Source organism: Streptomyces sp. NPDC040545 (assembly GCF_055595065.1).
Map to the genome: position 1 here is coordinate 57,672 of NZ_JBVIWA010000020.1, position 57,671 is coordinate 115,342.

General features: G+C 69.6%; 44 protein-coding genes and 10 pseudogenes (2 of these 54 cut by a window edge). 29 read left to right on the plus strand and 25 right to left on the minus strand.

From position 1 onward, the window contains the following. Window positions 1-1,996 carry the 3' portion of a helix-turn-helix domain-containing protein gene (locus ACZ573_RS30435; RefSeq protein ID WP_471310257.1) on the plus strand. It extends 353 nt beyond the left edge of the window, so 1,996 of the gene's 2,349 nt are visible here — the last part of the coding sequence; its start codon lies beyond the left edge, outside the window; the stop codon is at window positions 1,994-1,996. Window positions 1,997-2,038: 42 nt separating this feature from the next. Here the strand turns inward: ACZ573_RS30435 and ACZ573_RS30440 are convergent, their stop codons facing one another. Both ACZ573_RS30440 and ACZ573_RS30445 read right to left on the minus strand, forming a co-directional pair. Beyond that, complete coding sequence (locus tag ACZ573_RS30440; protein WP_471310445.1) at window positions 2,039-2,725, minus strand: formylglycine-generating enzyme family protein; 687 nt, start codon at window positions 2,723-2,725, stop codon at window positions 2,039-2,041. Next, a complete protein-coding gene (locus ACZ573_RS30445) occupies window positions 2,725-3,450 on the minus strand; it encodes a 4'-phosphopantetheinyl transferase family protein (RefSeq protein ID WP_471310260.1) in 726 nt (241 codons plus the stop codon). Before ACZ573_RS30445 ends, ACZ573_RS30440 begins: the two co-directional genes overlap by 1 nt. A gap of 522 nt (window positions 3,451-3,972) precedes the next feature. Between ACZ573_RS30445 and ACZ573_RS30450 the strand changes: the two genes are divergently transcribed. From ACZ573_RS30450 to istB, 5 genes and pseudogenes are all read left to right on the plus strand, one after another. Next, window positions 3,973-4,893 (plus strand): hypothetical protein, encoded by a 921-nt coding sequence (locus ACZ573_RS30450; protein WP_471310262.1) that lies wholly within the window; start codon window positions 3,973-3,975, stop codon window positions 4,891-4,893. Window positions 4,894-5,306: 413 nt separating this feature from the next. After that, window positions 5,307-5,945: a LysE family translocator gene (locus ACZ573_RS30455; protein ID WP_471310265.1), complete on the plus strand. Its 639-nt coding sequence runs from the start codon at window positions 5,307-5,309 to the stop codon at window positions 5,943-5,945. Between the two features lie 392 nt (window positions 5,946-6,337). Beyond that, window positions 6,338-6,601 carry a hypothetical protein gene (locus ACZ573_RS30460; RefSeq protein ID WP_471310268.1) on the plus strand — a complete coding sequence of 88 codons (264 nt, stop codon included), beginning with the start codon at window positions 6,338-6,340 and terminating at the stop codon, window positions 6,599-6,601. 422 nt (window positions 6,602-7,023) lie between these two features. Further along, window positions 7,024-7,722 carry a transposase family protein gene (locus tag ACZ573_RS30465; protein WP_471310271.1) on the plus strand — a complete coding sequence of 233 codons (699 nt, stop codon included), beginning with the start codon at window positions 7,024-7,026 and terminating at the stop codon, window positions 7,720-7,722. Between the two features lie 273 nt (window positions 7,723-7,995). Next, window positions 7,996-8,690 (plus strand): annotated as a pseudogene (gene istB, locus ACZ573_RS30470) (IS21-like element helper ATPase IstB); the annotation flags it as partial. A 94-nt stretch (window positions 8,691-8,784) separates the two neighbouring features. Here istB and ACZ573_RS30475 read toward each other — a convergent pair. Next, window positions 8,785-9,327, minus strand: coding sequence for a DUF6882 domain-containing protein (locus tag ACZ573_RS30475; RefSeq protein WP_471310273.1), 543 nt, complete (start codon window positions 9,325-9,327; stop codon window positions 8,785-8,787). A 129-nt stretch (window positions 9,328-9,456) separates the two neighbouring features. Here ACZ573_RS30475 and ACZ573_RS30480 point away from each other — a divergent pair, with 129 nt between their 5' ends. Both ACZ573_RS30480 and ACZ573_RS30485 read left to right on the plus strand, forming a co-directional pair. After that, entirely contained in the window at window positions 9,457-9,792 is a 336-nt protein-coding gene (locus ACZ573_RS30480; protein WP_471310276.1) for a hypothetical protein, read from the plus strand. 59 nt (window positions 9,793-9,851) lie between these two features. Continuing rightward, window positions 9,852-10,208 (plus strand): annotated as a pseudogene (locus ACZ573_RS30485) (transposase); the annotation flags it as partial. Between the two features lie 28 nt (window positions 10,209-10,236). Here ACZ573_RS30485 and ACZ573_RS30490 read toward each other — a convergent pair. Both ACZ573_RS30490 and ACZ573_RS30495 read right to left on the minus strand, forming a co-directional pair. After that, window positions 10,237-10,581 (minus strand): hypothetical protein, encoded by a 345-nt coding sequence (locus ACZ573_RS30490; RefSeq protein WP_471310278.1) that lies wholly within the window; start codon window positions 10,579-10,581, stop codon window positions 10,237-10,239. A 435-nt stretch (window positions 10,582-11,016) separates the two neighbouring features. Further along, window positions 11,017-11,268 carry a hypothetical protein gene (locus ACZ573_RS30495; protein ID WP_471310281.1) on the minus strand — a complete coding sequence of 84 codons (252 nt, stop codon included), beginning with the start codon at window positions 11,266-11,268 and terminating at the stop codon, window positions 11,017-11,019. 841 nt (window positions 11,269-12,109) lie between these two features. On the opposite strand from ACZ573_RS30495, the pseudogene ACZ573_RS30500 reads away from it, so the two are divergent. Next, window positions 12,110-12,349: pseudogene (locus ACZ573_RS30500) on the plus strand (IS110 family transposase); the annotation flags it as partial. A gap of 177 nt (window positions 12,350-12,526) precedes the next feature. On the opposite strand, the gene ACZ573_RS30505 reads toward ACZ573_RS30500, so the two are convergent. Beyond that, a complete protein-coding gene (locus ACZ573_RS30505) occupies window positions 12,527-16,600 on the minus strand; it encodes an nSTAND1 domain-containing NTPase (protein WP_471310284.1) in 4,074 nt (1,357 codons plus the stop codon). Window positions 16,601-17,961: 1,361 nt separating this feature from the next. Between ACZ573_RS30505 and ACZ573_RS30510 the strand changes: the two genes are divergently transcribed. Together ACZ573_RS30510 and ACZ573_RS30515 are read left to right on the plus strand one after the other, a co-directional pair. Next, window positions 17,962-19,044: a serine hydrolase domain-containing protein gene (locus ACZ573_RS30510; RefSeq protein ID WP_471310287.1), complete on the plus strand. Its 1,083-nt coding sequence runs from the start codon at window positions 17,962-17,964 to the stop codon at window positions 19,042-19,044. 6 nt (window positions 19,045-19,050) lie between these two features. Beyond that, window positions 19,051-19,175: pseudogene (locus ACZ573_RS30515) on the plus strand (IS5/IS1182 family transposase); the annotation flags it as partial. Window positions 19,176-19,737: 562 nt separating this feature from the next. Here the strand turns inward: ACZ573_RS30515 and ACZ573_RS30520 are convergent. Then, a pseudogene (locus ACZ573_RS30520) lies at window positions 19,738-20,043 on the minus strand (JmjC domain-containing protein); the annotation flags it as partial. A 69-nt stretch (window positions 20,044-20,112) separates the two neighbouring features. On the opposite strand from ACZ573_RS30520, the gene ACZ573_RS30525 reads away from it, so the two are divergent. Then, on the plus strand, window positions 20,113-20,340 hold the full coding sequence (locus tag ACZ573_RS30525; protein WP_471310290.1) for a hypothetical protein: 228 nt from the start codon (window positions 20,113-20,115) through the stop codon (window positions 20,338-20,340). A gap of 1,004 nt (window positions 20,341-21,344) precedes the next feature. Next, window positions 21,345-21,788 carry a hypothetical protein gene (locus ACZ573_RS30530; RefSeq protein WP_471310291.1) on the plus strand — a complete coding sequence of 148 codons (444 nt, stop codon included), beginning with the start codon at window positions 21,345-21,347 and terminating at the stop codon, window positions 21,786-21,788. Window positions 21,789-21,953: 165 nt separating this feature from the next. Here ACZ573_RS30530 and tpg read toward each other — a convergent pair. Both tpg and ACZ573_RS30540 read right to left on the minus strand, forming a co-directional pair. After that, window positions 21,954-22,478: pseudogene (tpg, locus tag ACZ573_RS30535) on the minus strand (telomere-protecting terminal protein Tpg); the annotation flags it as partial. Window positions 22,479-22,557: 79 nt separating this feature from the next. Beyond that, window positions 22,558-23,085, minus strand: a complete 528-nt coding sequence (locus tag ACZ573_RS30540; protein ID WP_471310293.1) for a nuclear transport factor 2 family protein — start codon at window positions 23,083-23,085, stop codon at window positions 22,558-22,560. A 624-nt stretch (window positions 23,086-23,709) separates the two neighbouring features. Between ACZ573_RS30540 and ACZ573_RS30545 the strand changes: the two genes are divergently transcribed. Next, window positions 23,710-24,381, plus strand: a complete 672-nt coding sequence (locus ACZ573_RS30545; protein WP_471310294.1) for a hypothetical protein — start codon at window positions 23,710-23,712, stop codon at window positions 24,379-24,381. Between the two features lie 267 nt (window positions 24,382-24,648). Here the strand turns inward: ACZ573_RS30545 and ACZ573_RS30550 are convergent, their stop codons facing one another. Then, entirely contained in the window at window positions 24,649-25,095 is a 447-nt protein-coding gene (locus tag ACZ573_RS30550) for a hypothetical protein (RefSeq protein ID WP_471310297.1), read from the minus strand. Window positions 25,096-25,417: 322 nt separating this feature from the next. Between ACZ573_RS30550 and ACZ573_RS30555 the strand changes: the two genes are divergently transcribed. Next, on the plus strand, window positions 25,418-26,200 hold the full coding sequence (locus ACZ573_RS30555; protein ID WP_471310300.1) for an IS5 family transposase: 783 nt from the start codon (window positions 25,418-25,420) through the stop codon (window positions 26,198-26,200). Here the strand turns inward: ACZ573_RS30555 and ACZ573_RS30560 are convergent. The 7 genes and pseudogenes from ACZ573_RS30560 to ACZ573_RS30590 form a co-directional block, all read right to left on the minus strand. Further along, entirely contained in the window at window positions 26,166-26,684 is a 519-nt protein-coding gene (locus tag ACZ573_RS30560; protein ID WP_471310303.1) for a hypothetical protein, read from the minus strand. The genes ACZ573_RS30555 and ACZ573_RS30560 overlap by 35 nt on opposite strands. Window positions 26,685-27,368: 684 nt before the next feature. Then, on the minus strand, window positions 27,369-28,094 hold the full coding sequence (locus ACZ573_RS30565) for a peptidylprolyl isomerase (protein WP_471310304.1): 726 nt from the start codon (window positions 28,092-28,094) through the stop codon (window positions 27,369-27,371). A 349-nt stretch (window positions 28,095-28,443) separates the two neighbouring features. Then, window positions 28,444-28,698: pseudogene (locus ACZ573_RS30570) on the minus strand (IS982 family transposase); the annotation flags it as partial. 136 nt (window positions 28,699-28,834) lie between these two features. Continuing rightward, entirely contained in the window at window positions 28,835-29,527 is a 693-nt protein-coding gene (locus ACZ573_RS30575) for a VOC family protein (RefSeq protein WP_471310307.1), read from the minus strand. 837 nt (window positions 29,528-30,364) lie between these two features. After that, window positions 30,365-31,081 (minus strand): annotated as a pseudogene (locus tag ACZ573_RS30580) (virulence factor); the annotation flags it as partial. Between the two features lie 624 nt (window positions 31,082-31,705). Further along, window positions 31,706-32,569 carry an RNA repair domain-containing protein gene (locus tag ACZ573_RS30585; RefSeq protein ID WP_471310310.1) on the minus strand — a complete coding sequence of 288 codons (864 nt, stop codon included), beginning with the start codon at window positions 32,567-32,569 and terminating at the stop codon, window positions 31,706-31,708. A gap of 533 nt (window positions 32,570-33,102) precedes the next feature. Next, a complete protein-coding gene (locus ACZ573_RS30590; protein ID WP_471310313.1) occupies window positions 33,103-33,351 on the minus strand; it encodes a hypothetical protein in 249 nt (82 codons plus the stop codon). Window positions 33,352-34,433: 1,082 nt separating this feature from the next. Between ACZ573_RS30590 and ACZ573_RS30595 the strand changes: the two genes are divergently transcribed. The 6 genes from ACZ573_RS30595 (at window position 34,434) to ACZ573_RS30620 (ending at window position 43,418) form a co-directional block, all read left to right on the plus strand. Beyond that, window positions 34,434-34,796, plus strand: coding sequence for a hypothetical protein (locus ACZ573_RS30595; protein ID WP_471310316.1), 363 nt, complete (start codon window positions 34,434-34,436; stop codon window positions 34,794-34,796). 1 nt (window position 34,797) lies between these two features. Beyond that, window positions 34,798-35,319, plus strand: coding sequence for a hypothetical protein (locus tag ACZ573_RS30600; protein WP_471310318.1), 522 nt, complete (start codon window positions 34,798-34,800; stop codon window positions 35,317-35,319). After that, on the plus strand, window positions 35,279-37,618 hold the full coding sequence (locus ACZ573_RS30605; protein ID WP_471310321.1) for a tetratricopeptide repeat protein: 2,340 nt from the start codon (window positions 35,279-35,281) through the stop codon (window positions 37,616-37,618). Before ACZ573_RS30600 ends, ACZ573_RS30605 begins: the two co-directional genes overlap by 41 nt. Next, the gene (locus tag ACZ573_RS30610) at window positions 37,597-38,043 is read left to right on the plus strand and encodes a hypothetical protein (RefSeq protein WP_471310324.1); all 447 of its coding nucleotides are present in this window, start codon (window positions 37,597-37,599) and stop codon (window positions 38,041-38,043) included. The genes ACZ573_RS30605 and ACZ573_RS30610 overlap by 22 nt, the downstream gene beginning before the upstream one ends. Window positions 38,044-38,443: 400 nt before the next feature. Beyond that, on the plus strand, window positions 38,444-41,533 hold the full coding sequence (locus tag ACZ573_RS30615; protein WP_471310447.1) for an NACHT domain-containing protein: 3,090 nt from the start codon (window positions 38,444-38,446) through the stop codon (window positions 41,531-41,533). A 523-nt stretch (window positions 41,534-42,056) separates the two neighbouring features. Beyond that, entirely contained in the window at window positions 42,057-43,418 is a 1,362-nt protein-coding gene (locus ACZ573_RS30620) for an SMI1/KNR4 family protein (RefSeq protein WP_471310326.1), read from the plus strand. Between the two features lie 239 nt (window positions 43,419-43,657). On the opposite strand, the gene ACZ573_RS30625 is transcribed toward ACZ573_RS30620, so the two are convergent. From ACZ573_RS30625 to ACZ573_RS30635, 3 genes are all read right to left on the minus strand, one after another. After that, a complete protein-coding gene (locus tag ACZ573_RS30625) occupies window positions 43,658-43,840 on the minus strand; it encodes a hypothetical protein (RefSeq protein WP_471310452.1) in 183 nt (60 codons plus the stop codon). Between the two features lie 135 nt (window positions 43,841-43,975). Beyond that, entirely contained in the window at window positions 43,976-44,278 is a 303-nt protein-coding gene (locus tag ACZ573_RS30630; RefSeq protein ID WP_471310455.1) for a hypothetical protein, read from the minus strand. 451 nt (window positions 44,279-44,729) lie between these two features. Beyond that, on the minus strand, window positions 44,730-45,458 hold the full coding sequence (locus tag ACZ573_RS30635; protein WP_471310329.1) for a TetR/AcrR family transcriptional regulator: 729 nt from the start codon (window positions 45,456-45,458) through the stop codon (window positions 44,730-44,732). An 89-nt stretch (window positions 45,459-45,547) separates the two neighbouring features. Between ACZ573_RS30635 and ACZ573_RS30640 the strand changes: the two genes are divergently transcribed. The 6 genes and pseudogenes from ACZ573_RS30640 to ACZ573_RS30665 form a co-directional block, all read left to right on the plus strand. Continuing rightward, complete coding sequence (locus ACZ573_RS30640; RefSeq protein ID WP_471310332.1) at window positions 45,548-46,408, plus strand: SDR family oxidoreductase; 861 nt, start codon at window positions 45,548-45,550, stop codon at window positions 46,406-46,408. A gap of 982 nt (window positions 46,409-47,390) precedes the next feature. After that, window positions 47,391-47,675 carry an N-acetyltransferase gene (locus ACZ573_RS30645; protein ID WP_471310334.1) on the plus strand — a complete coding sequence of 95 codons (285 nt, stop codon included), beginning with the start codon at window positions 47,391-47,393 and terminating at the stop codon, window positions 47,673-47,675. A 1,090-nt stretch (window positions 47,676-48,765) separates the two neighbouring features. After that, complete coding sequence (locus tag ACZ573_RS30650) at window positions 48,766-48,948, plus strand: hypothetical protein (protein ID WP_471310336.1); 183 nt, start codon at window positions 48,766-48,768, stop codon at window positions 48,946-48,948. Between the two features lie 192 nt (window positions 48,949-49,140). After that, the gene (locus ACZ573_RS30655; protein ID WP_471310339.1) at window positions 49,141-49,914 is read left to right on the plus strand and encodes a hypothetical protein; all 774 of its coding nucleotides are present in this window, start codon (window positions 49,141-49,143) and stop codon (window positions 49,912-49,914) included. A gap of 669 nt (window positions 49,915-50,583) precedes the next feature. Continuing rightward, complete coding sequence (locus ACZ573_RS30660; protein ID WP_471310341.1) at window positions 50,584-50,904, plus strand: hypothetical protein; 321 nt, start codon at window positions 50,584-50,586, stop codon at window positions 50,902-50,904. A gap of 136 nt (window positions 50,905-51,040) precedes the next feature. Further along, window positions 51,041-51,576, plus strand: a pseudogene (locus ACZ573_RS30665) (IS701 family transposase); the annotation flags it as partial. Window positions 51,577-51,945: 369 nt separating this feature from the next. On the opposite strand, the gene ACZ573_RS30670 reads toward ACZ573_RS30665, so the two are convergent. Continuing rightward, window positions 51,946-52,251 carry a hypothetical protein gene (locus tag ACZ573_RS30670; protein ID WP_471310344.1) on the minus strand — a complete coding sequence of 102 codons (306 nt, stop codon included), beginning with the start codon at window positions 52,249-52,251 and terminating at the stop codon, window positions 51,946-51,948. A 1,603-nt stretch (window positions 52,252-53,854) separates the two neighbouring features. Between ACZ573_RS30670 and ACZ573_RS30675 the strand changes: the two genes are divergently transcribed. Beyond that, complete coding sequence (locus ACZ573_RS30675) at window positions 53,855-55,255, plus strand: hypothetical protein (RefSeq protein ID WP_471310345.1); 1,401 nt, start codon at window positions 53,855-53,857, stop codon at window positions 55,253-55,255. Window positions 55,256-55,259: 4 nt separating this feature from the next. After that, window positions 55,260-56,105: an FkbM family methyltransferase gene (locus ACZ573_RS30680; RefSeq protein WP_471310346.1), complete on the plus strand. Its 846-nt coding sequence runs from the start codon at window positions 55,260-55,262 to the stop codon at window positions 56,103-56,105. Here the strand turns inward: ACZ573_RS30680 and ACZ573_RS30685 are convergent. The 4 genes and pseudogenes from ACZ573_RS30685 to ACZ573_RS30700 form a co-directional block, all read right to left on the minus strand. Beyond that, window positions 56,082-56,351, minus strand: coding sequence for a hypothetical protein (locus ACZ573_RS30685; protein WP_471310348.1), 270 nt, complete (start codon window positions 56,349-56,351; stop codon window positions 56,082-56,084). The two genes, ACZ573_RS30680 and ACZ573_RS30685, sit on opposite strands and share 24 nt — an antisense overlap. After that, complete coding sequence (locus ACZ573_RS30690; protein WP_471310352.1) at window positions 56,348-56,620, minus strand: hypothetical protein; 273 nt, start codon at window positions 56,618-56,620, stop codon at window positions 56,348-56,350. Before ACZ573_RS30690 ends, ACZ573_RS30685 begins: the two co-directional genes overlap by 4 nt. A 296-nt stretch (window positions 56,621-56,916) precedes the next feature. Then, a pseudogene (locus tag ACZ573_RS30695) lies at window positions 56,917-57,621 on the minus strand (molybdopterin cofactor-binding domain-containing protein); the annotation flags it as partial. Between the two features lie 38 nt (window positions 57,622-57,659). Continuing rightward, window positions 57,660-57,671, minus strand: the end of a protein-coding gene (locus tag ACZ573_RS30700) for a carboxylate-amine ligase (protein ID WP_471310354.1). 1,086 nt of this gene lie beyond the right edge of the window; the window shows 12 of its 1,098 coding nt (coding positions 1,087-1,098); the start codon falls outside the window, past its right edge — the gene reads right to left on this strand; the stop codon is at window positions 57,660-57,662.

Consider the following 57,671-nt stretch of genomic DNA (forward strand, 5'->3'; position numbering starts at 1 on the left):
CCTGGACCGGCTCCGTGCCCTGGCCGGACACCTGGACCCCGCTCACCCACCCGTCGCCGTGGTCAGCGGACAGCCCGGCCTCGGCAAGACCGCCTTCGCCGTCCACGCCGCCCACGCCCTCGCCCCCCACTTCCCGCACGGCCAGTACGCCATCGACCTGCGCGGCATGGACCCCCACCCCACCCCGCCGCGCGACGCGCTCGCCCGGCTCCTGCGCGCCCTCGGCACGGCCGACAGCGCCATCCCCACCACCACCGAGGACCGCAGCGGCCTCCTGCGCTCCCTGCTGCGCGACCGCCGGATCCTCCTCCTCCTGGACAACGCCGCCGACGAGAACCAAGTCCGCCCCCTGCTGCCCGGCCACAGCCCCAGCCTCACCCTCATCACCAGCCGCAACGCACTGGCCGGCCTCGAAGCGGTCCACCGCCCCGAACTCACGCTGCTGCGCCGCGAGGAGGCCGTCGAACTCCTCACCCGCGTCATCGGCCCCGAACGGGTACGCCGCGAGAGCCAGGCCGCCCGCGACCTCGCCGACCTGTGTGGCCACCTCCCCCTCGCCGTCCGCATCGCCGCACAACGTCTCGCCGCCCGCCCCGGCGAACACCTCACCAAACTCGCAACCCAGCTCGCCGAGGACACCACCCGCCTGGACACCCTGCAAGCCGGCTCCCTGCAGGTCCGCGCCGCCTTCGCCCTGTCCTATCGACAACTGCCCCCGCCCACCCGCACCGTCTTCCGCCGCGCCTCGCTCGCCGCCGGCCCCGACTTCAGCCCCCAGAGCGCGGCCCTCCTGGCAGGACTGCCCCTGCGCCAAGCCGCCCGATGCGCACAGGACCTCACCGACGCCGGACTGCTCCAGCCCCACCCCACCGCCGACCGCTACCGCTTCCACGACCTCCTCCGCCTCTTCGCCGCGGAACAACTCGCCGAGGAGGACGAGCCCGCGCACACCACCGCCGCCCAGAACCGGGCCGACCTCTGGACACTGCACCGCGCGACGGCCGCAGCCCGGCTCTTCGACACCGCACCCCACCCCGACACCAGCCCCACCCCCGACCCCGATCCCGCCACCGCACCCGCCGACCACGAACAGGCACGGGCCTGGCTGGAGGCCGAGAGGGCCCAGTGGCTCGCCGCACTGGGCCGCGCCCAAGCACGCGGCCTGCACCAACAGGTCCTCGACACCGCCGAGGCGATGCACTGGTTCTCCGACCGCACCCCGCACTGGGAAGCCTGGGCACAGGTCTTCCGGTGGGCCGTCGACTCCGCCCGAGCCCTGGGCAGCACACACGACGAGGCCGTCCACCTCAACTACCTGTCCTGGGCCTACAACATGTGCCTCTACGACCACACCGCAGCCCTGACCACCGCACGGGCCGCCCTGGCCGCAGCGCGTGAAAGCGGCGACCAGCTCCAGGTCGGCTGGGCCCTGGGCTACGCCGCCGGCGCGCTCCACCGGCTCGGCCGAACCGGCGAATCCATCACCTGGCTCCAAGAAGCCGCCGACCACCTCAGCGGGCAGACCGGCCCGGAGAGCCGCCTCGCCGAGCTCACCGTCCTCAACACCCTCGGCCAGCACCTGCGCCAGACCGGCCGCGCCGAGGAAGCCCTGACCATCCACCGGCGCAGCGAAGCCATCTGCCGAGCCGGCGTCCCCGGAAAGCCCCAGGAACTGATCGGCCTCTACCTCGCCGTAACCCGCCAGCACATCGGCAACGACCTCGCCGCCCTCCACCGATGGAACGAAGCGGAACACCCCCTGAGCTACGCACTCACCCACTTCCAGGCAGCGCAGATGCCGGCCTGGAGCGAACCGGCCCGCCTCGACCTCGGCATCGTCCTGCGCCACCTCACGCGCCACCACGAAGCCCACGCGGCCCTGACCGCCGCACACGACGCGCTGGTCCGGCTCAACAACCCCCGCACATCCGAAGCCGCCGACCACCTCCACCAGCTCAACCGGACACTCGACGCTGCAGGCCACTCGACCGACTGAGGGGGCGAAGGCTGCTCATCACGCGGGCGGGTGGGTGGTTGGTCAGAGCCTCAGGGTGCGGGCCAGGCGTAGTCCCACGTCCTCGATCCGGAGTGTGGGGTGGCTGCGCCGGCGTACCGAGGCGCGGCAGCTCCAGTGTTCGTCGAACCAGCCGCCGCCGCGTAGCACGCGGTAGCTGCCGTACACCTCGGGGTCGTAGAGGTCCCAGCACCATTCCCAGACGTTGCCGAGCCTGTCGTACAGGCCCCAGGGGTTGGGGCGGCGGCGGCCGCCGACCTCGTGGATGCGTTCCCGGGAGTTCCCGCGGTGCCAGGCGATGTCGTCGAGGGGGCCGTAGCGGGGGCCGGTGGTGCCGGCCCGGCAGGCGTGTTCCCATTCGGCCTCGGTCGGCAGCCGGTAGCCGTCCGCGTCCCGGTCCCACGCGACGACGGCCTCCCCGCCGTCCGCGGTGTCTGTGCTGTGGGGGAGCTGGTAGGCGGGAGTCAGTCCTTCCTGCCGGGACAGGGCGTTGCAGTACCGGACGGCGTCCCACCACGACAGGCTGTGCGCCGGGAGGCGTCCGCCGTCCTGGCCGTCCTGTGCGCCGGCGGGGTGTGTTGCGGTGATCTGTATGCGGGCGGCTCGGGTGAGCGGGTGCGCCGCGAGGCGGAAGGCGGCGACCTCGACGGTCCAAGTGCGTTCGGTGCGGCGGTCCGAGAGGGTGACGTGTCCGCCCGGCACGGTGATCATCATGCCGGGTTCCCCCGCTCAGGGTGGTGGTCCGCGACGGCGAGGGCGGCGGCGTAGCCGTCGGGGGCGGGCAGGTCGGTGAGGATCCAGCCCGTCACGGGTGCCGGGGCAGGGGCGGAGCCGACGTACGGTTCGGCCAGGCCGAGGGCGAGTCCGGTGCCGGCGGCCTTGAGGCAGGCCTCTTTACGGGACCACAGGCGGGCGAGTGCGGCGGGGCGCCGTGGTGGTGCGAGGGCGGTCAGTTCGGCGGCTTCCGCCGGGTGTAGGGAGCCCAGGACGTCGGCGACGGCGTCCGCACCGGGTGTCTCCTCGACGTCCACGCCGACCGGGACGGCGGCGAAGGCGAGGTAGGCCAGGTCGCCGCTGTGGGAGAGGGAGAAGTGGATGTCACCGCCGGCGACGGCGGGACGGCCGTGGGGGCCACCGCAGCACGGGCAGTCCTCCCGGACCAGGGTGACCTCGCGCGGGTCCAGGCCGAGGCGGGTGCCGAGCAGGACCCGCAGTGCCAGGTGGGAGGCGCGGTAGCGGTGGCGGTGGCCGGGCAGCACCAGCCGTGCGGCCTTCTCGCGTTCCCCGGCGTCCAGGACGGCGTCCGCCTCCTCGACGCGGTACCCGCCGACCGTGTCCGCGGTGGTGTCCAGGGACCACACCGAGGTGGTCGAGCCCGCGGGCGGCGGCCCGATCCGCGGTGCGCCGGGGCCGAGTTGGTTCACGTACTCGATCATCCGACCGAGGGTAGACCAGGTTGCCGGTGGGCATGGCGCCCCGCCTCCTTCTCGGCGGATCGTCGGCCTGCCTGCCTGCCTGCCTGCCTGCCAGCCGGACCGGCGCGTTCGCCGGTGTGCCGTTCTGTCCGTGTGTGGGGGCTGTCCGGTGGCGGTCGGTGGTGGCGGTGCTGGTGGGGTGGGTACGGTCTGTTCATGTACTTGATCGGTCCGGGGCAGCAGCGGGGTCATGTCCTTCTCGTGGCGGGGGATGCGGCGGTGTCCCGCCGGGCGGTGCGTCTCGCCCCCAGTGCGAACGTCGCGGCTCTTGGGATGGTGCCGGCTTCGGTGTTGCTGGGGAGCGAAATCCCCACCGACATGGTGTGTCTGGACGGGGTGTGTGATCCGAACACGGTGCTGGTGCGGTTGCGTGCGGCGGCTGTGACTCCGGGTCCGTTGTTCGTCTATCTCTCGGGCCGGCTCACGGCCGGCCGGCGTGGCCGCGGTCTGTTTCTGGCTTTGGCGGGGACGGCGCGGGCAGCCGTGCGTTACACGGCAGTGCCGTGGGACTGGGTGGTGGGTGAGTTGCGGGCTCGTCCCGCCGGGTCGACGAGGGTACTCGTCGATCTGGCGGCGGACAGGGAGGCGTGGTCGCTGCTCCAGGAGTGGGGTGGTCTGCCGGGCCTGCCGGGCGGGGTAGTGGTCGGGGTGGTGTGCCCGCCGGGTTTCGCGGCGGGGAGCGGTGCGGTCAGCGGTTACACGCGGCAGTGGATCGAGCAGTTGCGCCGTGGTCCCGTCCGTCCGGCCGATGTGCAGCTGCACGCTCTGGCGGCGGGGGCGGCGGGTCTTCCGCCGGGTGCGCTGGTCCTGCCGACCGCCCGCGAGCTGGGCATGGGTTCCGGTCCGTCGCCGCAGCGGCAGCAGCCGGGCCCGCAGGGGGCGGACCGGCGGGGAGGGCGGCAGGACCGGGGCGAGCCGGCCGCTCCGCCCGCGGGCGGGCTGCCGGGTGGGGATCCGGGCGGTGATCCGCGTCCGTACATCCATGCGCTGGCGACCGTCGGCCGTCATTCGGAGGCGGCTGCTCTGGCCGGAGCCTGGGAGGAGCACGTCCGGCAGCTGTACGGGTTCTCCTCGCCGGAGGCGCTCCAGTGGGTGGAGATCCGTGCGGATCTGGCTCGGATGGCGGGCGATTTCCCGCTGGCGACGGGGCTGTGGATGGGGGCCTGCCGGGTCCGGCTGTCCGGTCAGAGGGCGGCTGCTCCCGAGGTCCATGCCGCGGCGGCGGGGGCGTTGTACTGCTGGTCCCAGGTCACGGACCGGGCTTCGGCGGTGGAGTCGGGGCCCGAACTGGTCGCTCTTCTGGGGGCCCTGCCCGCCCTGGATCCCCGTTACGTACGGCTGGCGCAGGCACGTCTGGACGCCCTGCGCGGCCCCGCGCTGCCCCACGCCGCCGTTCCCACCTGAGCCCGGGGGACCGGCTGGGGGCGTGGTCCGGTCGTCGGGGGAACGAGGCGGGCTTCGGCGACGGCGACCCCCGGCACACCGCGGCCGCCGCCCGCGACGCACTGCTGCGCCTGACACGCCCGGCCTGCATCATCGGGCTGCACACCGGAGAACTCACCCACCAACAGGCGGCCGCCCGGTTCGAAGCAGAGGCACACACCCCCAGCACTCGCCGCGCAGCAGGCCACGCGCTGCCTGCTCGACCCCCAGGCAGGCGACTACACCCGCAGGAAGTTCGCGATCCTCGACCTGCGTGACCGGGCCCGCCAGCACTGGGGGCCCGGCTTCACCCACACCCGCTTCCACACGGCGCCGCTCAACCTGGGCGCACCACCACTGACCCTGCTGCCGGCTCTGCTCGGAGCGGACCGGCGATGAGCGTCCTTTCCGACCCGCAGCAACTGCTGCTCTTCGTGGGCGCGTCCGCCGCCCCCGTAGGCCTGCCCGGACCGAGCCTCGTCCACATCTGCACGCGCAGCATCGCCCAGGGCACCGGCGCCGGGATGGTCTCGGCACTCGGGGTGGAGACCGGCACCCTGATACACGCCCTCGCCACCGCCTTCGGAGCCGCCGCACTCGTCTCCGCCGAACCGGCAGCACTGAAAGCCATCACCCCGCTCGGCGCCGCCTACCTCCTCCACCTCGGAATCCGTTCCCTCACCGGAGCCGGCTCGCCCGGCGACTCGGCCCAGCCCGTACCCAGGAGGCTGTGGAGCGTCTACCGCGAAGGGATCCTCGTCAATGCCCTCAACCCGAAGGTCATGCTCTTCTTCCTGGCCTTCCTGCCACAGCGGGTAAGCCAAGATGCCAGCTGCGCACAAACCCGCGCGGAACTGCTGATACTCGCCGCGATCACCTTCACGGTCGCGCCGGCCATGGACCTGGGGTACACGGTCACCGCTGGCGCACTCGCGAGAAGGCTGCGCGGCCGCGCAGCGCCGGGCCGAGGCAGGGCCCGGTACCTCGTCGCCCTGGTCTACCTCGGGCTCGCGGCCGCCGCCATGTTCAGCTGACGAAGCCGCCGGGCGCCAATACAGTGCCCGGACCCGGCCTCCCCGTCCACTGCACGCTCGCCACCCGAGCGCACCGCCGCCGCCCTGCCCCGCGAGCCGGCCCCGGAGTCCGCAGGCCTGTCCGCCACCCTCGCAACCAAGGAGTACCGGGAGCAGGGGGCGGCCGTGTGGGCCGCACACGCGGAAGGGGACCTGCCCACCGCGGTCGCCCTCGCCTACAAAGGTCCTCTGGACCGTGGACCCGTGACCCGTACGCCGTCGGACGAGACCTCTGGGCGACACGGCGGTTTCGGGGCATTCCTCCCCGTATTGGGCATGGCCGCGTGCTAGGGATAGTAAGCCAAGATGCCCGAAATAGGAGGTACTCGAATATGTATGCAACTCTTCTCCGCGTGACGACCGCGCTGGGTGCCGCGGCGGTGCTGGCTGTCTGCGGCGCCGGTGCGGCCAGCGCCGACGGCACGGGGCCGGGCCATTCCGTGGGCAGCTCAGGCATCGGGAACTCGGGCGTCGGCAACGCGGGCGCTCTCAACGGCGGTGTCGGCAACGCGGGCGTCGCCAACTGGGGTCTGGGCAACGCGGGCCTTGGCAACACGGGCATCGGCAGCCACGGCATCGGAAACTCCGGCCTCGGTAGCTCCGGCATCGGTAACTGAGGCGGCTCACGGTCCCGCACCACCGAGTCGCACGACGCGCCCGGCTGACGTCGGGCCGGTCCACCCGGGCCGCCCGTTCCCTGAGCGGTAGGCCCGGGTGTCTGGCGCGGAGCAGCTGGCCTGCGAGGACAGCGCACCGCGCGAACAGAATCGGCTTCACCTGGTCGCACGAGCGCCTGGACACCACCGCCCCCGGCGGCCCGCTGGCCGCCGCCCGCGAGCCTGGCTGCATTGGGGGCCGCCGGGGGTGCGGCTTCAACGCCGTCTCGCTGCCCCTGTGGCTCGCTGCCTTCCGTTCTCGGGTTCTGGCTCAGCTTCCGTGCAGCGGCGACTCTGGGTGACAGCTGGGGGTCGGCAGGCGATGCTCGAAGTCGCCCGAGCATTAGCCGTGGTCAAGGCGGTTGGGCTGACAGTACGGGGCCGTGGAAGAGGTCGTGCTCCGACTGAAGGAGCTGTTGTTCCCGTCGATCGCGAACGTCGCGCTGCTGTCGGTGGACGTGAACATCGCGATAGTGCGTGTTGATGCGAAGTGCACCACGACTGGCGCGGCCTGCCCGGAATGCGGGGCCTGGTCGACCCGCGTTCACAGTTCCTACCTGCAGTTTCCCGCCGACGTGCCCAGCGCCGGGCGAAGGGTCGTGCTGCAACTTAGCGTCCGGCCGTTCCGCTGCCCGACGACCTTGTGTCCGCGCCGGACCTTCGTGGAGCAGATAACCGGCCTGACCCGCAGGCACGGTCAGCGCACGGAACGACTGCGCTCGACCCTCGCGGCACTCGGTCTCGCCCTGGCCGGCCGAGCCGGCGCCCGGCTGGCCGACGTCCTCGGCATGCCCGTGAGCCGGAGCACGGTCTTGCGCCTGGTCAACGCGCTGCCCGAGCCGGAAGCACCGGCGCCGCGGGTGGTCGGCGTCGACGCGTACGCCACCCGCAAGGGCCGCCACTACGGCACCGTCCTCGTGGACGTCGAAACCCGCCGTCCAATCGATCTCCTCCCGGACCGTCACCTGAGCCCCAGCCCGCGACGGTCCCGGCCACGGACCCGACCACGTCGCCATGGCCACGCGGACACCGGTTCGCCGACCGGACCCGATCCCGGCACGCAGCCGTGCACGCCCTGCTGAAGGCAGGGCACAGCCAACGCTCGATCCAGCGACAACTCGGGATGACCTGGCGGACCCTCAAACAGTTCGCCGACGCCGCGAAGTCGGAGGACCTGTTCACCGGCCAATGGCAGAACGGGCCCTCCGTCCTCGACGACTACAAGCCCTACCTGGACGACCGCTGCACCAACGCCCGGAGATGCTCAAGCGCCAGATGTTCGGCCGCGCAGGGTTGCGACTTCTCCGCAAGCGGGTCCTGCTGTCGTGACGCAGAGTTGCCGCCGCACGAAGCTGAGCCACCTGGCCCAGGCCCACGGCGGCGAGCTCGGGCACCTGGACTTCCTGCAGGGTCTCTGCCAGGACGAGATCACCCAGCGCGAGACTGTCGCTTTCCAACGGCGCCTGACTCGGGCGAAGTTCGAGCAGCAGGTCACCCTGGAGGAGTTCGACTTCACCGCCTCCGCGAAGCTTCCCGCCGCCCAGATCCGCGATCTCGGAGCCCTGCCGCTGGCTCCACTCCGGCGAGTCGGTCATCCTCTTCGGTCCGGTCGGGGTCGGGAAAACACACGTCCCAGGCCCTCGGCCACCTCGCGGTCCGCCACGGCGCCCACGTCCGGTTCGCCAAGACCAGCCGGATCCTCGCGGACCTCGCCGGCGGCCACGTGGACCGCACCTGGGACAAGCGGATCCGTGAACTGGTACGGCCCGACGTGCTCATCCTCGACGACTTCGCCGTGCGCCAGCTCGGAGCGGCCCAGGCCGATGACCTCGATGAACTGGTCAGTGAACGGCAGGGCAGGTCCCTCATCATCACCAGCAACCGGGCACCCAGCGACTGGTATCCGCTCTTCCCCGACCCCGTCGTTGCCGAGTCGCTCCTTGACCGGCTGATCAACACCAGCCACCAGGTCATCATGAACGGCCCCAGCTACCGCCTGGACAAGCGGCCCAGGAACCCCACTGACAAGAACGGAAAGACGACCCCATAAGGAGATCTGCCCACCGCATCACCCGGATCGGTGCTGGCCGGGCCCTGCTGAAGGCTAGGCACCGATCACTCACGGCACCGCGCTGCCGGTTCGGCTAGTCGATATTGATGTTGAAGGTGGACGTGCTGCCATCCGCAGCGGTCAAGGTGACCGGCCCGAACGTGATGATCGCGACGGAGTTGCCTCCCGGGCCCCGATAGAAGCCGGTTGCCCTGGTGATCCGGACGGCCAGAGCCGCGAGGGTTGCCGCGGCCTGCTCGTCGGCGTCGACCTTCGGTTGAGCCAGAGCGTGATGGCCATGTGCTTCTGCCCAGTTCCGAACGGTTCGGGCGTCGCGGCTCATCTCCGGGAGAATGCTCTCGTTCGCCCAGGCCCACAGCCACGAGCCCGACGAAGGGCTGAAGCTGGCCAGGATCTGGGCGGGCGCCGTCGCGGTCTTCTCGGGGAAGGTCCACGTGATGAGGCCCGTCCTCTGATCCAGGCCCCAGCGGTCCGCCGAGCCCAGCCCCCAGGACACGTGCGCCCGAGCCAGCTGGTCGATCACGTCTTCGCCCTGCAGCAGCAGCGTGCTCAGGTCAGCCGGATCAACTACCTGCCCAGGGCTCTCCGACTTGCTGGCCCGCTTGAACAATCCCATGCCGCGAAGTCTGCCAGAGGCCCCTCACCAGCCGACGACCCCCTCATGCCCAGGCACCACCGCGCCAGCCGACCAGGTGGGGAAATGCGCGAACGCCCACAGATCGGTCCGGGATGAGATCGTTCCCGCATGGCCGACACAGACGAAGCAGAAACCGACGTTGAGCACGCCGTCATCGCCCACTATCGACTGGCCGATGACGGCCTCGGCGAACCCAGCCAACGGGAGGTCGTCCGCCAGGCGCAGTCCCTGCTGACCGAGGCGATCGAGCAGGCCGACGTCGGCGAGTTCGATGGAAACGAATACGGAGGCGGCGAGGTGGCCCTCTACGCCTATGGACCGGACGCCGACGCACTCTTCACTGTGATGGCCCCCATCCTGCACGACCTGCCGTTCCGCCCGGCACACGTCCTCTTGCGCTACGGCTCGGGCGGTGCGGCTGTCGAGCGTCGAGTGGACCTCTGACGAGACGAATCACGAGCCCGCGGACAGACGGGAACCTGGGGAATTACGCGATCGTCCGCGGAGACGACCGGAAACGCTTCGCCGACGCTCGCGGCCTGAAGGCCTGCGCCAGCGCCTCGCCCATCACCCGGGCGTCCGGCAGGAAGTGCAGCATCACCCGACGCTGGGTGAAGAACGACCGCCTCAACCACGCCGGATACCTCTGGGCGCTCTCCGCGATCACCGCCTCGCCCGGCGCCAAAGCCCACTACCGGCGACGCCGCGACAACCACGCAGACCGGCACGCCGCCGCCCGGCGGAACCTCTTCAACCGCATGATCGGCCAGCTTTATCACTGCCTCCAGCAGGACGAGCGCTTTGACGAGGCACTCGCTTTCCCGGCTCCGCCCGACGAGGTCGGCACGGCGGCCGCATGACCAGAGGCCCGTATCTCACCGGCAGCGATCAGAAGCATGTCCAGCGGGTCAGGCGGCCCGACACAGCACGGAACCTCTCACACCCTGCCGCGACGCTCGCGTCCCACAGACCTGAGGCGTCACCGCTCAGCGAGAGGGACTGGAGCCGTTGTTCCTCGGCTAGGAAGCGGGCTCCTGGCACGTTCTGGTCGAGCATGCCCATCGCGGTGAGCGCCGCATGGCCGCAGGACGCCGCGTCTTCAGCGTTTCCCGGGCCGTGGGAAAGCAGGGCATACCGGAGGCAGAGGGCGGCGAAGAAGGCGTAGGTGTCGGCGACATCTGTGATCCCCTCCTCGTTCGGCCGAAGCTCCCAGAACTGCTCCAGCTGGCGCACGCCCTCGGCGGCGTCGGCGAGCGGCCGGTCGGCATGCCAGAGATCTTCACCCGTCGTCGGCAGTAGGCCGCCGCATGCAATGGGCGCCCACGCAGAACGCTCGGCTGGGAATCCCAGCCGAGCGCCTGCACAAACCGCTCGCGGTTTGATGTGTTACGGCTGTGTTGCAGCGACCGCTGGAAACAGCCGTGGACGCTGGCCCCCTCGGGGGCCGCGGTGGTCCCACTTGGGGCTGCTGTGAAGATCCTGATCAGCCGGCTGCCAGCGTTTACGGGACGGGCACCGAGCGCCGGGGTACCGGCTCCGGGCCGCTGGTCCACGAGAAGAGCGGAGAACCCGGTTCATCCGTGGCACCGGAGAGCCTCAGGGGTCTCCATGGGTGCTGCGCACTCTCGTGATAAGACGCTGGTTCCGGAGCTAGCCTGAGCAGGAGGCTCAGGGCACCAAGATGTACAGGGCGTACTTGTTGGTCCCGCGGAATTCGCAGTAGGCGGAGCCAGCGTAGGAATCCCTCCGTGCCTCGCATCCCGCCTTGGTGAATGTGCCGATGTACTTCACGTACGACGGCGCCACGGTCCGTGCCTGGTCGGCTTGAGAGAGCGAGGGTGTTGCCTGTGCTGCGGCGGTACCGCCCATCAGCACGGTCGCTCCCAGAGTAACGCTGGTGAGCAGCATACGTGCGCGCATGTTCGTCTCCTCCTTGTGCGGATGTGTGAAGCAAGGAGCCCCAAGGCGGCCCGCGGTGCTCCACGGGGCGGGGCCCTTGGCCTTGCATCACCGATTCCATCGGCTTGCGCATTGTTCGGCAGGGGTGTCCTGGCGGCCGAACAATCGCCGGACGCGACCTTCTTGCCGGCACGGAGCGCACATAGGCTGGCCGGCGGTCCAGGGCGTACATGGGGGTAGGAGTGTGGCGGGGCGTCGTGAGGTGCCGTTAGACCCTGATTCGGGTCCGGTTCAGCGGTTCGCATTCGAGCTGCGCGAACTGCGTTCGAAGGCAGGTGGAATGGCCTGCCGGACACCGGCGCAGTGGGCCGGTTATCCGGTCACGATGCGCTCCCAGGCGGCAGCGGGTGAACAGTTGCCGACACTGCCGGTGGTGCTGGCATACGTGGCGGCTTGCGGGGGCGACGACAGGGAAGGGGAGGAGCGGTGGAAGCGGACGGTGGAGGCGCTTGCCGTCTCGGGCCCAGATGACGGAGGCTCCGACGGCGAGCCCCCTCATCTGATCTGTAGGCGGTCCGAATTCGTTCGTGCAAGGGCTCGATCCGCTTCACGCCGGTGACGGAGGTCTTGAGCCCCCCTGGCCCGCGAGGCCTCCTCAAAGAGCGGCACCGTCACCGGCAATTTCGCGGGGCGACGCGGGCCCCGGGCTGATGCCTCCGTTTCCCCTGGCCGTATGAGGCCTATGTCAAGAGCGGCACGGCCCGGGGGCGTGACGACCGCGAAACCTGCGGCGCCTTCCAAACGTTGAACGTCACGGCGCGAGCCCGCCCCAGGGCCGACTTCTTCACCACCCGCGAGCCCGCGGCCTCTGCCGGCCGACTCCGAACTCGCCCGGGCCATCACCGTGCTGGCCTGAGTCCAGCAAGACACCGTCTGGAGCCGGCAGCAGATCGCCAACCAGGTCCGCCACTCTTGCGCAAGTTCTTCCCCCGCTGCCCTCCTTGCTTTCCAGAGCAAGAAGGGCGGCTTGACCCGGCCCGACGCCCGGGCCGTTCTTGCTCTGGTACCTATCCCGGCCAAGGCCGCCCGGCTCACACTCGCCTAGCTACGGGCCGCCCTCAGGCGCAGTGGCCGCACCCGCTCCTGCGGACTTGGCCGGGCGAGCGGCGGCAGGCCCTGCGGCGACGGTGGCGGCCCGGGAGCGGCGGCCTTCGCCCAGTGCCGACCAGATCGAACAGCGTCCGTGCCACGCGTGCGGCAGCCGCGTCCGGCCGGCCGATCAAGGACAGATGCGCCGGTCAGGCTCGCCATGGACCAGGGCTCGCCACGTATCGGCGGGCAGGGGCACTCCTGCGCGCCTGCACACCTGGGCGGCGACCTGCTCCGGGGCCACGGCGTAGGTCTGCAGCGGTACGTGTTCCGCGGCCGCGTAGAGCTGCGCGCCGTCGCTGCTGAAGGCCAGGGACAGCACCGGACCTCCCGTCGTGGGGAGGGGGGAGCCGAGGGCACTGGCGGAGCCGGTGTCCCACAGGCGCAGTGTGCCGTCCTTCCCTGCTGCTGCCAGGGTTCGCCCGTCCGGGGAGAAGGCGAGCGCCGAGACGCGGCGGGCGGCGCGGCCGTCTCCGACGGCGGTCGGGGGCAGGCCGCCCAGCGATCGGCGGGCGTCGCCGTCCCATACGGTGACCTGGCCCGCTTCGTCGCCGGAGGCGAGGTACTTGCCGTCAGGACTGAAGGCCAGAGCCGTCGTCGCATCCGGGGTGAGGGTCCGTCGTGTGACCTGTCCGGTCTGGAGGTCGAGCAACTGGCCGTGGTCGGTTGCCAGGATCCGTCCACCGGGTTTCACCGCAAGGGCCTGGCCCCCGACCCGCAGGACTTCGTGTGCCAGCGTCCGGTCGCGCACGTTCCAGAATTCGATCCTTTCGTCCTCGGGTATGCGGGAGGCGATCAACGACCCGCCGTCCGGACGGAAGATAATCCCGTTGACGGCGTTGAAGGGTACGACGTCCGCCGCTGCCCCGGCCGGGGCGGTGTTGGTGCGCGACACGTCCAGGGAACCGGTCACACGACGGGCGGCGACGTCCCACAGGGATACCACTTCCGGCGGTATGGACGTTGTGGGGTCGCTGACCCCGTAGGCGAAGACCCCTCCGTCGGGGTGGAAGGCCATGTGGACCGGGCATGGTTGCGCGCTCGGCCTCCCGGCGTGAACCGGGCAGTGAGCAGGAGGCAGATCGGCCAGTACGACGCCCCTGCGGCCGTCGTGCAACCGGATGCGGATATCGCCGTCGGGGGTGTCGCGGTGGGCGAGGGCGAGCGTGGCGCCGTCCGGGCTGAAGGAGGCTGCCTCGGCCGCGCTGCTCTGCCAGGGGGCATCCACCACCCCTTCCAGGGACAGGGACCGCACCACCGTCTGGGACCGGCCGGCGAAGTAGCGGATCCGGCGCTCGTCCATGTCAAGCGCGAGGTCGGTGACCGCCTCGTCGGAAGCCGGATTGCGAAAGATCGGCAGGGCCGGCTCGTTGACCCTCCAGAGCATCACCTCATCGGTGTCGTTCGCCGCCATGAAACGTCCGTCCGGGCTGAATCGGAGTTCCCTCAACCCCTCGTGCAGGATCTTCGGCAGTTCGGTCCCGGAGGCGATGTCCCACCTCCGGACGCCGGCAGGATCGCGCAGCACGAGCTGCTGACTGTCAGGAGTGAACTGGAAGCCCTCTTGGGCGCAGTCGTCCGCGGTCGGGGTGGGAGCCCACGGTGTGGGCAGCAGCCGGTGCCGGGCCACGTCCCAGAGCTGGAAAGCGGCCCCGGGCAGGCAGAGCGCCACCTTGGCGTCGTCCGGGCTGACCTGGACATCGGGAAAGGGGTAGCCGGGCGCCAGCCTGCGTTGCAGGCGCAGCCGTAGGTTCGTCCAGGACGGGATCTCGAACAACTCCCCGGGTCCGGGCAGGGGCAGGTGGCGCTCCGCCTGCTGCTCCCACAGCACCCCTCCGGTCTCCACGTCCCGCAGCTCCACCACCATGTCCGGGCCATCAGTCATGCGGTACAGGGCCAGGATGCGTCCGCTCGGACTCCACTCGACCCCGTCGCCGTCCCACTGGCGGCCCTCGCGCACCCGGCCCGCCTCCGTATCCCAGAGTTCGACCCGCCGGTCCTCGCGTACCAGGCTCACCGTGCGACCGTCGGGGCTCGACACCGCCGCCTGGGCAAGGCGGTCGCCGAGCCCCGGGTACGACGCCGTCTGCCGGTGGCTGCGTACGTCCCACCGCACGGTCTGCCCTGCGCCGACGCTGAGCAGACTGCGACCTCCCTGGCCGAGGTACCGGACGGCCGAGGGATCGGCGTCGGGATCGGTGAAGGCGTCCTGCTCCTTCTGCACCGCGGCGCTCATCAAGGCCGAACGGGTCTCGGGAAGGTCGGCCAAGGACCACGAGGCAATGCTGAGCTGCATGGCGGCGATCGGATCGCTTCCGCGCAGGCTGACGGCCAGTGCCGCGACACGGCGTGCCTCGGCCCGTAGCCGCTCCCGCTCCTGGGACGTGCTCTGCTGCCACGCCAGCAGGACCGCGACGAGCGCGAGCGCCGCGACGACGGACACGCCGGCCTTCATCTGTCGCAGGCGGCGGATCGTACGAGCAGCGGCCCGGGCCTCCCGGTCACGTTGGGCGATGCTGTCGGTGAGGAAGGCTCGTTCGGGGCCGGTCAGACCAGCCCCGTCCCCGCCCCTGCCCCCGGTCCCGGTCCCGGTCCCTGTGGAGCCGAAGTGGTCGACCGCCGTCTCCAGGAGGCTGCCGCGGTAGAGGGCGCCGGGATCTCTGCCCAACTCATGCCAGGCCCGCGCCGCCTCGGTCAGCTTGCGCTGTGCGCGCAGGCGTTCGCGGTCCTCTTCGATCCACGCGCGCAGCCTCGGCCACGCGGTCAGCACCGCCTCGTGGGCGAGCTCGACGCTGCCGTCGTCCAGGGTGATCAGGCGTGTCCGGGTGAGCACCTCCAGCACGTGCGCGGCTTCCTCGTCGAGGCCGGAGGCCTCCAACTCCGAACGGCGGACCGACCGCCGGGTGTCGGGCGTCCCCTCTCCGGGGGCCACGAGACGCAGCAGCACCAGGCGGGCCGCGGCCGCCTGTGCTTCGGTGAAGCCGGCGTAGGCCGCTTCGGCAGTCTTCGCGATCGCCCCTTCCAGCCCGTCGGCCGCCTCGTAGCCCGCCAGAGTCAGCGTCTTTCCCCGGCGCCGCCGCCAGGTTTCCAGCAGCACGTGCGACAACAGCGGGAGACCGCCCGGGGCACTCGACATCTCCTGAACGAGCCGGGCGGTCAGCGCGCGCTCCACGGTCAGCCCGGCAGCGGAGGCGGGTTTGATGATGGCGTCGCGCAGCTCCGCCGGACTCATCGGACCGGCAAGCAGATGGGCATCGCGGAGCGCGGTGGCCAACCCCGGATGGGCAGAGCAGTGACCGTAGAAGTCGGCGCGGACGGCGAGGAGGACCCGTAATCGACTCTCGGGATGCCGGGCAGCCAGAAGCAGGTTGATGAACCGGTCGCGCTCGGCCGGATCCCGGCAGAGGGTGAAGACCTCCTCGAACTGGTCGACGATGACCAACGTGTCCTGCCCGGCGCCGTCGCTGCTGCCTGAGTCGCCACCATCGGTGTCGGCGGCGAGAAGAGGACCGCGGTCCCGTGCCGGTCGATCGCCCGGGGTCAGGATCCGGATCGCGGAAGGACGCAGGGCCGGGTCCCGGGAGGCCCGGAGGGCGGGGACCAGTCCAGCGCGCAGCAGGGAGGATTTGCCGCTGCCGGACGGGCCGAACACGGCCGCGAACCTGCGGCGGCGCATCAGGTCGACCAGATCGGCCGTGAGCCCGGTACGACCGAAGAACCGATCGGCATCATGCGCCTCGAACCGCGCCAGACCACGGTACGGAGGCTCCGCGTCCTCGCCGGCGTCCCCCGTTGCCGAGGCGGCTGCCTTCTCGACCGCCTCCTTCCACTTGTCCTCCCACTCGGAGGGGTCGCCTCCGCACGCCGCTACGTAGGCCAGCACCACCGGAAGCGTCGGCAACAGCTCACCCGCCGCCGCCTGTGAGAGCGTCGTGACCGAGTACCCCGCCCGCTGCGCAAGCACGCGGTAGGTCATGCCGCCCGCCTCCGTGCGCAACTTGCGCAGCTCGAACGCGAAACGCTGTACCGGACCGGCCCCGGCATCCACCGGCACCTCACGACGCCCCGCCACACTCCCACCCCCACGGCTGCCTGGACCCGGCGACCAACTTAGGCACCCTTCACCGCCCTGGAAAGAACGCGTCCCAGCCAGTGTTCGGCCCCCGCAACGCCCCTGCTGAACAATGCGGCAACCGCTGAACATCGGTGATGTGAGCGGCGGGGGGCCGCTCCGGAGAGGCCTGGGCAAGCCGCCTCGGACAGCGGCTTGCCCAGCCTGGCCGGAGTGCGCCGGACACGGCGGCGTTGGCTTTGTCGGTGCGTTTCAGTGACGCCAAGGGCGGCATGTCGTTGCGGGCGATCATGCGGAACTACGGTGTCGGGTTCGAGACCGGGCAGAAGGCCCTGATCTCGGCGTTGCCGGAACCTCGGAAGAAGATGGAGCCGCGGGAGACACGGCTGGACCCCTGCAAGCCGGTGATCGACGGCATCCTCACTGCCGATCTGACCACCCCGCGGAAGCAGCGGCACACTGTCAAGCGGAGCTACGAGCGGCTGCTGGACGAACGTGCCGCCGATGTCTCCTACCAGCTGGTCCGCGGCTACGTCGCATACGCGACATGCGACCTCACCAGCCCCTCGGGCCGTCTACTGCTCGACGCTGGGCACGGCGAGGGGATCGGCGGGTGCCTTACGATCCCGTCCACAGCACTGCCTCACCCTCGGCCCACCGGGGCGACGCCTGTCGCCCCGGCGGGCCGTGTACCCGCTGAGGCGGGTGCCAGACGGGCCGGGGAAACGGGATGGCCCAGAATGACGGCAGGGCTGAGCCGTACGCCGAGCAGGCCACCCTCGCGGCAGGGCCGCCCGGCGTCCGACCGCAGCCAGTGCAGGCGAACACGGACGCCAACCGGCCTGGACGAGCCCGCCCGCCGCCGGACCGCGCGAACCCACCGACATGACACGGCATGCCCACCAGGAACCGGAATGGACTCCTGCTCCACTAGTCGGCTCCTGGAGCCGTCTCGGTGACTTCGCGGGGCCAGGTCAGTCGGACCTGTTTCAGGCGCACGCGGTGCTCGGCGATCCAGGCGCCCTGGGGGCGGGTCGCCTGAACGCCAGTGTAGGGAGATGGCTCGTCAGCAGGAGAAGGTCGATGCCGAAAAGGGGCGACGCTGGTGGCGTCCAGGCACCTAAGCATCTGATCCAACCGCTGGCAGGTCGCCTGGGCCACGGCCCGTCGGCCGTTGGTGAAGACGCAGCAGCCGCCGCACGCATCAGGGGTCACGGGCCGGCGGCCACGGGCCGCGCCTGCCGGAACCACCCGATTCCGGCTCGGCTCCTCCTGGTCCCGGGGGATAGCCCCACCCGGGACGGGCCGGGTGGCATGATCGCCGAGGACGGGCACCCCCGGAGAGGCTGGGAGCGGCAACCGCTGGATTCCCAACCTTTCGTAGGAGTTGGCCCGTGCACGCACAGTCATGGCACACGTTTCGTTCTTCCTGTCGGCAGCAGGGTGGCCGGCGCACAGCCGCGACGGCCGCTGCCGCGGTGGCCGTCTGCGCGATGACGCTGGGCGCCCTGGCGCCGCCCGCGGCATCCTCCGCCCGGCCGGACGCGGTCCAAAGGGGTCTCGACGCGCTGGTGCGTTCCGACGGCCTGCCCGCCGCGCTGGCGAGCGTCCAGGACGTCAAGGGCCGCGCCCGTACCTACACCGCGGGGGTGGGCGACCTGGCCACGGGGGCGAAGGTGCCGGATGACGGGCAGGTGCGCGTGGGCAGCACCACCAAGACCTTCACCGCGGTGGTCGTCCTGCAACTGGTGGCCGAGGGAAAGATCAGCCTCGACGACAAGCTCGACACCCATCTGCCGGGCCTCGTCCGCGGAGAAGGGATCGACGGGCGCGGCATCACCGTCCGTCAGCTGCTCCAGCACACCAGTGGGATTCCCGACTACGAGAAGGAGGTCGACAACGCCTTTCTCCAGCGCCGGTACCTGGAACCCCGCGACATCCTGGACATCGCCCTGCGGAAGAAGGCCGACTTCGCACCCGGGACGAGCTGGGCTTACAGCAACACGAACTACGTGCTGGCCGGCCTGATCGTCCAGAAGGTCACCGGCCGGCCGCTCGGCGAGGAGATCGACAAGCGGGTGGTCCGGGCCGTCGGACTACGCCACACCTACTTCCCGACCGCGGGCGACACGACCGTCCGGGAACGCCATCCCCGGGGCTACCGCCAGGAATCGGCGGGTGGGCCGTGGCGCGACGTCACGGACATCGACCCGTCCGCGAGCTGGGCGGCGGGACAGATGATCTCCACCAACTCCGACCTCAACCGGTTCTACACCGCGCTCCTGGCCGGCGACCTGCTGGAGGACGCGCAGCTCGCCGAGATGCGCACCACCGTCCCCCTCGGGGACACCGGGGCCGGGTACGGACTCGGGATCATGAGCAGGCCGCTGTCGTGCGGCGGCCTCTACTGGGGCCACGGCGGCGACATCATGGGGTACGAGACCCGCGGCGGGGTCACCGACGACGGCCGCGCGGCGGCGAACGTCACGGTGACCGCCGTGCCGACCGATGTGGCGACCACGAGGCGCGTCGAGAGCGTAGTGGACACGGCCCTGTGCGCCGCGAAGCAGAAGTAGTGGGGGTTGCGGGCTGAGTCGGTGCGGGTGGAGACGTTCACGGGCTTGCGGATGACCGGTTCGCGAAGTGGGTGAAGGCGGTGCGGGAGCGGACCTGGTGCCTGCCGCTGGCAGACCAAGTGCTGTTGGTGCCGTCCGCCACCCCACCAACCCCACGATGTGGCACCCACTTTGTCGCTGACTGTGTGTGGTCGCTGTGGCGACGACGGGGCAGTTGACGGTTCGAGGCTGTGGGGTTCCAGTCGTTCTATGGCTGGCCAGGCGCACAGCCGCACCCGCGTCCTGTTCCCGCTGACACCGTGCGCCCCTGCCTGCGCCCCTTCCCGCCCAGGGATGACCCGGCGCAGGTACTCCTCCCGTACGGCCTCGCGGTCCGCCAGCGGCGGGACGTCGGCCAGGGCGTCCAGGGCCGCCAGCATCTCCTTCCACCACGTCTCGGGCAGGCCGGGGTCCTCGTCGAGGACGGGGCGCGGGGAGGCCATCGGGTCGGGGGCGAGGGTGGAGCGCCTCGAACACCTCCTTGCGCAGCTGCTCGGCGTACGCGGTGCGCTCGGCGGGCCCGGCCACCGTGGGCACGTTCGCGCGCAGGGTGGGGGAGTGGAGGAGCTGCCCGGCCAGCCAGACCAGGAGGTGGTGGCCGGTCGCCGGGGTCAGCCCGCACGTCAGGTGCAGGGAGCGGCCCTGGGTGGCGGCGACGGCGTGCCACCCGCCCCGCGCCACGTACAGCATGTCCCCGGCCTGCAGGACCACCTCGACCAGCGGCGGCCCCTCTGGCTTCTCGGGCGCTTCGACGTCCAGGCGGAGCGGGTCCGTGCGGGTCGCCCCGTACAGGTTCCAGCGCTTCGCGCCTTCGAGCTGGACCACCACGACGTCGTGGCCGTCCCCAGTGGATCCCGAAGGCCTCGGTGGGATGGCCGGTGGCCGCCGAGCGGTGGACGACGTCCGCACCCTGGCCGAGCAGCGGGGTGCTGTGCCGGTGCTCTCCGCAGGCGACTGCATCCTTCGGCCTACTGTGATTTCGGCCCTGTGGAGGACGATCTTGCGGCAACGTCGCGAGAGGCTTGATCCGTGCGAACAACCATCGGATACACCGTCGAAAGCATCGGCTACGTCATAGGAGCCCAGGGGCTGATCAGCTTCGCTTCGCAGACCTTCTTCGGTACGGAGTGGGGCTGGATGCACAAGGTCGTCGACCTTCCGTCCACCGCCTACCTCGGCGTTCTCGCCGTGGGGCTGGCGCTCATCGCCTGCGGAGTGAAGACGCGGAAGGCGCCCGAGCGCCATCGGGCCGTCTGACCTGCGGGCCTTTCAGCCTGGGGGCTCACCCACTGGATGATCCGCGCCCTCGACCAGGGACCATCACCATCGCCGGTCCGGGGCTTCGCCGCGTTCCTCAGAATGACCGGGACGCTGTCGTGAACGGCCTCAGCCTGCCCTGGACCTCTCGTGGAGGTCATCCACCGGAGTGCGTACCGGCAGCCCTCGGATACGACCACGGTAGTCGTCCTCCCATGCCCCCTCGATCTCGGAGACGGCTTCGAGATCGAGTGGAGCCCGCCCTCGGCGCGGTCGACCAGATACGGACCGTGTCCCACCAACATCGCGGCTGCATTGCGCGTTCGCGGCGTACTCCTCCGATTGGACGTAGACCTTCCAGACGAGCTCGTGCTATCACGCCCGTGATCACGATCCGCCGGACCTGCTCGGCCCCAGCGGCGACCCACGCCTGATGGCCACGCCCCAGCTGTTCCTCCACGATGCGTATCGCGTCATCCCGTCCGATCACAACCGCAGCATCACCCGGTACGTCAGCTCGCCACCAGCGGATTTCCCCTCATCAAGCTCTCTCACCCGCAGGGGCCGAGACCCCCCCGCGCCGAACCAACACGAAATATCCGCCACAGCCGATTTCAGGAAGCGCCATCACAGCAGGGCCATTCCCACGTACGCGCCGCTACAGGCTGCGTGCCGGCATCCCCACGCTCCGGTAGGGCGGGAGACCCCGGCAACGTGCCGGGGTCTCCCGCCGTTGGCAGCGAGTCGGCCGCACCCACCGACTCCTCGCCGGCGTCAGGTGGTGGGCATCGTGAGGAGGGTGAGCAGGACATGGGCAGAAGGAAAGGCACCGGAGGACACCTTCACCGAGACGGTCGAACACCGGATCGCATCCGCTGTACTCCTGAAGGGTGATGCAGAGCCTTTCCGACCCTCTGTCGCACGCCGGCGGGGAAGGGATCCGCCTGGCCCAAAAGATCAGCGGCGGCCCTCGCGGGCGCCGCACGACACAAGTGGAGTCGGCCATGGCACCCGTACCGAACGGCACCTACTCGATCACCCGCCCTCCCGAGCAGCTGCTCACGATGCTGGAAGGGGCACCGGAACCCAAGACACCCGTTGTCCTGCTGCCGCCCACCGGCAACCCCGGCGAGCAGGAATGGCAGCTGGAGAAACTCAGCAACGGCAACTACACGATCCGCAACCTCCGCAGCGAAACCTATGTCTCCTACGACGGCGACCCGGAGATGAACAAGCCGGTCATCGGATACCCCGAGCCGCGTGAGTGGTCGCTCTATCAGAGCGACCAGCCGCACACCTTCCACGTCGTCGTCCCCGGAGGTCCCGTCGACGGCGAGGAGCTGGCCCTGGACCTCAGCCTGCTGCGGATCTTCCCGCCCCGTATCGCCCTGAGGCCACTCGAGGTCGGCAACCGACGCCAGGCGTGGACCTTCCAGTTCATGGAGTAGAGACGTGCACCGGGTGCCCGGGTCGGCAGCCGGCCCGGGCACCGCCCCGAAAACACCGCCCCGCCCACACCAGCCGCTCGCCGGATGACAACCATCCCGATTCTGTGTCAACTGTCGTGCTTCGGCTCAGCCTGCTGCGGGTGGGCGCGACCGCCCGGAGTGCTCTCAGAAGGAGGCGTCGATGTAGTCGATGTCGGTGAGTTCGACTTCGAGGTGGCCGGCGCGGGTTCCGCCGTCCTTGAAGTAGATGTCCTGGAGGCCTTCGGCGACGATCGCCCGCAGTTCCGGATCCTGGGCGCCTTGTTGCCGGGCGTCGAAGAGGCACTGCGCGTAGGCGGGTGGGAGGTGGACGGTGAGGCGTCCCATGCGGCCGTCGTCGGTGGTGCCGATGGGGGCGGTGTACCCGAACTGGGCGCGGGTCTCGACGGTGATGCCGGTGCGGGTGGCGGCTTCCTTGCGGCGGCGGTCGCGGACCTTGGGCTGCCGGCAGGCGCGTACGGCAGCGTCGATGCGGTCGGTGATCGCCTTCGGTGGGGTCTTGCGTGCGCCGGTGCGGTAGCGCTCGACGGAGCGCTGGCTGACGCCGAGCTCGGCTGCCACGGCGCTGGTCGTCTTCAGCTGTTTCATCAGGAAGGGCACAGGGTCGGGATCCCTCGGGGTGCAGCGACGCCGTAGATGTTGCTGAACACGGCGAAACCCTTGCGGTCGACGCGTCGGCCTCCGGAATCCGGAGCGGGTTCCGGAGGCCGACGTGACCGGGGCTCCTGGGTCAGACCGCGAACCACACCTTCTCGATGCGGTTGGGGCCGACCTCATACATCGCGACTGCTGCCCGGGAGCCGTCTCCCATGAAGCCCGTCACGATCTCTTGGTCGATCACGATCCGACCGTGGACGACACGCGAGACGAGCTTCGCATGGAGGTCCGGGCTGGCGTCGAAGAGGGCGGCGTACCGTTCCCGGAAGGCTGGGCCCGAGCGGTCGGCCATCACCTCGCCGGACGGGAATGCGTGCACCGGGACGTTGTCGGCGTAATAGGCCAGGAACGCTTCCAGGTCACGCGCGTTGTAGGCGGACAGCTGGCCGTCGACGATCTCCTCCGGGGACATGGGGCACCTTTCTTTCGTCGGTTCTCTTGTCGGTTGTGCGGTCAGGCCGCCGGCACCTGCGGGGTGCGGCGTGAGCGGATGCGGATGACGAGGAGCGCGCGCGACGCCCCCGGTGACGTGCAGCAGGTCGAGGAGCAGCAGACCGTCGGACAGCTCCAGCTCCAGCTCCAGCTCCAGCAACAGGCCCACGGCCTGCTCGCCGACGCCGAAACACCACACCCAGATAGAAGATCATGCTGGGTCGGACCTGGCCGAGGCGGTCCCCGGGTACCGGCTCCAGGATCCGGGCGTTGGTGAAGTGGATCCAGTAGGCGTTGACGAAGGTCAGCACCACGTAGGGCGTCATGTGTACGCCGAACGCCCCACTGCCGGCCAGGGCGCTGACCGCCCCGCACACGCTGAGGACCGCCGCGACACGAAGGCTCAGCGCCATGCCGACTCGGGCCGCCGCAGCAGAGGAGCGGTCAGCCAGAATGCCAGCCCGCCCGTAGAGGAACCAGGCGCCGGAGAAGAGGCAGCTTGACGGTCGAGCCGGATTCCAACTTCTCCGCAAGATGATCCTGCTTCAGTGACACTCCGCGACCACTCCTAAGATCAGTCCCAGAACCGGGAAATGAGGGCAGCGTCGCCGTCTCGGTGGGCCTTGCGGTCGATGCCGAGGGCGGATCAGCCGTCGCGACCACCTCAGAGGCTGGACTCCGGTTGATCATCATCGGGGGCAGCTGACAGGATCATCTGACGGTGCGACAGCCTGACGGCTAGTCCGATGAGCTAGGGGGGCGGGGAATGCAGTTGGGGTCCGGCATTGGTTCGATGACGGCGGTCCTGATGGCGCTGGCGGCGTTTACCACCGCCTGTGGAGGTGGCGGCTCCGATCCGACTGGCGAGAAGCCGCAGACTGGCGACCAGTCGGCAGCAGGCGCCAGCGCGGGCACGGGTGCGGGTGCGGGTTCAGGCAAGTCGAAGGGCGGCAAGGTGGACTTCGACACCGTGTTCAACACCGAGGACCGGATCCGGCAGGCACTCCCCGACCCGGGGGCGATGAAGGGCTGGAAACCGAAGACCGGCCGCGCGAAGACAGAGGAGCAGCCCAAGTCTGCGGCGGAGTGCGGTCCGGACACGCATTGGGACTGCACCAGCATCGCGGACGGTTCGGTGAAGTTCGAGGCGGCCGGCGAGAACGCCTACTTCGACATCCAGGCCTACGCTGACAAGAAGGCCGCCGAAGCCGCGTGCAACAGGGAGAAGGACTGGTCGGCCAAATACGCCAAGGTGGAGGTGGCTCCGGTCCCCGGCGTCGAGGGGCACGCGTACTACCGTAACGCCGGTAGTTTGGACGGCCTCGACCTCACCATGTGCCTGGGCACGATCATCGCCCAGGTAAGGATAGAGGACGCGGGAGGCAGCTCCCTGGACCTGGCCACCGTCAACTCCTTGGCCCAGCTCTTCGTCCCCCGTATCCAGAAGGCTGCCTCAGCCTCCTGAACCATCCTGAGGGTGCACGAGAGCATCGGCGTCCGCCGTCACGGGCTGGCGGCGGACACCAACAAGCGGACCTCCTGGAGCTATTTCTGAGAAGCCGTTGTCGTATCGCGAAGTTCGCCTGGCGGTCGAACGCGGGTTCCCGGTTGGGTGATCTTCCCGTGGTCGGGGCATGAAGGCAGGGCCTCCCGAATAGCGTGCCTGTACGGGCAGGTCAACGCCTTCGGTGGAGTGATCAGCGGGCTCCGCGGATGCCCCAGGTCTTGTGGATCAGCGGATTTGGGTAGTGGCCGCGGTGATGAAGGCGTTGAGGGCGTCCTGCAGATCTTGCTCGCGGTTGGCCAGTTCGGTTCTGGTGGATGCCGTGCGTATTGGAGTGATGGCATCGAAGGCCGAGGCAGCAAGAGCGACGAGCGTGGAGTCTTCGGCGAGGAGACGGACTTGGAACTGGGCGTTCTCTGTGGCGGCGCCAAGTCGGTCGCACTCTGTGAAGGCGTGTCGCGTCTCGGGGCTGTTGGGGGCTTCCTGTAGACAAAACCAGAGGGCGATGGTGGCTCGCTTGAGTGCCGTAACAGCTCCTGCGTAGGCACTGTAAGTCGTCAGACGTTCCTGTCGCAGCTGCTGGGAACGGGCGAAGACCTCTGCTTGTACACTCGTACGGCGCTGGACGGCAAAGGTGATGATTGAACCCAACAGGGTTCCCGAGACAGCGATCAAGCTGGCTAGCACAGCCTCCATATCCGCATCTCACCACACAGACCTACACCCACACAGCCCCGTTGTCCTATCGCGATTTCGTCTGGCAGTCGAACGCGGGTTCCCGGTTGGGTGATCTTCCCGTGGGCGGCGCATGAAGGATGGGCCTCCCGAACAGCCCGTGGGTGTCGAATCCATCCGGGCGCCAGGAGGCCCTGTGTCACAGTCTTTCGCGCTGTTGCCCGCAGAGTCCAACTCGAATGCCCTGTGGTGTGATTGCCTCGCCCACATGTACGGGAACGCGGCCGATCACGGTGAGCGTGTGCGGCGGTATCCGTCGGACATGACGGATACCGAGTGGGCCGCGGTCCGGGCCGCGCTGCCAGTCCCGGGCTGGCTGGAGGGCAAGGGCGGGCAGCCGGAGGGCTACTGCCACCGGCAGATGATCGACGCGGTCCGCTATCTGGTGGACAACGGCATCAAGTGGCGGGCGATGCCAGCGGACTTCCCCGCCTGGGACCGTGTCTACGCCTTCTTCCGGCGCTGGCGGGAGCGGGGCCTGATCAAGGAGTTGCACGACCGGCTGCGCGGGAAGATCCGTGAGGAGGCCGGCCGGGATCCGGAGCCGACGGCGGGGATCATCGACGCGCAGTCGGTCAAGGCCGCCACCTCCGTCCCCGCGTCATCGCGGGGTTTCGACGGCGGGAAGAAGGTCAACGGCCGCAAGCGGCACATCGTGGTCGACTGCCTCGGGCTGCTGCTGGCCGTGATGGTCACCGCCGCCTCGGTCACCGACCGGGAGGCGGGCCGGACCCTGCTGGCCCGGCTACGCAGGCGGTACTTCCGGCTGACGCTGGTGTGGGCCGACGGCGGCTACACCGGACCGCTGGTCGACTTCGCCGCGAAGGTGTTGCGCATCGCGCTGACGGTGGTCAAGGGCAGTGACGGTGCCTCGGGCTTCGTGGTGCTGCCGAAGAGGTGGCTGGTGGAGAGGACGTTCGCGTGGCTGATGCGCTCGCGCCGCCTTGCCCGTGACTACGAAACGCGCACCGATACCGCCGAGGCGATGCTGTGGTGGTCGATGACCATGGTCATGAGCCGCCGCCTGGCCCGGCGGCAACGCTGAAGGCGCCCGGCGCCCGCTCGACCAGCCATCCCCGCGCCACCAGGCGCTTCGCCTTCGCCCGTACCCCCTCGACCTTCGCGGGAACCTCCTCCAGGTCCAGGGCCCCGGCGAGCTGCCGGCAGTTCGCCGACCCGCCACCGGACCGTTCACGGTCTGCCAGGAAGTTCACGATCCGCTGGTAGCCCGGCGCCAGCACGGCCGCATCCAGCCCGTCCAGCCGCACGGGCACCACCGACCCGGGCGCCGCCGGGGCCCCGCCCGCCTCCGGCACGGCCGTCTCAGCCGGGGCCGCCTGAACGGCATCGGGTTCACCCGATTCGGACAGGACCTGGCTCACCGTTTCCCTCGCGATCACGAGGCGTTTCCATCCGGCCTCCGCATCCCCTAGCTCGGCGACAAGCCGGTCCACCTCCTCGGGCAACGACTCAACCCGTTGCCGCGCAACCAGCTCCCGCTCCTCCAGCAATCCCATCACCGACGGCACCCGGCACCTCCACCGCAGAGACGACACGATGCGCCATCCCTGCCGCATGGCCGCCCACTTCATGCCTGACCAGCGGAAACGCAGAGTTCACGTCCGGAAAGACAACGGCTTCTGAATCAGCCCAGTGCGGGGTTGCCGACTTGCGTGGGGGTCAGTCAGCTGGCCGCAGCGTGTTCAGCAAGTGCTCGACTGCCTTGAAGTGACGCTCTGCGGCCGCTCCCCCAAGACCTGTGCCAGAACCCACGACCCGTGAACAAAGCCAGACCCGGCCACCGTCGGGAACCTCATGCGCCGATCCCTCCACCTCGACAGCAAGCTCGAGAGGGAAACCATGACGCGCTCCTCGACGTGGCCCTGCCGCCGTCCGCCATTCCCTCCAAGAGCTACGCAGACCTCAGGCGGCGCGTTCTGCCGCCTTTTCCAGTGAGTGGTCCAGTGTGCAAACCGGCGGCCGTTGCCGGCCTTCGAATCGAGGACCAGTTCCTCGTACACGTCTGCCAACCCCCGCTCCAGCTGCGGATCAGGGATGTCGGTGGTCGGACGGGGCGCGGGCACCCCGGGCAGAGGCCACCGCAGCGCCCGGACGAGGTCGGCAGGCTTTGCGGCCGCGGCCGCGGCCGCGGCCGCGGCCGCGGCGCGGGCCGCGGCGCGGGCCGCGGGCCGCAGGCCGCAGGCCGCGGGGAGTCAATGCCGGCAGGACGGCCGGACGCGGAGCAGTTCGGTCCGCAGCACGGGTGTGCCGTCGACCGGTGCCGGGTCCTCCGCGGTCGGCTCGATTCCTCCGGCGGCGGTTTTGTCGAGTGTTGCCAGGCCGTCGGGGCCGACCGTGCCGAACACCGTGTAGTTCGGGCGCAGTGCGGAGTCGCCGTAGACGACGAAGAACTGTGAGCCGTTCGTGTCCGGACCGGCGTTGGCCATCGCCAGCAGGCCGCGCCCGTACAGGCGGCGCGCGCCGGTCGGATCGGTCGGTGCGGGTGGCAGATCCACCGGCAGCTCATCCTTGTACTTGTACCCGGGCCCTCCCTCACCGGTACCGGTCGGGTCGCCGCACTGCAGGACCTTCAGCGTCGGATACGCCGTCAGGCGATGGCACACCGTCCGGTCGTAGAACCCATGCCGTGCCAGGTGCAGGAAACTCTGGACCGTGCACGGCGCCTTGGCCTGGTCCAAACGCAGCGGGAGCGGGCCCTGGCTGGTCGGAACAGCCATGTCAACCGTGCCACGGCTAGGGGTGCGCCGCGGGTCGGGCGGCAGCGGAACGTGGCGCGCGGGCGGCTCGTCCGGGGTCTGCGTGTACTGGCAAGGGCCGTGCGTGGTGCGCGGCGGAGCGCCGTCGGAAGCGGTGGCGGCACTTCCCCCGGACACGACTAACGTCACGGCCGCAAATGCGCTGATCAGTGCTCGGTTCATCTTGCGCGCCCTTCTGATGATCGCCAGGTTTCGGAGCGGTCGCAGTCTAGGGCGTGGTGTGGTCGGCGGGAATGGTTACCGCCAGGAGGCCGGCGCGGCCGACCCTGAAGTCCTGCGGACTCGACGGCTGGGCAGGGGGAGCCGGTGCTGCACGAGGTAGAGGAGATTCATCGCACCGTCCTCGTCGATGGGGGACAGACCTCTGGGGCCCGCTCCTCGCCGCCGTCACCCTCTCCTACCACCGCCGCCATCGCACCCCGCGCCGCTGAGCAGAGATCGGCGGGTGAGTGCCCGCCCAGCGGTAATTCAGTGACAGACGGCCCGGATCCCATGGCAGCGGACATGAGCAGTGGTCGTAGGCGGTCAGTGAGCGCAGCACGGGCTCGTCTGTGTGGTCGTTGTGCCGGATCGCGGCCGTGAGCGCGAGGATGCGCTGCATGACGTGGGCGATGACGCCGTCGGGTGTGCGCCCTCGACGCTGTTCGAGGTCGAGTTGCCCCTTGACGTTCTCGTTGACCGGCTCTATGACCTGCCGCAAGGGCTTGAACGTTGGTGCGCCGGGCCGTTCTGGCTCGCCCTTGCGCGCCGGCCGCAGCAGCCGGACTTGTTGATGAGTGACGAGAGTGCCCTCCGGTCCGGCAGAATCGTGTTGCCGAGTTCTGACAGCGGTTCGCTTCTTGCATCAAGTCAAGCGGCCCAGGCATATGCCGTGGGGTGCCCGTCGGGCGCGGTGATGCGGGTCAGCCGTCCCGGCCCTGCCAGGTGGACACACAGGCCTCGTTGCCTTCGGGGTCGGCGAGTACCCAGAAGGCTGGGGCATGGGCCGCGGAGACGAGTCGGCCACCGGCCGCCAGCGCGGCCTCGATCCGTCGGGGCGCCTCGTCGTGCGGGGTACTGACGTCGACGTGGATGCGGTTGCGCTGCGGACGCGCGAGCTCCATCTGCTGGAACCAGACCGCCGGGCCCTGCCCTAGGGGATCGACGAGCGGATCGTGGGGCCCGTCGGCTCCCGCCTCATCCGCGTAGCCCAGGACCGCCCGCCAGAAGGGCCGGATCGCGGCGATGTCGAGTGAGTCGATCGCGATCTCCAGGAGCTGCACCGACCGCGGCGCCCCTGTGCCGATGTCGGGTTCCGTCCTGAGTCCCCTCTCATGAAGGGCAGCGGAGATCTGGTGCGCGAGCTCGATTTCCCCGTTGGTCACCGCGGCGTGGTCCGACGAATGCAGGGTGAGGACGACATTTCGGGGCCGGAGGTCGATGTGAAGGTGCCGGTCGGCATCGTCACCGCATGCCGTGACGGCAGTTGTCGCCACCTCCGTTGCCATCGCTAGCGACCCGACCGAAACGGATGTTCGCAAGGTGCCCAGCAGAAGGCGCCATCCCCGGTCGCTGACCGCGTCCGAGGCTTCCTGTCGGGTCAGTGCTGGTTCCATGACGAGCATCCTCGCAGGGGCCGGGGCCGCCCGGGAGGCTCCCGGCAGAGCCCGGGAAGAGGCTTCGCCGACCGCTGTATCTGCCCGCCGCACACGTTGCGCCTGCGTTGCCAGGAACGCGGACAAGTACGGTAGGGAGCCCGTCTGCCGGCAAGTAGGTGCTGACACTGCCGGCAGCCCGGGACCATCGTCGCTCTCCTCGCAACGCCGGAAGCCGCCCGGCCCTCCATGGCGACGGGCCTTCCCGCAACGGGTCGGCAGCCTGGGAATCCTGCTGCCGACCGCAAGACCCCGCCCAGGCCTGTCGCGGAACGCATTGACACCGCCGTACGCGCCCGCTGGCAGCCCGCCGTACGTGGCCACCGCCGAAAAGGACCCCCGAGCTTGACCTGTGATGGATGCCGTAGGCCCATCGCCGACGACGACGGATACCTGTGGGTGGACACGGCGGAGCTACGGCGGACCGAGGAGGCCGTCCGCGCGTGGGAGGAAGAGTGCACGGAGACGGTCGACGGATCCCTCACCTTCAGCGGGGACGACATCTTTGGCCACCCCGCGAAGGTTCGCTGGCAGGCACATCACGCCCTGTGCGACCCGGCCCCTGGTGAAGGCGCCTGCGACATCCTCGCAGCCGAGATCCGCTCATGGGAACGGCTCCTGGAGCGGACCGCCCACCTCATGGAGAAGTCGTGGCTTCCGCACACCGACTGGGATGACTGCCTGCGGGGCGTTCACCGCGGCGGTGGCCGTCTTCGCTGCCGCCTTGCGGGCGGGTGGGGCCATGGTCACGCCGGGTTCGCGGAGCCAGGGGGCGGGTTCCCGTCGGGGTCGGTGGCGGCGAGCGCGGTGGCCCGCTGCTGCGCCCGATCGGGGACCTTGCCCGGTCTGCCGGGCCTGCTCCTTTGCCGTCTTGGCCTTGGTCGCCTCCGCTTCGGCGTTCTTCTTGTGCTGCGCGGCCTCGGCCTGCTTGGCGGCCGCGGTCTCCTTCTCCTACTTCGCCGTGGCCTCTTCCGCCTCGGCGGCGAGCCGCTTGGCGTGGGCGCTGGCGGCCGCCGCCTTCGCGTCGGCCTCCGCCTTCAGCGCCTCGCCGAGCTTCGCCTTCGCGGTCTCCGCTTCCTTCTTGGCGTTGTCCCGGTGCGGCTTGGCGCCGTCCGCGGCCGCCTTGGCCTGCAGCTCGGCCGTGTGCGCGGCCTCCCGGCGGAACTCCGCCTTCGCCTGCGCGGCCTGCGCCATCGCGCGCTGCGCGATGGTCTCGCTGTCCGCGCCGGAGGCGCGGGTGGCGGCCTCGGCGGTCTCCCCGGCCTTCACCATCGCGTCGAGCGCAGCCACCGCGCCCTTGGTGACCTGGGCCTTCTGCTGACCGATCAGCAGACCACGCCCTCGCGGCGCACCAGCGGAGTCCGCGACCGCGTAGGCGGCCTTCTTCGCCTTGTCGAACTCCGCCTTGGGCGGAACGGAGCCGGTGTTGGCGGACGGCTTCACGTCGAACTGCTGCGAGCCCGCCGTGTTGCAGTCCCACAGCCGGGCGTCGACGCTGTTGTCATACGCCGGCATCTTCGGCCGGGGTGGGGCGTCGAGGAGTGCCCACCAGGTGTGGCCGTCGTGGTCGGTGTGGGTGCCGCAGGCGTCGACGGTGCGCAGCACTGCCACCTCCACGGGAACGGGTCCCGCATCGCCCTGTTCGCCGGTCTGGTGGTTGAGGACCATGATCAGGATCTTGTCGCCCTGGTCGACGAGGTGGACGCTGGCGTCTCCCGCCGGCCGCCACGGCCGTGTGGACCAGGCCGTGGACTGTCTTGAGGAAGTCGTGCTCGTCCAGCAGCGGGTAGTCCCGGTCGGCGACGGCCAGCGCATCCTGTGCGGCGGCCTTCTTCGCCGCCCGCTGGTCCGCACGGGACGCCGGCACCCTCGCCCGCCGGCTGGTGACGACCAACCGCGGAGCCACCCCGGTGAGCGACTTCGGCTTCGTCACCGGCTGCGGCCGCGGCGGCTCTACCGGCTTCTTCTGCGGCGGCGGCGACGTCGGGGGGAACCTCGGCGGAACCTTCGGACCCTTGGCTTCACAACCTCGCTACGCCCGTGACCACCGCAGCGCACCGGCATCGACCACAGCGGTTCACCGCGTACGCGTGCGAGGACTCCCCGCCGGGGCCGCCGTGGAGACCGGTGAGCGTCCCATCAGGCGGGCGGTGACGGCGGAGGGCCGTCCGAAAGGGCCGGATTCTCCGGGCGACGTACGTCGCCGCTGCCCAGCAGGACGCGGGCCCGGACCCGCATCGGCTCGTCGCCGCGCCGGGACAGCAGCACCAGATCGTCGACGGGCGCCGTCATGGGGCCGAGGAGGGCCTCCGCCTTGCGGGCGAGGGAACGCGGGTTCGGGGTACGGCCGAGGGACAGGTGCGGGGTGAAGCCGTGCGAGTGCGATCCGCAGAGCGGGAAGCGGAGCTCCAGCGACTCCCGTAGCCGCTCCCAGGGCTCGTGGCCGGCGGCGGCCGGGTCGAGCCAGACGGTGGCGTCCTCGCGGTGCCCGAACCAGTGGACGCCCGCCAGGCGGGCGGTGAACGGCGGCGTCTCCGCGAGCGCCGCGGCGACCAGCGGCAGGGCCCGGGCGAACTCGGCCTCCGGGACGAAACCGAAGAACACGTTGACGTGCGGCGGCCAACGGCGGATCTGCCGGTCGTGCTCGCGGCGAATGTGCTGGATCGGCGGCCACAACTGCGCCGGCGGCAGCCAGGCGACGGCGGTGCGGTTCGTCGACGGGACGGCAAGGACATCGCCGGGGGCCGGGGCCGGCACGGGACCGACCGGCTCGACGAGGGTCTCGTCGAGCCAGTCGACGCCGGAGGCGCGGTCCCAGACGACCTGGCCGTCCGCCTCGAAGAACACCACCCGGTGCCAGGGGATCTCCCCGCCCGGCACGAAGTCGCCGAGCAGGACCCGCTTCGGCGGGGACCCGCGCTCGGCGATCCCCATCACGAACCGCTCGGGGTCGAAGCGCGGGTCCCACAGCACCCGGTGGTAGATCTCGTCGCTGGTATGCACGTCAGCACCTGCCCTCGACCATCAGGATGCCGCGCGCCCTGTCGGCCCTGCAATGCAGGGCCAGGGCCCGGTCCGCCCACGTCACTGCGCGGGGCCGAATCCGGGCGTTGCAGCGCCGGGCCGGTGGGTGCTGCGACGGGCAAGCCGGTGCTGTGGATCGAGGCCGGAGGCCGCGGTGACCCGCCGTCGTGCGGGGAGAACCTCGCGCACCCATCTGACCTGCGCATGGTCGGTTCTCGGTTCAGTGAAGAGACGAGCCCGAAGGAAGAGGACCCCCGTCCATACGGGTCTGGCCATCATTGATCACCACCTTGACCTCCGGTGCCGTACACCGGGCATCTTCCCTGTACTGGTTCTGATCATCCCTGGCGGGCAGGCCGCGGCATGGTCAGTCCCAGCAGGAGAGGCCCGCCAGCTGCTGCGGAATCGGTCTGGCCGATCTTGACTGGCAGCGGTTTTGTCGTGGCTGGCATCAGCCGGTGCCTGGCCGACGTTGGAATGTCGGTGAGAGGTCGCAGCGGCCCGCGTCCAACTCAGGGGCGAACGGCGCGGACGTGGTCGGCTGAGAGACGGAGTCCGTACGGCAGGCAGCAGTCGGAGCAGAGGCTCGCGACGAGGGTTCCGCAGGTGCACAGCTGGTTCATTCCGCCGTCCGGGGTCGCTCCGCAGCAGGCGGGGGATGCGTGCTGCAGCTTCAGGCCGCGGACGTCGTCCGGGTTGATGACGATGTTGCCTCGCGGGCCCTGCGAAACCAGCGGCTTCCCCTCCACGTACCTGCTCATACAGAGCGTCGTCCAACACCCCGTCAGGGGGACGCCACATGTTGCGCACACGAACACCACCGTTTCACCTTCTGTAGCCCCGTCGGTGATGTCAGCGGGCAGGGCGGCCTGCCGCTCGCACTGGTCGGCGTACGCCGGCCGGTACCGCCGTCCCCGTGCGGAGGCAATGCGGTCCGTGTGCGCGTGCGGATGGCGCGGCACCGCCGAGTACCTCCTGGACTGGGCGACGGCCGGCGACCGTCCCCTGTACGGGGCGGACGTCGACCTCACCGGACCGCTCGCCGACTGCACCGCACACCTGTCCGTGGTCGGTGAGGCGGCCCTGCCGCTGCCCGAGCCCTTGGCCGCGCTCCTGGTCGAGATGGCCGAGCGGCTGACCGTCACGGCTGAGGACGCGCCGCTGGCCGATGGGTGCCGCCGGTGTGCTGGAGCGGGTGGCGGCCCGGGTCGGGCGGGAGGCCGCCGGCGCGCTGCGCGACGACGGCCTGTCTGCCGAAGCGGTGGTCACAGGGCTCGGGACGAGCTACTCCGTACGCCTGACGGAGAGTCATACCGGCGTCCGGGCGAGGGCCCGGTGGTCGAGGTCGAGGCAGGTACGACCCGGGCACGCAGCGGCACGGTCGTACGCGTCCACGGATGACTCGGCTGCCGATTCGGACCTGATGCTCCGAGCCGGGGATCAGCCTCCTTGGTGAGCCGGCTTCTGCTGGGATTCCTGCAGCGCGGCGCGGCAGGGAACACAGAATGAGTCTCGCGTTGGTGCAGCTCAGCGCTGATACGGCTGAATACGTACAGCGCATCAGGTGTGGCGCCATCGTTGGGTGGTGGGGGATTGCCGTGAACGGTGAACGGAGCGGTTCGTCCCACTGCCCCGCCGCTGGAGTCGCCGAGTGCCGGCCTGGATCACGCACGCCCACCAGCATGCCCGGGCCGCGGGTATGGCGGGCTCGCCTCTTCATCCGTTGACACCCTCGGGGCGTCGACCGCCCCGCAGCGCGATCACCCCCGGCGACGGCAAGGCATAGGTCTCTGCTGCCGGGCTACCGCGTGTCAAACCCGCCGTCAAGAATCCCCCCGATAGCATGATCGAGATGCATTCCTCAGTCGTTTTCTCGTTGGGCCTCGTGGGAGCGCTTGCGCCGGAGATCGTACGGCTTTACGGAATCCGCGAGGATCCAGCGCGTTTCACGTGGTCGTGGTTCTATCTGGCGGTGTCGGCGGCCTTCGCGGCGCTTGGTGGAGTGCTGGCGTTGGTGTTGCCCGCTACCACGTATTGGGGGGCAGTGTACGTTGGGGTGTCCACTCCTGTGCTCGTCAACTCGATGGTGCGCAAAGGTCGTCAGTCGTCCCAACCACAAATGCGGTCCGGCAAGAGTGCCCTGTCGCCTTATGGTGGTACTTCGGTGAGATACGCCCCGGTCGATTCGTATCTGAACGGTCTGTAGCGTGAAACTCGGCGCGGTCCGTGGGACTCATATCCCTGTGGGAGACACGGTAGTGGTGTGCCGCCCCGACCAGTTGCGCGAGGCGGCAATCGTAGTCTCGTGCCTGCCTGCAGACTGCCTGACGCCCGTCGTCACCGTCGAGCCGCCACCAATGTCGGAGGCGGATTACATCCAGCTGTGCGCCCGAATGCGAGAGTCGCAGGACGGCGTGGTGCAGAAGATTGGTACCAAACTCGGCTGGGATGAGGTGATCTCCGGCAGCCAAGAGGGCGTCCGGCGCCTGGCCACCGATCGCGCCACGATGTTCGCGCTACGTCAAGCCGCCGCACCGTACCGTTCTTGGCTCACGCGCAATATGGGAATCATGTCCCTCCTCAAGGGGCTGGACATCCAACGCGTCGTCTTGCTGGACGAATTTTGCGTCCGAAGAACTAAATGCCCTCGATCCTTCCATGTGCGCTGCGTGGCACCGCAAGCAGGCAGTGCTGGAGGGCGAGGAGTACGTTCCCGATCGGGCCGGTGAGCGGATGTTCGACGAGGTGCCCGTCCAGCTGCATGTGCCATGCACGGACCTGGCTGGTCTCACCTCGTCCGCATGGCAGCTGCTCCGTGACCCGGACGGGGCGCCGGAGCACGTGATCGAGGTACGGGCCGATGACCAGGCGGGCTATGTGGCCGCGTTGTTCACCGCCTTGCGCACCGGGGCAGTGCTGCAGGCCGTCGACGCTCCGAGCGCGGAGTTGGGGCCTGCCTTCTCGGCAGTCAATCCCGACGCGGAAGAGGCGGTGCTGGTCGAGAACACTGGGCACCCCGACTCCCTGCTGGCCGCGATCTATGCACACCATCGCTCCGCGCGCCTGGTGATCACACCGCAGCCGGATCTGGAACCAGTCCGGGCGGCGGTCGCCGAGCAGCAGCACCGCATCACCGCGGCGGCCCGTTCGATCGGCGAGGGGCTGAGGGGCACCGCCCTCGCGGATGCACTGTGGCGCCTGCTGTCCGCGAGGGGGCGCGATCCGTTCGCCGCGCTGGAAGCCGCCGTAACCGCCCAGGTGCCGCTGTCCGCTGTCGCCGAGGTGGGCAGACGTAGCCTCACCGCCTTCACCACAGGGCTTCCCTACTCCTTTGTCCGCACCGGCACGACCGACTGGGCACGCAAGCCCATAGGGCACGTAGCGGCGGATGCCGCGCTGATCATCCTGAACGAGCTGTACAGCGCCGCGGCACCCCAGCCCGAAGCAGCGTTCAGCCTGGTGTTCGACCCGGGGTTCTTCCGGGTTTCGGAATCGGATGACGTGGTGCGAACGGTCGGTGCGCACGTCACCCATCCGATCCTGCTGTCCGGGCCGGCGGCCTCGTGGCATGCGCTGATTGCCCTGCCGAGAACCCTGCCGGTCGAGCTGATCTTCTTCAACACCCATGGTTCGGACGGCGCGATCATGCTGGCCGACGCGCCGTTGGACAACTGGCGCATCCCGCAGTGGGTGACCTTCAGTCACCGGCCCATTGTTTTCAACAACTCCTGCCAGTCTTGGACAGGCGTGGGGCGGGAGTTCGTCCGGGTCGGAGCGCGCGGATACATCGGCACCCTGTGGTCCATCCCCTCCGACCTCGCCGCCGACTTCGCCCGCATCGTGATCGGCCGGCTCACCGAGCAGGAGATGCCCGCGAGTGAGGCGATCGTGAACACCGGGCTGCGGGCTGGAATCGAGCGCTCCTACCTGTACGTGGGAACCGCCGCCGGGCGGCTGGATCTGTCCCGCGGCCGGGCTCTCACCAGCGGTGAGACGGCACTGGCCGCCTGTGCGATGCTCACGGAGGCCGCCACTGTTTCCTCGCCCACGGACGGTCCTGAGATGACGCGAGTACTCCTCCGGGAGATCACGGTGCTGCGGCGGGCCGCCGAGGGGACTCCACACCAGCGCACAGCAGCGTATGCGGACGCCCTGCTCGGCGAGTTGTCCATCCTCGTCAGGCACCGACTCGACCAGGAAGGCGACCATGCGGCGGCGAGCGAGCTGACCGCACGGATCGACGAGGTCCTACCCCAGCTCGACCTGCCATCGGAGGCGGTCGACGCACGCTGGGCCACCAGGTTCAGCCTGACCGCCGACCTGCATCTGCAGCGCGACGAGTGGGCGGCCGCCCTGGCGGACATGGGGCGCAGCGTCGGCTACGGCGAGGCGTGCCAGGACAGGGCGAACCTGTGGCTGAGCATGGCCTCGATCCATATGCGGCTAGGGGACTGGGTACAGGCAGAGCACCTGGCACGCTCTTCGCACGACCTGTGTGAGGAACAGCAGGACATCGACGGTGCGATGCGTGCGCTGGGTACGCTGGGGCAGCTGAGCAAGCGCCACGAGCGGTACGGGGACGCGCTGGGCTACGCCGAGGAGGGCTATGGCCTTGCGGTCACGCTGGAAAACCGCAAGGAGCAGGGCAACTTCAAACTCGATCAGTGCTCGATCCACCTTCTGCAGGGAGACGTCGACGCCGCGCTCGCCACGGCCACCAGGGCGCTGGAGCTGTTCCGCCTCGACTATGACGAGCAGTCAGAGCTTGCCGCACTCGGGAAGGTCGGCGAATGCCACCGATGCAAGGGCGATCTCGTCACTGCCGAGCAGTACGCCCGCCAAGGTCTGACACAGGCCCGCAGCTTGGGCATCTCCACCGAAGTGGTGGCGTTCGCCCTCGACCTCGGCGACCTGCTTACGGGCACGAGCAATACGCCGAGGCTCTGGGTCACTACCGCGAGGCGGCTGCCGTTGCGGTGGAGATGGGCGCCTGGGACCTGGGCACAATGGCGCTCGACGGCCTGGTGAAGTGCGCGAGCCGTCTGGGAGACGCGGATACGTTGTGGTCAGCGGCAGTGTGGGGGAGCCGGATCTGCCGAGGAGCCGCACACGAACGGCTGCAGTCCCATGTCCTGCCCATCTGCGTCGAGGCTCTGAAGAACGCGTTGCGGACCGGTTCGGCAGCCTCGAACGAACAGGGAATCGCCAAGATTTTCCCGGTGGCGGTCCTGGACTCCCACGCCGAATCGTCACCCTACGAGCGGTTCCTCAGCGACATCGTGCTGTTGCTGAGCAAGTGGGCGACAGGGGAAGAGACCGACCAGCTCAGCGAAATCGCCCGCGAACTGGACACCCGATCCGGGGGCGTACTGGGCCTGGAGGAGTTTATCGGCGGCCCCTGCACGGGTCCGGCGTCCGGAAGCCAGCGCCGTGGGCGGTGGTGGCGGGGATAGGCCCTCGCACGTCAGCAGTATCACCGCCGTGCACGGTTATGTCGCCGACATCAACAGCACCCCCGTCTTCCTCCACACTCCAGTACCCGCCGCCCGAGGCCATTCGGATGGGGAAAGCACTCACCAATCCCCCTTCTCCACACGTTGATCGCAGCGATCCGCTGCAGAGCGGGTGAGTCGGAGAGCGGCTCGTCAATCGGGCTCCAGGGCCAGCGCAAGTTCCACCCCATGGAGCCCGCGCCTCCCCCAGCGTGCTGGCCGGCACGAACGCGAGCCCCGTGGTGGGCGTCTTGCCCCGAACCGCAGGTCCCCCCGACTGCCCCATGCGAGAGTGTCCGGACAGGGTCCATGTGGTACGGGCGTGTCAGCGACGACGGGTCTTCATGGGGGCAGGGTGAGCATGCGCAGGCTGCTGTCGTTCTCGGACGCATTGGTGCTGCTCGGCGGCGATCCGCCCGCCGTTGCCGCACTGGACCGGGCTCTGGGTGGAGCGCTGAACGCGGCAACGGGCGGTATCGGGGACGGGGTGCTGCGAATCGCCGATGCCCGGGGCCGCATCGTGGGCCTGGGCCGCGACGCGGTACGGAATCTGGGGCGGCGCCTGGGCCGGTCGGAAGGGCGCGCCGAGCGCACGGAGCTACTGCAGGCCGCCCATACCGTGATCGTCGTCGTGGCATGGTTCCAAGCGCTCGGTGACTCGGACCTGCCGTTCGGCGTCGATGACCTGGAGCTGACCCGAAGCGAACAGCTCGCCCTCGTGGGCGCTCCGGATCCGCGGGGCGGTGCGGCGTTCGCGCAGTCGCTGGCTGCGGTCGACGCCCCCCAGCCCGCACCCCACCGCCCGTTCGAGGACGTGACTGCGGAGATGCGGCGCTGGTACGCGGGACTGTCGGAGCGATTCCTCGGCTTCGTCGAAGGACTGCAGGTCTGGGGCGACCTGACGGAGTCTCACCGGAACGCGGCACGGCAGGTGCTGGCCACCGAGCTGCCCCGCAGGGCGGTCCAGCAATACGAGGGCCTCTACGCGCAGCTGGCCCAGCAGGCACCCGAGTTCGGATTCTGGGTGGCACAGGTTGAGCACCAGGCCACCCGGGACCGGGTACGGCTCGCGCTGGTCGGCATGGAGGAGCAGCTCGCCGAAGTAGCCCGCGCGATGCGTCCGCCGACAGACGTCGCGGCCGCCCTCGCCCTCGCCCATGAGGCCGCGCTCACCCGGCCCGTGCTGGAAACCTCGACCGCGCCCGACGGCATCAGCGTGCCCACCCTCCAGGACATGTACCTGGATCCGGACTTCCGAGTGCGTGCAGTGGCCGGCACCAGCGCCCCGTCGAGCGAGTCCTGGTGGGAGGAAATGGCCGTACGCCGCGACCTGACGGGCTACCTCGCGGGTGCCCTCACCTCTCCCTCCGGAGCCGGCTCCCCGCTGCTTGTGCTGGGCCAGCCCGGCGCCGGCAAGTCCGTCCTGACCCGGGTCCTCGCTGCCCGGCTGCCGTCTGCCGGGTTCCTTCCCGTTCGGGTGCCGCTGCGCGACGTACGCGCCGAGGACGACCTGCAGGAGCAGCTTGAGCAGGCGGTACGAGCGGCCACGGGGGAGCGGGTGTCCTGGCCGGAGCTGGTCCGCTCGGCCGGCGGTGCGGTCCCTGTGCTGCTCTTGGACGGTTTCGACGAGCTGCTGCAGACCACCGGCGTCCACCACAGCGACTTCCTCGTCCGTGTCGCCCGTTTCCAGCAGCGCGAAGCGGAGCAGGGCCGACCGGTGCGAGCACTGGTCACCAGCCGTACGGCCGTCGCCGATCGCACCCGGTACCCGGAGGGACTCATCGCGCTGCGTCTGGAACCGTTTCGTCCCGCCCAGATACGCCGCTGGCTGGAGCTGTGGAACGACGCCAACGCAAGCAACTTCGCGGCCCGGGGGCTGCAACCGCTGCCCTGGGCTGCCATCGCCCAGCACGAGTCGCTGGCCGCGCAGCCGCTACTGCTGCTGATGATGGCGCTGTACGACGCCACGGACAACGGCCTACGACGCGACAGGCGCGAGGGACGCGATGGCCACGACGGCGACGACCCGCTCGACGAGGCCGAGCTGTACGAGGAACTCCTCACCTCGTTCGCCCGCCGCGAGGTGGACAAGACCGCTCGCGGGGCCACACTGGAGGACCGACTGGCGGAGCGCGCCGAGCTGGAGCTCCAGCGCCTTTCGCTGGTCGCGTTCGCCCAGCTCAACCGGCGCCGTCAGTGGGTGTCGGCGGCCGAGCTCGACGAGGACCTCACGGCACTGCTGGGCCACCGCTCCACGGGCACCTCCGGGTTCCGTGCCCCACTGGGTGCGGCCGAGGTGACGCTGGGCCGGTTCTTCTTCGTCCAACGCGCCCAGTCCATCCGCGACGGCCGCGTGCTGTCCACATACGAGTTCCTGCACGCCACGTTCGGCGAGTACCTGGTGGTACGGCTGGCGCTGCACGTCCTGACCGGCCTGCTCACCGACCGGCCGGCCCTGTCCCTCGGCACGAGCGGCGTCAATGACGACCTGGCCTACACGCTGCTGTCGTACGCCCCGCTCTCCTCACGGCAGATCTTGCGGTTCGGGGAATCGATGGTGCGTCGGTTGCCGGACAGCGAACGCGAGCGGCTGGGTCAGCAGCTCGTACGGGTCGTCGGGCAGCACACGACACGGACGGACGACCCCCACCCTGCGTACCGGCCCGCGGAGAACCGTACGGCGGCACGGCACGGCATCTACGGTGCCAACCTCATCCTGATGGTGCTGCTGCTGTTGGAGAGCATCACCGCTGACAGGCTGTTCCCGGACTCATCGGACCCGGGCGATGCCTGGCACCGGCACGCCCTGCTCTGGCGGTCGTCGTTCGACGAGCAGCAGTGGGCGGACTTCGCACACTCGGTCTCGGTTCACCGTAGCCGTGCAGAGGGGGCCCGACGACTGGAGATCCGCCTGCGCACGGGGGAGCTGTCCGCGCCGGACCCTTTGGACATGTACTGGCTGTACCGCCTTCCCCGGCTCGACATCGTGCACTGGTCCCGGTCCTACTGGGAGACGATTTGGCACAAGATGGACGTCTCCGGAGGCACGAACGACTTGGTGGTACGGCATGCGATGGATCCGGTCATGGAGTGGCTGGGGCCGGCCGTGACCGCCTTTACCTCCCGCGGTGAGGGGCAGCGGGCAACCTCATTGGCCCACGATGTGCTGCGGCTGCTGATCGGCGGCAGCGCCGGACTCGCGGGCGATGAGCTGGCAGCGCTGTACCTCAGGGTGGATCACGCTGTGGCGTTCCTGCCCGACGACTCACCTGCCCGGGAACCGGTGACCCGGCTGCTTGCCGACATGCTCGACAGGGACGGCTCGGCCCTCCCTAGCGACACGGTCCTCGCCCTCGCCCGCGGCTCACTGGCGCGGCCCCACCTCCGCGTGCGGCTCCGGCGGGCAGTCCAGGCCCATCATCTGGATCTGGATCTCGGTCCAGACCCCTGAGGGGACTGCCCTCCTACTGATCGCTCCAGAGGGTCAGGACCGGACAACCTGTGGTTCTACAACACGGTCGAAGGTGCCGGACTCTGACCCGATGACCGAGTTGGTGCAGTCAACTGACCACCGGGCGCAGGGGCCGGTCTGGCCGGTCGCCCAGGTGGCGACCTGCGGGCGGGGCTTGGTGGTGGTCTGCTCGCTCATGCTGCGCCTTCCCCTTCTGCCGATACGGAGGTGTGGGTGGCGCGCCGCAGTTCGACGCTGCCGGTCCGCCAGGCGGTAGGGATCGCCCACTGGGGGGGTGGGTGCACAGCGTTCCGGAGAGGGCGATCAGCCGGCGCCGCAGCACGGTCGTGCCGACCGTTTGCGCGAGTCCGGCGTAGGCCTGCTGCCAACGCCTGTTGAAGCGTGATCAGGTTCTCGGGGAAGCGGAACGGTGGTCTCACACCTTGTTCGCGTCTTGGGTGGCCTGTCGGCAGGCGGCGGCCCGGGCGCCGCCCTTGTCATTGGCTCCGCGTACGGTCTGCGCATGGTTGATCAGAGACCCCCCTTGTCATCGGTATCCGATTTCGCGACCTGGGAGCCCGTGCTGCGGCTCATGCTGACCGGCGATAGGGATCGGCGTGCCGGCCGGTTGGCCCGTGTCGCAGGACGCATCAGCCAAACAGGCTGGAGCCTGGCCCATCGGGGATCTATGTCGTCGACAGCGCGTATCGCGGTGGAGGGCGTACAGAGGGCACTCGCGCGCGGCGCAGTCCATGAGATTGCCTTCAGGGCGGAGACCCAACCGGACGGAAGGACCACTCTCGGACTGGTCTGGCCGAGCCCGGTCGTGGAGCCGGCCGTCGGCTACCCGGACCTGGGGGTGCTCGTCCTGGCCGATGGCTCCCTACCCGAGCCCTGGCTCCGCCGTCCCGCTCCGGTGCCCGAGGCGGTGCCGGCGCCATCGGCGGATCCGGAGTTGCTGGAGCGGACGCTGCGCGAGCGTTTGCCCGGAGCCGTCGGAGCGACGGAGGAGGAGATCGCTGCCGCCGAAGCGCGCCTTGGTCTCACACTGCCCGATGAGCTCAAGGTGCTGTACCGGGTGACACGGGTGTACTCAGGCGACGGCTTCGATTTCGAGGAGGCGGACCGCGCCGACGGGGCGGTCGGCTGCGAGCTCTCCGGCCTGGAGCACCTGTACAGCATCGATGCGGCAGTGCGTCACCCCGGCTGGGATCACGGCGCGAGGCGTGCGGTCAGCACTGCGCCCGACGCCGCGGTGCAGGGCCTGGCCGGCTCACCGGGCTGGATCGGCTTCGGGAGCAACGGCGGCGACGCATTCGCCGTCGACCTGACCCCCGGCCCCGCCGGATACTTCGGACAGGTCATCCTGGTCGACCACGAGCAGAGCCTCGGCGCCGAGCTCGTGGCCGAATCCCTCACCGATTTCGTTCTGGGCCGCGTGCGGGAGGAAGGCTGTGAACGCCGCGGAGACAAACTTCCGGCCGTGGCCCGGGTCGGCGCCGGATGTCTTGAGACCGTCCAGGCAGCCGCCCATCCGGCCCTGGAAGTCCTGTCCATCGACGCCTGCGACGGCATACCGCTCAGCCTCGCGCCTGTCGCCGGGCTACCCCGCCTGCGCACTCTCACAGCCCTGCCCGGCACACTGGCCGACCCCCTGGAGGTCGCCGGGCTCACCGGACTGGAGTTCCTGGAACTCGGCGCCCAGGAATGGCGCGTCCTCCTGGACGCCGGAGCCGTCCCGCGCACCCTGAAGGCGGCAGCCATCAAGGTGCGGGACCAGGACCACCTGCCCGTCGTGGCCATCGCCAACGAGATCCTGGCCCTCTGGGACCGGCCCCAGATCGTACAAACGCTCCTCGACGGAGACCTCGGCCCCGCGCTCTGACCGGCGGGGCCGTCTGGCTGGCGGCGCGCCCCAGCCAGACTCCCCGGGCGGCCATGAGGCTGCTGCCGACCCTGTGGGTATGCCGCCGGCCCTCTCGTAGGCTCTGCGAAGGAGAGCCAGCAGCCGCCGGCGGGTCGACAGCCAGGGCATAGGGCATCGAGCTCGTGATGCGACTCGCCCCGGGGACGCCTTCGAAAAGGCATGACCTGCCCGGAACAGCGACCCTGGGCGGCGATGGCCTACTTCATCGCGCTGACGACCTGGTCCTGCCACATCCGAGGAAGCTTCTTGACGGTGGCCACCCACGCCCCGGCATCCTTGATCCGCTTTACGGCCGCATAGTGCTCGATCGGCAGAAACTTGTCCTCATCGATCTCACCACCGTGATCCTGCTCGCCGCGGCTGCCGGCATCACGATCCACGACCTGGACGGCCCGGACGCGGTCCGCTGGGTGGGCGGCGGGAAGTTCACCTGGAAGCTGCACCAGGACAGGGCTGCGCGCACCCACCCCCGTGGACGGGTGCGTGCAGGGCGTCCTGGGCAGGCCGCCGTCCCGTCAGGCCACGTTGAGCCAGAGTTCGTAGCGCTTTCCCGACTCGACCGGGCGGCAGTCCCACTCGGTGACCCGGGGGTCGTTCTCCCAGGCGGTCTGGCCCGCCCAGGCACAGGAAGGCTCGCTGGGATACCGCCGGTGGGTGTTGCGCCAGCCGGGCAGCGTGGAGGTGACGTCGGAGACGGATTCGGTGGCCGAGGGGGCCGCAGACTGCGGCGCGGCGGCCGCTGCGGTGGTGGTGACGGTGCCGCCTGCGAGCAGGGCGGCACCCAGTAACGTGCCGATGACCCGGGTACGTGTACGCATGGCATCTCCTGTAGGTGGTGGGTGTGCGGGGCGGCGGTGGAGCCATGGGCTGCCTTGCCGCCGCTGCCTTCCCCACAGATGCTGCGGGCTGGCCTGCTCGCCCCTCCAGTCGTTTCGGCCAGGGGCGAATCGTCACGCTGGCCAGTCCAGCTGTGGCTGCGGGCCGGAAATCCCCGGTTCCACGTGTCACCCGTACGACGGAAGCATCGCGTGCCGCACCGTCCGACCGTCGCGGCCGGCTTCCCGACCGCCGCCGCCCTGGCCGCGCACCGCGTAGAGGGCAGCCCGATCGGGATGATCCACCCGCTGCCCTGCGGGTCAACTGTCACGCTCAGGAGCCAACTGGCGCGCTCAAGGGCCGGCTGTCTCACTCGGTCACACGAGCCCAGGCAGTCAGCTGGAAGGACGAGGGGGCGATTGGAGGACCTGCACGAGGGCGCTTGACGCGCGATCAGGCACCCGGAGCGCCACCGTCCGCCGCCAGGCGCGTGAGCCACTCACGCAGCAGGCGCTGCTCGGCGTCGCTCAGGACATCGGCGTCGTCGGGGAGGGCGGCGCGCAGCGCGCGGGCCGCCGCGGCGGGACCGGACTCCGCGGCGGGAATCGCCGGCTCGGCGCGGGTGACGGCCGCGACCATGGACTCGCGCAGGATGGTCAACAGCGCCGGATTGCGGCGGGCCGCGGGCGTGGAGTGCCAGGTGGTGACTGCGCCCTGGCCGGTCGCCTGGATGATCTGGCCGGCCAGCTCCTCGTCGACCCGCAGCCATCCCCCGGCCGCCAGCCGGCGCACCCGCCCATGGAGGATCTCCAAGCCCGCGCGGTGTGCTGCGTCCGATCCCCGGCCGGTGGCCCGGTTCATCACCGCGAACAACTCGGGGCGGGAGACCCCGAACTCGACCACCACGTCCCAGCCGTGACGCAGCTCCTCCACCGGGTCCTGCGGGGCGGGGTCGAGCTGCGCGCGCTTTCTCTCCAGGAACTGTGCGTAGCCGTGCTCGGCGACGGCCTCGAGGAGCCCCTCCTTGTCTCCGAAGAGACGGTAGATCGCCGGCGGCTGCATTCCGGCCGCGGCGGCGACCGCGCGGGTGCTCACCGCCTCAGGGCCGCCGTTCTCCAGCAGCTCGACGGCTGCCTCGACGATGCGGCGCCGAGGGTTGTCGGTTGAGTCGCGTGTAGGCATGAACCGATGGTACCGAGGATCTGTTTCCATTGGAATTTCCAGTGTTACTGTTGGAATGATTCCATCGGAAGCAGCAGCGGGAGAACCCAATGATCATCGTGACCGGAGCCACCGGAAAGCTCGGCCGCCGTACCGTCGAGCGCCTCCTGGAGCGCCTCCCCGCCGACCGCGTCGGCGTCAGCGTCCGCGACCCCGGCAAGGCCCAGGACCTCGCCGACCTCGGCGTCCGTGTCCGGCAGGGCAGTTTCGACGACCCCGACTCGCTCATGCACGCCTTCGAAGGGGCCGAACAGCTGCTCCTCGTCTCCCTCGACCGAACGGGCGAGGAGTGCGTCAGCGGCCACCGTGCCGCCGTCGACGCCGCCGTGAAGGCCAAGGTCGGCCGCATCCTCTACACCAGCCAGATGGGCGCCGCCCACGACTCCCGCTTCCAGGCCTGCCGGGACCACGCCCAGACCGAGGACCTGCTGCGCGCCACCGGCCTGCCCTGGACCGCGCTGCGCAACGGCTTCTACGCCTCCAGCGCCCTGCAGTTCCTGGAGTCCGCCCGCCACACCGGCGACATCGCCCTCCCCGCCGACGGCCCCGTCGCCTGGACCGGCCACGACGACCTTGCCGAGGCCACCGCGGCGATCCTCACCGAGGAGGCCCGCTTCGAGGGGCCCACCCCGCCGCTCACCGGCCCGGCGGCGCTCGACTTCGACACCGTCGCCGAGATCGCGTCTCAGGCCACCGGACGGCCCTTCACCCGCACCGTCGTCCCCGACGACGCCTTCCGCGAGCAGTTCCTGGCGCACGGCGCCCCGGCCCCGATCGCCGACCTGATAGTGAGCATCTTTGCCGCGGCGCGCAATGGCGAGTTCACCGCTGTCGACCCGACCCTGGCCGAGCTGATCGGGCGAGAGCCCGCCACCTTCCGCACCCAGCTGGAGCGTGCCTGGGCCGAATAGATCCAGCGGGGCGTGCAGACAGCCCCGGCCTGGCTCGCCGTCGACCTCGCGGCACGCGCCGTCGCGGGCCAGGTCGCCACCTGGCTCACGCTTGGTGGGAGGAACCCTGTCCAGCACCAGACATGGCGCTACGCCGCCATGCTCGCCGGACAGCGCGGCCGGTACGCCGACTCCCTCGCCGCCGCCGAGGCGTGCACCGGCACCCGGACCCACCGCACCGACCCGCTGTACGCCTCCCTGACGCACTCCGCATCGCCCTGTCCGCCCTCCAAGCCTCGGCGACAAGAACCGGGCCCTGAGGGCCCGGGAGCGGGCCCACACGGCCTACGACCGGGTCGACCCGGGCGAGGACCGTCCGTCGTCCGTCGCCTTCTACACCGGGGGCGGGCTTCACGGCCTGACAGGCATCACCCACTACCGGCTCCGCGACCCGGAGACGGCCGAGTACGCCCACCAGTGCCTCGCCGACCTGCGGCCCGACCAGCACCGAAACCGGGCCTCCTACCTCTCCCAGGCCGCCCTGGCCCAGGTCGCCCAGGGCGACATCGAGCAGGCCGTGGCCCCGGCCACTCGCGTCATCGCCTCCAACGGGGCCGACAGAGGACGTGTCCCTTACCTGCTGGGCAGCTTCACCTCCGCCCTCAACCAGGCCGCCCCCAGGCGGCCGTCACGCGCCACTGGAACGACCGCACCTGCACCGCCTGACCCCCTTGGCAAGGAGCCCCATGACCGGCGTCACCCTTCACCGCTACCGCACCGACCAGCTTCCGGCGATCCGCCCCACCCTGGTCGGCGTGTACGCGGAGGTGTACGAGAAGGAGATAGGCGAGGACCCGTTCTTCTCCGTCGACCGGTTCGAGGGCCGCCTCACCGGCCACTCCTCCCGCCCCTCCTGGGAGGCCGTGGTCGCCTTCGACGGGGCGAAGCCGCCGGATATGCCTACGCCGCCGCCCTGCCCCCCAACACCGCATGGTGGGCCCACATGCTTGAGCCGCTGCCAGCCGAGGAGACCGCCGAGGACGGCGCACGGACCCTCGCCCTCTTCGAAATCATGGTCCGGGGCCCGTGGCGGGGCACCGGACTGGCCCGCCGCATCCACGAGGAACTGCTGACCGGCCGCACCGAGGAACGCGCCACCCTCCTCGTCGAGCCCGGCCACCCGAAGGTGAAGACCCTCTACGAGGGCTGGGGGTACGAGCACGTCGGCGACCAGCAGCCCTTCCCCGACGCCCCCGTGTACTCCACCATGCTCCGCCGCCTCGGATGAGGTGAGCCGCACCATCGCGGCCGGCGAGGTGGGGCCCCTCACCTCGACCGGCTGCTTTTCGTGTCCGGCTGCCCGCGCCGACCCTGCGGACCGGCCACTTTCGGCCAATGTGCGACACCCTCGCGGTTGGAGCTCGCCCGATGAGTGGGACTCCTAAGTTGATCAGCAGAAAGTGCCCTGGTGGCTGGTCTGCGATCACGCGCCGGAACGTGGCCGAGACGGTGCGCTCTACCAGTGCCACGACGAGGTGCGGGAGCCCCGGGCGAAATCCGAACCTCCCGCGCGTCTTCCCTCGTCGGTGCCCAACACGCCACCCACAGAGGTGACTTCGGCATGCTCGCACAGCCTGGGGACTGGACTCGCGTTCCTATCTACCGGCGTCCGCCGACCACCGCGGACATCGCCCTCGCCTTCGGCGCGTTCGCCGTGGCCTTCGTGGTCACCTCCGAGCAGGACAAGCCCGCGTGGTGGGCAGTGAGCCCCCGGTGGTCCTCCTGCTGGCACGGTGCCTTGCGGTATCGGCGCCGCCGCCCGCCGTCACGCCTGACAGCCGCCAAGTCCACCGATGGGAATCAGCGAAGCCTGGATGGCCCGACACCAGAGCCCGCCGCGGACTGACCGCAATGTTCGGGATCCCGCTGGAGGCGCTCGGCTTCCGCCCCCACCACACGGGCGCCAGGCCGGCGGGATGACAACGGAGGACGCGGTGCGACGGCGTTCGTTCCTGCAGGGGGTCCTCGGGGCCGCCCCGCTGGGAGAGGCGCAGATCAGGCCCTGGAGACGTCACCGTGAAGCGGCGAGCCGGGGGCAGGGCGCCGTCATTCACTCCTCGCCCTGCGGCAGGGCCGGCGCTGCGTCCGTTCGGCCTTGAGCATCAGCCTGGAGATCCGGCGGGCTCGCAACGCCGCCCGCACCGACAACGAGGAGGAGACGAGCTGATCGGGGAGGCGGAAGCCGTGTACTGCAGGACGCTGGCGGTGCAGGGACGGGCCCCCGCACACGGGGCACGCGGGCACGGCATTCCCCCGGGGCGTCACGGTGCCGGGCCGGTCGGGGTGACCCCGACCGGCGGCCCGGCGTTGTTGTCTGCATGGACGAGTTGCTGGATGTGCTCCTCGACGGGGTCACCGAGCCGCGCCTGAAGCTGATCAGCGGGGACGAGGCGAGGGCCCTGATGGTTCTCCTCGGGGTGCTCGACGATGACGCGCAGCCTGAGGAGGTCCGCCGTGCCGCGGGGGAGATGCGCTTCCGCCTCAGTTCCCGTCTGACCTGAACCCGAGCCGCTACGACACCTTTCTCGTAGGCGAGGGTGACACCTGGGCAGGGGAGGGTCCACCAGTGGTCGTTACTCACTGGCTGAGCGCGGCGCGGGCATGAGCGGAGAGCCGAGTTGACGGAAATGGGTGAGCGCCTTCCGCAGTCTCGCTACGCTTCGCCAACCGCAAGTTCACAACCAGGGGGCATCGTGCGTCACCGCACCTTCGCGGCCGCCGCCGTACTCGTCACTGCCACCGCGTGCGCCGCCCCATTGGGCAGCAAGGCCGACGGCGCGAAGCCTTCGGCCACGGCAACGCCGGAGGGTTCCGTTCCGAGCCCGACGACGTCGGTCTCTGTGCCCACGCCCAGTACGTCGTCCGCCACACCAATCACGCCCCGGCTCACACCTGTCACGATCGACGACTGGCGCTACGGGTATGCCTGGCGGGGTTACTTCACGGACGTCAAGGGTTCCGGCGGGCAGTACGACAAGCCCGGCGAAGTGCACGTGACGCTGACGGTGCAGATGACCGTCACCGACGACCGCCGCCCTGAAATCCCCTCTCCGAACAGCCTGTGGGTAGGTCAGAACTACGGTTTCGCCTTCTTCGTCAAACCGTCGATGTTCCCCGACTGTCTTCCCCTGGAAGGTGTCGGCCTGTGCGAGCTGTCCTCCGGCTCGTTCTACAGCGGCTGCGAGGAACTACGTAACGACGGCGACGGAACCAACTTCCCGCCGAACGGCCGACTGATCATGAGCTGCCGGCTAGAGGCTCCGCTCCCCGAGTCGGTGAAGCCGAGTGATTTCAAGGTTGGCGTCCACTACGACGAATGCTGTGAGTCAGACGCGAAGCACCGGGTGTGGCTGCCGTTCCAAGACTTGTCGGCGCCGCCGCCGAAGAGTGAGCCGGAGCCCGAGCCGAAGGTCGGACAAGCATGGGACCGCCCGTCTCCCGGCACGCCGGCGCGCCTTCGCGGGTAGACGGGATGGGTCGAAGGCGCTCCGCCAACTACGGCTCGGCGACGGCGTGGGTGTGCGTACACGCGGAACTTGGCCTCTGCCCGGCAATGACACGACAGGTGTGGTGCGGTGGGTGTGGTGCTTGACCTGCTCGTTCACCCCTCAGGGGCCCTCGGGGCCTGCGGCGGGCGGTCCGCATCTGGTCCACTGGCCCCATCTGGGTGCGGATCGGTGGGCGGGTACGTTGCCTCCCGTGGCTGACTTCTTGATCGTGATCACGACCGTGGACAATCAGGGCGCTGCGCGGAAGCTGTCGCGCTCGGCGGTGGAGGCGGGTCTGGCCGCTTCCCCGTCTCTTTCGGATCTTACCGGTTAAGCCCGTGTCGTCTGGTGCCGTGCCTCGCAAGGCGGAGGGGCGCCCGAGTACTGGACGTACTTGGGCGCCCGGACAACGCGGCGAGGTGCGGTGCCAGGCGGCAGGGGGCACCTCCCAGCCCCCTGGGGCTGGGGGAGGGGCAGGCAAGATCCGAAAGAGACGGCCTAGCCCTCCGCACGCTCCGGTAGCGCGCCGATCGGGGAGAGGGGCCGGTGGGGATCCAACCGCTTGACCATCAGACGGGCCGGCGTCATTGGTCTGATCGAAGCGACTCCCCCGGAGAGGTCGAACACGCGCGCCGTGGTCGCGGTCGAGTGCTCGACCTGGCCCGCGTCCAGGTACGCCGATTCGGCAAGGGCGCCTTCGACGGATTCCTGGACCTGAACCAGGAGCCGTGGACGGATCTCAGGGAGGACGGCCTGCTTATCTGGGCAGGCACGGAGCACGAGAACCTGTATTGCTGGAGGGCCGACGGTGGCGACCCCGACCGTTGGCCTGTCGTGGTCCGGTCCTTCGACGGTGAGGACGTCGCCTTCGACTGCCAAGCCGCTGACTTCGTCTGCCGCATCCTCATCGATCCACATCACCCGTTCACGATGGCCCGCTTTTTCGATACTCACTGGTTCATGAACTAGGGGTAAAGCGACTGACCGAGCCCTGCTGTCAACGGCATCCACAGCGCGGTTGGCCGTGCCTTCGGGGAACAGGGCGGAAGCCCTCACCTGTCACGGCAGACTCGCCCATTGCTGGCGGGGTCGCTGCGGGAACGGGTACGGCGACTGGGCCGTCATCGATCTCACCGAGGCGGCGCCGGGCAGCCGCCAGCTCCTGGTCCGCCGCAACCGCACCACCGGCGAACTCGCCTACTACCGCTGCCTCTCACCCCAGCCGGTGCGGCTGACCGAGCTCGTGCGGGTAGCCGGATCCAGATGGCGTGGGGAAGAGAGTTCCAAATCGAGAAAGGGCTGGCCGGACTCGATGAGCACCAAGTCCGCCGCTACCCCTCCTGGAGCCGCTGGGTCACCCTCGCGATGCTCGCTCACGCCTTCCTGGCCGTCGTCCGCGCCGACGAACACGCCCGCAACCCCGCCCCGAACGGGCTGGTCCCGCTGTCCTGTAACGAGATCCAGCGCCTGTTCATCACGCTCGTCTTCCAGCCCCTCCACGATGTCGCCCACCGACTCGGCTGGTCCGACTGGCGACGCCGCCATCAGCAGCGATTCCGCACCAGCCATTACCAGCGACAATCCGCATGCCAGACATGTAGATCACGATCTACAGCTGGAGTATTGCTCGACTACTTCTAAAACACTTTGTCGGGGCGAAACGCTCTTTAGGCCCCGACGAACTGGATAAACGTCAAGCTCAGCAGACCCCTCGGCGACTTCATGCCTGGCGACGTCGTGGTGGAAGCCGGTGGCGAGTCGCCGGTGGTAGTGAGCGCGATGCTCCTCGGGCTGTCGATGAGGGTTTTTGCGGTTGCCCGAAGGGTGGTCAGGTCCCAGACCCGCCCTTGCCGACTTCACCGGCACGAGCATCAGCAACGCCACACGGTGGACTGTATACGCGAAGCGTGACTGGTTCGACTACATCGCCTGTCGCAAGCAACCCGACAGACCGCGCTCAGCCGGCTCCAAGGCCGACCGAGCTCATTGCCCGCGCGCACCACGAAGCGTCTACTGGTCAGAGGGATCGGTGAACGAGATCGGCTTGCCTGTGGCGTGGGCGTATGCGATCTCCCTGCTCGTGGACTCGCCGATATACCCGCCTGGGTTGACGACCAGAACCCGGTCAGCAAGGTCGATCTTGCGCAGATGGAGGGCGTCCAGCGCGATCTTCTGCTTGTTGGTGATCAACTCGTCCGCCTCGCCGGGCGCGACGACGATGACACCTGCGAAGGTCAGATCACGGTTCGCCGCACGCATCTCGTCCACGAACCGGGTAGAGCCGCAGATGCAGACGATCTCAGGGCGGTCGGGCACGGCTCAGTCCTTCGGGTCGAACGGGAAACCGTTAGTTGCACGTTGACATCACAGACGGGCACACGAGCCAACAGTTTACGCAGCGAGATAGGGACACCACGTGGCTGCATCGTCGCAGGCGGAAGGTGTGGCCCGTGCTGAGAATGACGCTGCTCGACGCCGAAGTCCGGGGTGCACCCGGCTCACCGGCTTCCTTCAGCAACACTGCCGCATCCCTCAGCGCTACCGCCGCGGCCTCTGCGGCACCTCCGCGCCGGCATAGGGCACCTGCAGAACGAGTGCGCTCCGCCAATACCCCTCAAGACCCTCGGCTCGTGCCTGGAATGCCACCACGGCACTCCGGCCGACCCCAGCTCCTACTTCGCGCCCCGGCCACGGCGAGCACGCCGAGGACGACCGACCGCTGGAACCGCCTCGGCAACGGCGACTCCTCCGCCCGCCCGGAGCGGGGCGGCCGGCGTGTGGCAGCGGTGGGAGGACGGGGCGGGCGCGGAGCCGGGTGTCCAGGCGGTCGGCCTCGGCGGCCAGCGCGTCGGCGTTGTCGGTGGTGAGGGCGACGTTGCGGCACTCCAGCCGTTGGCAGTCGTGCGGGACTGGAACCGCTCGGCTTCCGGGGGCGGAGCGGGGTCGGCCCAGTGCCTTGTCCGGGTTGAAGACGCAGGTGACGTAGGTGCCGGGGTAGACCTCGGGGTCGTCGCGGGCCAGGGCGCGGCGCAGGCGGCCCGGGTCGGTGACGACGGAGCCGGTGAACCCGGTGCGGTGGTGGAAGTCGGCGGCCGGTAGGCGTTGACCCAGGTGATCATGCGGTTGATCAGCTCGTTGCTGGAGCGCAGCGTCATTGCTCCGGCCCGGATGCACTCCGCCAGGTAGAGGTTGCGCAGGAGCGGGTCGGTGGCGGGCGGTTGGAGACGTTCGAGGACGGCGACGGCGCGGGCGGCCGGGGCGCCGATGATCCAGGTGGCGAGGGTGCCGGCGGGGTCGCTCTCGCCCTTGAAGGCAAGGCCGGTGATCGCCCACCGGTAGGGCTGACCGGAGCCGTCGAGCAGGGTGTGGGTGCTGCCGCGGCGCAGGTGCTTGATTACGGGTGCAGGGGTGTCGTTCCCACCATGCGCAATCCTCGCCCAAGGCGGATGGGCCAGCGCGCTGGTCGAGGCCGTGGGTACGCGCCACCCGCGAACGCCCGCTCATGGCAGCCGACGACCGGATGCCAGCGGGTTGGAGGAGGGGGCTTTGGCGCGGTACCGGTGGGTAAAAAGGAAGGTGGTGCTCTGTGTTGCTCCGGTGCGGAGGATCACGGTTCGGTTCTGGTGAAGGGGGGCCCGCGGCCAGTCCGGTTGCGGACGGACGGGCAGGGGCCGATGTGCTCGGCCCGCAGGGGTTGCTCGGTGGGAACGGCTCGACGTGCCAGAGCGCCAGGTCGTGCTGGTTGGGTGATGTCCCAGATAGTGGTGTCGGAGGTGAGACTGTCCTGCCTGATTCGGGATCGGAAAGAGGTCCTCGGCCAGGTTTTCTGATCCGGCTCGTACGAGAACTCCGTCCGCTCACATCCCCTTCTCACCGGGCATTGGGATGTGTTTGACTGAGCGCGCACCGACGGGGATTCATGTTCGTTCTGAGGGGGGTGCTCGACGCTATGGTCCGCGATGAACCGTTCGGTCCTACTGCCATGGGTGCGACTTCGCAGTTCGCGGCCCTGGAGCCGATTTGGGCAGGAATCAGCTCCACGAGACAATTGCGCGCGTTGCTTGTTTTCGGTGCACTGTTCAACGAACGCGTCTTCGTGCATGACACGCAACTGCTCGATAACCCGAGGGTTGTCGGTGATTTCGCCAAGCCGGATCTGCGGGGAAGTAACTTCTATCGATTGCTCCGTGAACTCATAGCTGCCAGAGTCGTGGCGGTAGGACTCCGTACTGACACCTACCTTCGCCGAGAGGACCAGCGCGTTCCGGTCAGCTCTCTTGCCGATGTACTGAGCAATTGGAAGAGGAACAGTCCGGATGGCAGTGGATGGGTCATCTCGCCGATCTCCGAGGTTCGGGAACGGATGATCGCTGACCTTGACAGTGTGCTCGCCGACGGTTCCATCGTCGTTCCTTACGACCATGCGCGGGCGAAGGACGGCTTCATGCGTCAAGTGCGCAGCGCAGCGAACTCAACCGATTCGGTTCTGGCCGCATTGCTGGCTGAGCAGCCGAGTGAGCTGCGCCGCCGATATGACGAGGTCCTGGCGCGACCGCAGTTCTCGCACTCTCCGGTCTTTGCATTGCTGCACGACTCCGGGCTGCCGGTCTCCAGCCCGCTCATCCAAATCCATGGTCTGTTCGACGAGACGGCCCACGCCGAGCTCGTCAACGCCCGGATCCTGGGTTCTGACTGGGACACGGGCCAGAGTACGGGTCTGGCCGAGGCCGTTCTCAGCGGTGATGGGGCCGAGCAGGGCAGAGCCGACAATCGGTTGGAGATGTCCGAGCTGATGGAGACGGCCTACCGCATGGTCGAGGGTCCGCCGCCCGATCTGCTCGCCATGCTGCGCCTCGAAGAAATCATGGCGCTGAGGGAGCAGGCCGCCGAGCTGTTTGAGATCCAGTCGTATTTCGAGGCCCGCGACGCCGAGACCGCGGACGCGGCGCTGGAGGCCGCCCTGGCCGACTGCGCGGCGGACCATTGGCAGCGTGTCTGCGAACACATCCGGTCCACGCGCCCTCATCAGACTGTCGAGTCGACCAGGCTCGGAATCTTCCTGCGCCGCAAACTGCCGCGGCTCGCACGGGTGGCGGAACGCTGGGCGACGTCCGGTTTGTCGACGTTCACCGAGGTGGCGATCAGCGCGGTGCCCTTGGTCGGAGGCGGTATCGGCGATGACCTGAAGGAGCGCATGGTCAGCCGCGCGACCCTGGATTTCGTGTTCTTCACGGAGTCGTCGCGCATGCGCGAACTGCGGGACTTCTCCCCGAACCGCAGCTGGATCTCGCCCGGCGCGCGATCGATCGAAGGTCGCTGAATTCATGCTCGAGACGGCCAAGCTCGTCGAGAGCGACGGATTCTGGTGGACGGTTCGGCCCGGCAGCGGCGATCGCATGGGCCCGGGCCCGCATGAACAGGACATCTGGCGCCTCCTTCGCTCGTTCGGCGCGGCGGACGACGTCTTCATCGATGTCGGGGCTCATGTCGGTCATTTCGCGGTCCGGCTCGCCGGATCGTTCTCCCGTGTCGTGGCGATCGAGCCGAACCCGGCCGCCGTTCAGGTCTTGCGCGCCAACCTCCGGCTCAATGGAATCGGCAACGTCACCATTCATCCGGTCGCGGCCCACGACACCCCGGCCCGCCTGCGCCTGTGGGATCCCTTCAACGTCATGGCCGGTCCGTGCACTCGGAGCCTGGCGCCCGGAGACCCTGCGGACCCGCCCGCCGACTGCATTCCGTCCACTCTGTTCACCACGGACCACTGCCTCGGCGCATTTCTGGAGGAGACGGAGGGCCTCCCGATCGACGCGATAATGGCTGGTTCCAATGAGCGGGTCGGCCTCATGAAGCTCGACGTAGAAGGCCATGAGGCGAAAACCCTCGCGGGAGCCACCGCTACCATTCGAGCGCACCGGCCGACGCTCCTGATCGAGATGCACGACCCGATGTACGGCCCGCACATCAGGCACGAAGTCGTCGACCAGCTGAGTCGGCTCGCGTACTCCTGGTGCGAGTTCTCTCTCTATCAGAGGTCGAAGATGACGCCCTCGGACATGTGTCCTTACATTTATGCCGAACCCGCTGACCAGAACCGAGCTGACGAGTTCCGTCGTTTCGCCGACCACGTCAACAAGGACGCCGCCTCACGCTGGATCAGTGCGCCGTGAGACGTCCAGCACGATGAGGTTCATCTGTTCCGGCCGAACCCAGCACAGTGCGTCGAAGTCCCCGATCTCGGCTTTGGCGAGTCCTGCCTCCTCGTCGATGTCACGCAGGCCGCCGGAGTCCAGATCGGTGGAGAAGTATTCCAGCCAGTTCACCAGGAAGCGCGCAGCCAGGGGATCGTCACCGTGCAGCGCTCTCAGGGTCTCGGCGGCCGGCTCGGCCAGCAGGATTTCGAAGTAGCCCTTCACCGGGCCAACTCCCGCCTCAGCACGTTCAGCCGTATGGTGGGCATTTCGACCCCCAACTCCGCGATCAGCCGCAGGCCCCGCACCCGATCACCCGCATCCGCCGAAGCAAGCAGAGCTTCCTCCCCGGCCAGCGCCATCGCGTGGGAAACCACCGCGGCAACCGTTCGCCCGTCGCGCTCCACCAGCACGACCTCCCCAGCCCCGGCATCCTCAACGGCTCGCTCGACCGCCTCCACGGTGGCCGGCAGCCGCAATATCCGGTTCTCCATGACAGCTCTACTCCTGGTCTCCCTCACTACGTCAACACTCGTCCATGCTGGGATGCCCTTGATGATGGCGGCCGAATCGCCGATATGGACGATGGGTGTCTGCAGTGTCTTGCCCCGAAGTCTTGGACAGCTCCCTCCGAGTTCTTCCTCTACAGCTTGACGCAGCCAAGCCGTACCGCGTTATCGACGGCACGACGATGCGCCTCGCCTGGCCCGGGCGAGAAATGAGAACGGCCCGCCCTCCATCTCGGTACGGATCACGACCGGGCCCGGCGGACAGGGTAAAACCGGCCTCATTCCGAGGTCTCCACGAAGTGGACCTCGGTGCGCGGGACATCGGCGTACTGGGGGAGCCGGTAGCGGCGGAAGGCGGCCGTGGTGACCCCGCCGCGTTCGTTCACCCGTACGGTCTCGAAGAGGGTCGCGCCCAGGGCCTGGGCCACGCCGCCCTCGACCTGGCCGCGGCCGCTCCGCGAGCGAGTTCGCCGCCAGCATCACCGCCTTGCCCGCCACCACCGTGCCGGCCGATCCGAACGCGCTGGCGGACGGTGATCCGGTCGACCATCGTGTTCAGCGCGCCGGCCGTGATCTGCTTGTCGACGGTGGTCGTGCCGTTGCCGAACTCCGCGGTGCCGACCGCGATGTCGTACGTGCCGTCGCGCAGCAGACCGATCCGGGCGTCGGCGAAGTGGCCGCCCGGCGGGCCGGTCGCGATCATGGCGACGGCCGATCCCGTGCCGGTGAGCCAGCCCTCCGGGACGTCCTCGTGGCTGCGGTCCTCGGCGATGGCCTTGCGCACCACGTCCATGCACTGCTTCATCCCGTAGGAGGCGATGAAGAGGTCCTCCTCGTGACCGATCGGGGTGACCATGTGGTCGCCGGCGCCGATGGCGTTCTTCTCGCGCAGTTCGAGCGGGTCCATGCGGAGCCGGACGGCGAGCTCGTCCATCACCGATTAGAGGGCGAAGAGGACCTGGCTGGCCCAGGCCGTATCCGCGGAAGACGTTCTGGTTCTCGGCTTCCCTCCCAGGCCGGCGGCTCAGGCGCTGGT

Coding starts and splice junctions, on each gene's coding strand:
- ACZ573_RS30610 (WP_471310324.1), top strand. CDS start 37,597: ATGGCGCTCGACGGCCTGGTGAAGTGCGCGAGCCGTCTGGGAGACGCG.
- ACZ573_RS30645 (WP_471310334.1), top strand. CDS start 47,391: ATGCTTGAGCCGCTGCCAGCCGAGGAGACCGCCGAGGACGGCGCACGG.
- ACZ573_RS30590 (WP_471310313.1), bottom strand. CDS start 33,351: ATGAGCAGGTACGTGGAGGGGAAGCCGCTGGTTTCGCAGGGCCCGCGA.
- ACZ573_RS30615 (WP_471310447.1), top strand. CDS start 38,444: ATGCGCAGGCTGCTGTCGTTCTCGGACGCATTGGTGCTGCTCGGCGGC.
- ACZ573_RS30575 (WP_471310307.1), bottom strand. CDS start 29,527: ATGGAACCAGCACTGACCCGACAGGAAGCCTCGGACGCGGTCAGCGAC.
- ACZ573_RS30530 (WP_471310291.1), top strand. CDS start 21,345: ATGGCACCCGTACCGAACGGCACCTACTCGATCACCCGCCCTCCCGAG.
- ACZ573_RS30475 (WP_471310273.1), bottom strand. CDS start 9,327: ATGGGATTGTTCAAGCGGGCCAGCAAGTCGGAGAGCCCTGGGCAGGTA.
- ACZ573_RS30455 (WP_471310265.1), top strand. CDS start 5,307: ATGAGCGTCCTTTCCGACCCGCAGCAACTGCTGCTCTTCGTGGGCGCG.
- ACZ573_RS30445 (WP_471310260.1), bottom strand. CDS start 3,450: ATGATCGAGTACGTGAACCAACTCGGCCCCGGCGCACCGCGGATCGGG.
- ACZ573_RS30595 (WP_471310316.1), top strand. CDS start 34,434: ATGATCGAGATGCATTCCTCAGTCGTTTTCTCGTTGGGCCTCGTGGGA.
- ACZ573_RS30650 (WP_471310336.1), top strand. CDS start 48,766: ATGGACGAGTTGCTGGATGTGCTCCTCGACGGGGTCACCGAGCCGCGC.
- ACZ573_RS30690 (WP_471310352.1), bottom strand. CDS start 56,620: ATGGAGAACCGGATATTGCGGCTGCCGGCCACCGTGGAGGCGGTCGAG.
- ACZ573_RS30495 (WP_471310281.1), bottom strand. CDS start 11,268: ATGCGCGCACGTATGCTGCTCACCAGCGTTACTCTGGGAGCGACCGTG.
- ACZ573_RS30640 (WP_471310332.1), top strand. CDS start 45,548: ATGATCATCGTGACCGGAGCCACCGGAAAGCTCGGCCGCCGTACCGTC.
- ACZ573_RS30635 (WP_471310329.1), bottom strand. CDS start 45,458: ATGCCTACACGCGACTCAACCGACAACCCTCGGCGCCGCATCGTCGAG.
- ACZ573_RS30680 (WP_471310346.1), top strand. CDS start 55,260: ATGCTCGAGACGGCCAAGCTCGTCGAGAGCGACGGATTCTGGTGGACG.
- ACZ573_RS30630 (WP_471310455.1), bottom strand. CDS start 44,278: ATGCGTACACGTACCCGGGTCATCGGCACGTTACTGGGTGCCGCCCTG.
- ACZ573_RS30510 (WP_471310287.1), top strand. CDS start 17,962: ATGACGCTGGGCGCCCTGGCGCCGCCCGCGGCATCCTCCGCCCGGCCG.
- ACZ573_RS30545 (WP_471310294.1), top strand. CDS start 23,710: ATGACGGCGGTCCTGATGGCGCTGGCGGCGTTTACCACCGCCTGTGGA.
- ACZ573_RS30565 (WP_471310304.1), bottom strand. CDS start 28,094: ATGAACCGAGCACTGATCAGCGCATTTGCGGCCGTGACGTTAGTCGTG.
- ACZ573_RS30480 (WP_471310276.1), top strand. CDS start 9,457: ATGGCCGACACAGACGAAGCAGAAACCGACGTTGAGCACGCCGTCATC.
- ACZ573_RS30555 (WP_471310300.1), top strand. CDS start 25,418: ATGACGGATACCGAGTGGGCCGCGGTCCGGGCCGCGCTGCCAGTCCCG.
- ACZ573_RS30505 (WP_471310284.1), bottom strand. CDS start 16,600: ATGTTCAGCGGTTGCCGCATTGTTCAGCAGGGGCGTTGCGGGGGCCGA.
- ACZ573_RS30620 (WP_471310326.1), top strand. CDS start 42,057: ATGGTTGATCAGAGACCCCCCTTGTCATCGGTATCCGATTTCGCGACC.
- ACZ573_RS30440 (WP_471310445.1), bottom strand. CDS start 2,725: ATGATCACCGTGCCGGGCGGACACGTCACCCTCTCGGACCGCCGCACC.
- ACZ573_RS30675 (WP_471310345.1), top strand. CDS start 53,855: ATGTTCGTTCTGAGGGGGGTGCTCGACGCTATGGTCCGCGATGAACCG.